Annotated in this window: 54 protein-coding genes and 1 pseudogene (1 of these 55 only partly in view); 28 read left to right on the plus strand and 27 right to left on the minus strand. The window is 74.9% G+C overall.

Annotated features, from left to right (window positions below; genetic code table 11):
• Nucleotides 1-48 precede the first annotated feature (48 nt).
• Nucleotides 49-489: an HPP family protein gene (locus ACFVXG_RS36430; RefSeq protein ID WP_387933991.1), complete on the minus strand. Its 441-nt coding sequence runs from the start codon at nt 487-489 to the stop codon at nt 49-51.
• Nucleotides 490-718: 229 nt separating this feature from the next.
• Nucleotides 719-1360, minus strand: a complete 642-nt coding sequence (locus tag ACFVXG_RS36435; RefSeq protein ID WP_387933992.1) for a TetR/AcrR family transcriptional regulator — start codon at nt 1358-1360, stop codon at nt 719-721.
• Between the two features lie 119 nt (nt 1361-1479).
• On the opposite strand from ACFVXG_RS36435, the gene ACFVXG_RS36440 reads away from it, so the two are divergent.
• Both ACFVXG_RS36440 and ACFVXG_RS36445 read left to right on the plus strand, forming a co-directional pair.
• Nucleotides 1480-2517: a medium chain dehydrogenase/reductase family protein gene (locus ACFVXG_RS36440; RefSeq protein ID WP_387933994.1), complete on the plus strand. Its 1038-nt coding sequence runs from the start codon at nt 1480-1482 to the stop codon at nt 2515-2517.
• A gap of 153 nt (nt 2518-2670) precedes the next feature.
• On the plus strand, nt 2671-3342 hold the full coding sequence (locus tag ACFVXG_RS36445; protein WP_387933996.1) for a DUF2306 domain-containing protein: 672 nt from the start codon (nt 2671-2673) through the stop codon (nt 3340-3342).
• Here the strand turns inward: ACFVXG_RS36445 and ACFVXG_RS36450 are convergent.
• Together ACFVXG_RS36450 and ACFVXG_RS36455 are read right to left on the minus strand one after the other, a co-directional pair.
• Nucleotides 3264-3713 (minus strand): hypothetical protein, encoded by a 450-nt coding sequence (locus ACFVXG_RS36450; protein ID WP_387933998.1) that lies wholly within the window; start codon nt 3711-3713, stop codon nt 3264-3266. The genes ACFVXG_RS36445 and ACFVXG_RS36450 overlap by 79 nt on opposite strands.
• A 134-nt stretch (nt 3714-3847) precedes the next feature.
• Complete coding sequence (locus ACFVXG_RS36455) at nt 3848-4330, minus strand: MarR family winged helix-turn-helix transcriptional regulator (RefSeq protein ID WP_387934000.1); 483 nt, start codon at nt 4328-4330, stop codon at nt 3848-3850.
• A 42-nt stretch (nt 4331-4372) separates the two neighbouring features.
• Between ACFVXG_RS36455 and ACFVXG_RS36460 the strand changes: the two genes are divergently transcribed.
• Complete coding sequence (locus ACFVXG_RS36460) at nt 4373-5413, plus strand: alpha/beta hydrolase (RefSeq protein ID WP_387934002.1); 1041 nt, start codon at nt 4373-4375, stop codon at nt 5411-5413.
• A gap of 17 nt (nt 5414-5430) precedes the next feature.
• Here ACFVXG_RS36460 and ACFVXG_RS36465 read toward each other — a convergent pair whose 3' ends face one another.
• Entirely contained in the window at nt 5431-6561 is a 1131-nt protein-coding gene (locus ACFVXG_RS36465) for an MFS transporter (protein WP_387934138.1), read from the minus strand.
• 265 nt (nt 6562-6826) lie between these two features.
• Between ACFVXG_RS36465 and ACFVXG_RS36470 the strand changes: the two genes are divergently transcribed.
• Together ACFVXG_RS36470 and ACFVXG_RS36475 are read left to right on the plus strand one after the other, a co-directional pair.
• Nucleotides 6827-7288: a hypothetical protein gene (locus ACFVXG_RS36470; protein ID WP_387934004.1), complete on the plus strand. Its 462-nt coding sequence runs from the start codon at nt 6827-6829 to the stop codon at nt 7286-7288.
• Nucleotides 7288-7491, plus strand: coding sequence for a hypothetical protein (locus ACFVXG_RS36475; protein WP_387934005.1), 204 nt, complete (start codon nt 7288-7290; stop codon nt 7489-7491). Before ACFVXG_RS36470 ends, ACFVXG_RS36475 begins: the two co-directional genes overlap by 1 nt.
• A gap of 46 nt (nt 7492-7537) precedes the next feature.
• Here ACFVXG_RS36475 and ACFVXG_RS36480 read toward each other — a convergent pair whose 3' ends face one another.
• The 5 genes from ACFVXG_RS36480 to ACFVXG_RS36500 form a co-directional block, all read right to left on the minus strand.
• Nucleotides 7538-8173 (minus strand): hypothetical protein, encoded by a 636-nt coding sequence (locus ACFVXG_RS36480; protein WP_387934007.1) that lies wholly within the window; start codon nt 8171-8173, stop codon nt 7538-7540.
• A gap of 132 nt (nt 8174-8305) precedes the next feature.
• Complete coding sequence (locus ACFVXG_RS36485) at nt 8306-8857, minus strand: DUF4328 domain-containing protein (protein WP_387934009.1); 552 nt, start codon at nt 8855-8857, stop codon at nt 8306-8308.
• A gap of 132 nt (nt 8858-8989) precedes the next feature.
• Complete coding sequence (locus ACFVXG_RS36490; RefSeq protein ID WP_387934011.1) at nt 8990-10366, minus strand: erythromycin esterase family protein; 1377 nt, start codon at nt 10364-10366, stop codon at nt 8990-8992.
• 247 nt (nt 10367-10613) lie between these two features.
• On the minus strand, nt 10614-12272 hold the full coding sequence (locus ACFVXG_RS36495) for an amidohydrolase (protein WP_387934013.1): 1659 nt from the start codon (nt 12270-12272) through the stop codon (nt 10614-10616).
• 49 nt (nt 12273-12321) lie between these two features.
• Nucleotides 12322-13029, minus strand: coding sequence for a TetR/AcrR family transcriptional regulator (locus tag ACFVXG_RS36500; RefSeq protein WP_387934015.1), 708 nt, complete (start codon nt 13027-13029; stop codon nt 12322-12324).
• Between the two features lie 71 nt (nt 13030-13100).
• On the opposite strand from ACFVXG_RS36500, the gene ACFVXG_RS36505 reads away from it, so the two are divergent.
• Together ACFVXG_RS36505 and ACFVXG_RS36510 are read left to right on the plus strand one after the other, a co-directional pair.
• Nucleotides 13101-14618 carry a cytosine permease gene (locus ACFVXG_RS36505; RefSeq protein ID WP_387934017.1) on the plus strand — a complete coding sequence of 506 codons (1518 nt, stop codon included), beginning with the start codon at nt 13101-13103 and terminating at the stop codon, nt 14616-14618.
• A gap of 336 nt (nt 14619-14954) precedes the next feature.
• Nucleotides 14955-15632 carry a DUF6461 domain-containing protein gene (locus ACFVXG_RS36510; protein WP_387934019.1) on the plus strand — a complete coding sequence of 226 codons (678 nt, stop codon included), beginning with the start codon at nt 14955-14957 and terminating at the stop codon, nt 15630-15632.
• 323 nt (nt 15633-15955) lie between these two features.
• Here the strand turns inward: ACFVXG_RS36510 and ACFVXG_RS36515 are convergent, their stop codons facing one another.
• The 3 genes from ACFVXG_RS36515 to ACFVXG_RS36525 all read right to left on the minus strand — a co-directional run bounded on the left by ACFVXG_RS36515 (nt 15956) and on the right by ACFVXG_RS36525 (nt 17804).
• Nucleotides 15956-16555, minus strand: a complete 600-nt coding sequence (locus tag ACFVXG_RS36515) for an HAAS signaling domain-containing protein (RefSeq protein ID WP_387934021.1) — start codon at nt 16553-16555, stop codon at nt 15956-15958.
• Complete coding sequence (locus ACFVXG_RS36520) at nt 16552-16938, minus strand: PadR family transcriptional regulator (RefSeq protein ID WP_387934022.1); 387 nt, start codon at nt 16936-16938, stop codon at nt 16552-16554. The genes ACFVXG_RS36515 and ACFVXG_RS36520 overlap by 4 nt, the downstream gene beginning before the upstream one ends.
• A gap of 131 nt (nt 16939-17069) precedes the next feature.
• Nucleotides 17070-17804, minus strand: a complete 735-nt coding sequence (locus ACFVXG_RS36525; RefSeq protein WP_387934024.1) for an NUDIX domain-containing protein — start codon at nt 17802-17804, stop codon at nt 17070-17072.
• Nucleotides 17805-18253: 449 nt separating this feature from the next.
• On the opposite strand from ACFVXG_RS36525, the gene ACFVXG_RS36530 reads away from it, so the two are divergent.
• Nucleotides 18254-19825: an alpha/beta hydrolase gene (locus ACFVXG_RS36530; protein ID WP_387934026.1), complete on the plus strand. Its 1572-nt coding sequence runs from the start codon at nt 18254-18256 to the stop codon at nt 19823-19825.
• Nucleotides 19826-19952: 127 nt separating this feature from the next.
• On the plus strand, nt 19953-20597 hold the full coding sequence (locus ACFVXG_RS36535; RefSeq protein ID WP_387934028.1) for a DsbA family protein: 645 nt from the start codon (nt 19953-19955) through the stop codon (nt 20595-20597).
• A 129-nt stretch (nt 20598-20726) separates the two neighbouring features.
• Here the strand turns inward: ACFVXG_RS36535 and ACFVXG_RS36540 are convergent, their stop codons facing one another.
• Nucleotides 20727-21035 (minus strand): PadR family transcriptional regulator, encoded by a 309-nt coding sequence (locus tag ACFVXG_RS36540; RefSeq protein ID WP_387934030.1) that lies wholly within the window; start codon nt 21033-21035, stop codon nt 20727-20729.
• Between the two features lie 110 nt (nt 21036-21145).
• Here ACFVXG_RS36540 and ACFVXG_RS36545 point away from each other — a divergent pair, with 110 nt between their 5' ends.
• The 4 genes from ACFVXG_RS36545 to nadE all read left to right on the plus strand — a co-directional run bounded on the left by ACFVXG_RS36545 (nt 21146) and on the right by nadE (nt 25421).
• On the plus strand, nt 21146-21424 hold the full coding sequence (locus ACFVXG_RS36545) for a hypothetical protein (RefSeq protein WP_387934032.1): 279 nt from the start codon (nt 21146-21148) through the stop codon (nt 21422-21424).
• A complete protein-coding gene (locus ACFVXG_RS36550; protein ID WP_387934033.1) occupies nt 21421-22281 on the plus strand; it encodes a hypothetical protein in 861 nt (286 codons plus the stop codon). Before ACFVXG_RS36545 ends, ACFVXG_RS36550 begins: the two co-directional genes overlap by 4 nt.
• 199 nt (nt 22282-22480) lie before the next feature.
• Nucleotides 22481-24478 (plus strand): ATP-dependent zinc metalloprotease FtsH, encoded by a 1998-nt coding sequence (gene ftsH, locus ACFVXG_RS36555; RefSeq protein WP_387934035.1) that lies wholly within the window; start codon nt 22481-22483, stop codon nt 24476-24478.
• Nucleotides 24479-24581: 103 nt separating this feature from the next.
• Nucleotides 24582-25421: an ammonia-dependent NAD(+) synthetase gene (nadE, locus tag ACFVXG_RS36560; protein ID WP_387934037.1), complete on the plus strand. Its 840-nt coding sequence runs from the start codon at nt 24582-24584 to the stop codon at nt 25419-25421.
• Nucleotides 25422-25595: 174 nt separating this feature from the next.
• On the opposite strand, the pseudogene ACFVXG_RS36565 reads toward nadE, so the two are convergent.
• A pseudogene (locus ACFVXG_RS36565) lies at nt 25596-25754 on the minus strand (IS481 family transposase); the annotation flags it as partial.
• Between the two features lie 65 nt (nt 25755-25819).
• A complete protein-coding gene (locus ACFVXG_RS36570) occupies nt 25820-26167 on the minus strand; it encodes a hypothetical protein (RefSeq protein WP_387934039.1) in 348 nt (115 codons plus the stop codon).
• Between the two features lie 91 nt (nt 26168-26258).
• Here ACFVXG_RS36570 and ACFVXG_RS36575 point away from each other — a divergent pair, with 91 nt between their 5' ends.
• The 3 genes from ACFVXG_RS36575 to ACFVXG_RS36585 all read left to right on the plus strand — a co-directional run bounded on the left by ACFVXG_RS36575 (nt 26259) and on the right by ACFVXG_RS36585 (nt 28914).
• Nucleotides 26259-26726 carry an SAM-dependent methyltransferase gene (locus tag ACFVXG_RS36575; protein WP_387934139.1) on the plus strand — a complete coding sequence of 156 codons (468 nt, stop codon included), beginning with the start codon at nt 26259-26261 and terminating at the stop codon, nt 26724-26726.
• Between the two features lie 3 nt (nt 26727-26729).
• Nucleotides 26730-27503, plus strand: a complete 774-nt coding sequence (locus ACFVXG_RS36580; RefSeq protein ID WP_387934041.1) for an SDR family NAD(P)-dependent oxidoreductase — start codon at nt 26730-26732, stop codon at nt 27501-27503.
• 202 nt (nt 27504-27705) lie between these two features.
• Nucleotides 27706-28914, plus strand: a complete 1209-nt coding sequence (locus ACFVXG_RS36585; RefSeq protein ID WP_387934043.1) for a glycosyltransferase — start codon at nt 27706-27708, stop codon at nt 28912-28914.
• Nucleotides 28915-29040: 126 nt separating this feature from the next.
• Here the strand turns inward: ACFVXG_RS36585 and ACFVXG_RS36590 are convergent, their stop codons facing one another.
• From ACFVXG_RS36590 to ACFVXG_RS36600, 3 genes are all read right to left on the minus strand, one after another.
• Nucleotides 29041-29802 (minus strand): hypothetical protein, encoded by a 762-nt coding sequence (locus tag ACFVXG_RS36590; protein ID WP_387934045.1) that lies wholly within the window; start codon nt 29800-29802, stop codon nt 29041-29043.
• A 228-nt stretch (nt 29803-30030) separates the two neighbouring features.
• Nucleotides 30031-31743 carry a DUF885 domain-containing protein gene (locus ACFVXG_RS36595; RefSeq protein ID WP_387934047.1) on the minus strand — a complete coding sequence of 571 codons (1713 nt, stop codon included), beginning with the start codon at nt 31741-31743 and terminating at the stop codon, nt 30031-30033.
• Between the two features lie 334 nt (nt 31744-32077).
• Nucleotides 32078-32497 (minus strand): DUF5997 family protein, encoded by a 420-nt coding sequence (locus tag ACFVXG_RS36600; protein ID WP_387934049.1) that lies wholly within the window; start codon nt 32495-32497, stop codon nt 32078-32080.
• 57 nt (nt 32498-32554) lie between these two features.
• Here ACFVXG_RS36600 and ACFVXG_RS36605 point away from each other — a divergent pair, with 57 nt between their 5' ends.
• Nucleotides 32555-33364, plus strand: a complete 810-nt coding sequence (locus tag ACFVXG_RS36605; RefSeq protein WP_387934051.1) for a LysR family substrate-binding domain-containing protein — start codon at nt 32555-32557, stop codon at nt 33362-33364.
• A gap of 73 nt (nt 33365-33437) precedes the next feature.
• Nucleotides 33438-34019 (plus strand): DUF421 domain-containing protein, encoded by a 582-nt coding sequence (locus ACFVXG_RS36610; protein WP_387934053.1) that lies wholly within the window; start codon nt 33438-33440, stop codon nt 34017-34019.
• 25 nt (nt 34020-34044) lie between these two features.
• On the opposite strand, the gene ACFVXG_RS36615 is transcribed toward ACFVXG_RS36610, so the two are convergent.
• Complete coding sequence (locus tag ACFVXG_RS36615) at nt 34045-34764, minus strand: rhomboid-like protein (RefSeq protein WP_387934055.1); 720 nt, start codon at nt 34762-34764, stop codon at nt 34045-34047.
• 104 nt (nt 34765-34868) lie between these two features.
• Nucleotides 34869-36218 carry a cytochrome P450 gene (locus ACFVXG_RS36620; RefSeq protein WP_387934057.1) on the minus strand — a complete coding sequence of 450 codons (1350 nt, stop codon included), beginning with the start codon at nt 36216-36218 and terminating at the stop codon, nt 34869-34871.
• Between the two features lie 255 nt (nt 36219-36473).
• On the opposite strand from ACFVXG_RS36620, the gene ACFVXG_RS36625 reads away from it, so the two are divergent.
• Nucleotides 36474-37877: an amidase gene (locus tag ACFVXG_RS36625; protein WP_387934059.1), complete on the plus strand. Its 1404-nt coding sequence runs from the start codon at nt 36474-36476 to the stop codon at nt 37875-37877.
• Between the two features lie 34 nt (nt 37878-37911).
• On the opposite strand, the gene ACFVXG_RS36630 is transcribed toward ACFVXG_RS36625, so the two are convergent.
• A complete protein-coding gene (locus tag ACFVXG_RS36630) occupies nt 37912-39852 on the minus strand; it encodes an FUSC family protein (RefSeq protein ID WP_387934141.1) in 1941 nt (646 codons plus the stop codon).
• Between the two features lie 520 nt (nt 39853-40372).
• Here ACFVXG_RS36630 and ACFVXG_RS36635 point away from each other — a divergent pair.
• The 5 genes from ACFVXG_RS36635 to ACFVXG_RS36655 all read left to right on the plus strand — a co-directional run bounded on the left by ACFVXG_RS36635 (nt 40373) and on the right by ACFVXG_RS36655 (nt 45928).
• A complete protein-coding gene (locus ACFVXG_RS36635) occupies nt 40373-41464 on the plus strand; it encodes a phytanoyl-CoA dioxygenase family protein (RefSeq protein ID WP_387934061.1) in 1092 nt (363 codons plus the stop codon).
• Nucleotides 41446-42759 (plus strand): DUF6271 family protein, encoded by a 1314-nt coding sequence (locus ACFVXG_RS36640; RefSeq protein ID WP_387934063.1) that lies wholly within the window; start codon nt 41446-41448, stop codon nt 42757-42759. The genes ACFVXG_RS36635 and ACFVXG_RS36640 overlap by 19 nt, the downstream gene beginning before the upstream one ends.
• 189 nt (nt 42760-42948) lie before the next feature.
• Complete coding sequence (locus ACFVXG_RS36645; protein ID WP_387934142.1) at nt 42949-44166, plus strand: type III PLP-dependent enzyme; 1218 nt, start codon at nt 42949-42951, stop codon at nt 44164-44166.
• Complete coding sequence (locus ACFVXG_RS36650; protein WP_387934065.1) at nt 44163-44723, plus strand: GNAT family N-acetyltransferase; 561 nt, start codon at nt 44163-44165, stop codon at nt 44721-44723. Before ACFVXG_RS36645 ends, ACFVXG_RS36650 begins: the two co-directional genes overlap by 4 nt.
• Nucleotides 44723-45928 (plus strand): MFS transporter, encoded by a 1206-nt coding sequence (locus tag ACFVXG_RS36655; RefSeq protein WP_387934067.1) that lies wholly within the window; start codon nt 44723-44725, stop codon nt 45926-45928. The genes ACFVXG_RS36650 and ACFVXG_RS36655 overlap by 1 nt, the downstream gene beginning before the upstream one ends.
• A 7-nt stretch (nt 45929-45935) precedes the next feature.
• On the opposite strand, the gene ACFVXG_RS36660 is transcribed toward ACFVXG_RS36655, so the two are convergent.
• The gene (locus tag ACFVXG_RS36660) at nt 45936-46328 is read right to left on the minus strand and encodes a MerR family transcriptional regulator (RefSeq protein ID WP_387934069.1); all 393 of its coding nucleotides are present in this window, start codon (nt 46326-46328) and stop codon (nt 45936-45938) included.
• Nucleotides 46329-46344: 16 nt separating this feature from the next.
• Nucleotides 46345-47364, minus strand: coding sequence for a zinc-binding dehydrogenase (locus ACFVXG_RS36665; protein WP_387934071.1), 1020 nt, complete (start codon nt 47362-47364; stop codon nt 46345-46347).
• A gap of 256 nt (nt 47365-47620) precedes the next feature.
• On the opposite strand from ACFVXG_RS36665, the gene ACFVXG_RS36670 reads away from it, so the two are divergent.
• Complete coding sequence (locus ACFVXG_RS36670) at nt 47621-48361, plus strand: PIG-L deacetylase family protein (protein WP_387934073.1); 741 nt, start codon at nt 47621-47623, stop codon at nt 48359-48361.
• On the opposite strand, the gene ACFVXG_RS36675 is transcribed toward ACFVXG_RS36670, so the two are convergent.
• The 3 genes from ACFVXG_RS36675 to ACFVXG_RS36685 form a co-directional block, all read right to left on the minus strand.
• The gene (locus ACFVXG_RS36675) at nt 48358-49068 is read right to left on the minus strand and encodes a DedA family protein (protein WP_387934075.1); all 711 of its coding nucleotides are present in this window, start codon (nt 49066-49068) and stop codon (nt 48358-48360) included. The two genes, ACFVXG_RS36670 and ACFVXG_RS36675, sit on opposite strands and share 4 nt — an antisense overlap.
• A gap of 50 nt (nt 49069-49118) precedes the next feature.
• Nucleotides 49119-49313 carry a DUF1918 domain-containing protein gene (locus ACFVXG_RS36680; RefSeq protein ID WP_387934077.1) on the minus strand — a complete coding sequence of 65 codons (195 nt, stop codon included), beginning with the start codon at nt 49311-49313 and terminating at the stop codon, nt 49119-49121.
• Between the two features lie 123 nt (nt 49314-49436).
• Nucleotides 49437-50108, minus strand: coding sequence for a TetR/AcrR family transcriptional regulator (locus ACFVXG_RS36685; RefSeq protein ID WP_387934078.1), 672 nt, complete (start codon nt 50106-50108; stop codon nt 49437-49439).
• A gap of 442 nt (nt 50109-50550) precedes the next feature.
• On the opposite strand from ACFVXG_RS36685, the gene ACFVXG_RS36690 reads away from it, so the two are divergent.
• The 3 genes in view from ACFVXG_RS36690 to ACFVXG_RS36700 are tightly spaced (at most 20 nt apart) and all read left to right on the plus strand, a layout consistent with a single transcriptional unit that may run on beyond the window.
• A complete protein-coding gene (locus ACFVXG_RS36690; protein ID WP_387934080.1) occupies nt 50551-51348 on the plus strand; it encodes a phytanoyl-CoA dioxygenase family protein in 798 nt (265 codons plus the stop codon).
• A 20-nt stretch (nt 51349-51368) separates the two neighbouring features.
• The gene (locus tag ACFVXG_RS36695; protein ID WP_387934082.1) at nt 51369-51986 is read left to right on the plus strand and encodes a DUF6309 family protein; all 618 of its coding nucleotides are present in this window, start codon (nt 51369-51371) and stop codon (nt 51984-51986) included.
• Nucleotides 51983-55395: the 5' portion of an AMP-binding protein gene (locus tag ACFVXG_RS36700; protein WP_387934084.1), read on the plus strand. Its footprint extends 781 nt past the window's final position; only the first 3413 of its 4194 coding nucleotides appear in the window; its start codon is at nt 51983-51985; its stop codon lies beyond the right edge, outside the window. The genes ACFVXG_RS36695 and ACFVXG_RS36700 overlap by 4 nt, the downstream gene beginning before the upstream one ends.

Consider the following 55395-nt stretch of genomic DNA (forward strand, 5'->3'; position numbering starts at 1 on the left):
CGGCCGGGTCGACCGATCGGTCGACCCGGCCGTCCGCCGCTCCGCCGTTCACCACGAGAGCGGGTAGCGGACCGGGTGTCCGCCGATCCGCCCGGGCAGCAGGCCGATGACGACCAGCAGTGCGGTGGACAGGGCGAGCAGGGGGAGGAAGGGCACGGGGTGCGGGGCCTGGAGGACCACGATGACGGTGGTGGCCACGGCGGGGGAGTGCGAGAGGTGGGTGAGCATCATCGCGCCGAGCGCCAGTCCGGCGGCGATCGCCGCGCCCCAGGCGGTGCTGCCGGTGACGGCCAGGGTGGCGAAGCCGATCGCGGCGGACAGCAGCTGGCCGCCGACCAGGTTGCGCGGCTGGGAGATCGGCAGTCCGGGCGCGCCGTGCACCAGTGCCGCGCTGGCCGCCAACGGCGGGATCAGCAGCGGCTGGTGGAGCAGCACGCCGACCCCGACCAGCAGGAGCAGGGCGCCGATGGCGAACACGGTGGCCCGCAACGCGTGCAGCGGGTGCGCACGTGGGGCGGGGCCGCCGGGGGCAACGCGTTCTCGGGCGGGGCGGTGCGGACGGACGGAGGGGACGGCGGGGCGGGCATGTGCGGGCGGCTCCGGGCGGAGGACGGGGGACCCGCAGATGATAAACAGAATGTTGAAGGAGGGGTAGGACGATCTGCCTGCTGGGCGCCTCGTCGAGACGGGTCCCCGCGCCGAGCGCTCCGCTGTTCGGCTATTCGGTCTTGAGGTGCGCCAGCGTGACGATGAGCCGCTCGGCGATGCCGTCGGGCCACGGGAAGGCCACCGTCGACGCCTGCTGGTGGGCCAGCCCGTGCAGGCCCAGCCAGAGGGCGACGGTGTCGGTGTAGGCGTCCGTGCTGGTGGAGGCGCCCGCGGTGACGCACGCGTCCAGGGCCTCGGTGAGCAGCTGGAGCGCCGCCTGGCCGAGGGCGAGCATGTCGTCCGCCGTCACGCTGCTGTCCTGCAGCGCGGGCATCCAGACGCCGCCGAACATGGTGCGGTAGCGCTCGGGGTGCTCCCGGGAGTACTCCAGGTAGGCGTGGCAGACGGCGAGCAGCCGCTGCCGGGGGTCGTCGCCCGCCGCGTCCAGGGCGGCCCGCAGCTGGGCCGTCAGTTCGTCGAAGGCCTGCCGCACCACGGCCAGCATGATGGCCGGCTGGTCAGGGAAGTGGCGGTAGATCGAGGGGGCGGCGATCCCGACCTTGCGGGCGACGGACCGCAGGGTGACGGCGGTCTCGGTGCCGGTCTCCTCGAGCAGTTCGACCGCGGCGGCCAGGATGTCGTCGCGCAGGCGGGCGCCTTCCCCGCGGCGGTTGCGGGGGCGGGCGGAGGGTGCGCTCGAATCGTTTCCCATGGCGTGAGCTTACAGGTGAAAACTTACGGGAGCCAGCTCTTGCCTGCCGTGAGCTTACGTGTGTAACTTTACGGCCGTAGCCACCATCGCCACCACCGCCGCGCCGAACGGAGCACGCCATGAACGACGCCGTCGTCACCCACGCCACCGAGGTCGTCCTGCCGGGCGAGGTCGAGCCGAGCGGCCTGCGACTGCGCACCCGCGACCTCCCGCCGCCCACCGCCGGCCACGTCCTGCTGCGGATGGACGCCACCGGCGTCTCCTTCGCCGAGCAGCAGATGCGCCGCGGCAAGTACTACGACCAGCCGCCCTTCCCCTTCGTGCCCGGCTACGACGTGGTCGGCATGGTGGTCGCGACCGGCCCCGGCGTCGACCCCGCGATGGTCGGACGCCGGGTCGCCGCCGTCACCAAGACCGGCGCCTGGGCCAGCCACCTGCTGCTCGACGCCGCCGACGCCGTCCCCGTGCCGGACGGGGTGACGGCCGCCGACGCGGAGACCGTGGTGGTCAACGGCGTGACGGCCTGGCAGATGCTGCACCGGACCACGAAGGTGGCCCGGGGTGCCACGATCGTCGTGCTCGGCGCCAACGGCGGCGTCGGCTCGACCCTGGTCCAACTGGCCCGGCACGCCGGGATCACGGTGATCGGCACGGCCTCCGCGCGGCACCACGACACCGTCCGCGCCCTGGGCGCGACCCCGGTCGACTACCGCGACCCCGACCTGTACCGGCGGATCCGGGAACTCGCCCCGGACGGCGTCGACGCGGTGTTCGACCACGTCGGCGGGGACGGCCTGGAGGAGTCCTGGCGGCTGCTGCGCCGCGGCGGGGTCCTGGTGTCCTACGGCACCGCCGCCACCAAGGACGAGACCGGCAACTCGCAGCTCCCGGTGCTGAAGCTGTTCGCCCGGCTGGCGCTGTGGAACCACCTGCCCAACGGCAGGTCCGCGCACTTCTACAACTTCTGGGCCGGCCGGCGCCGCCCGGAGGCCTTCCGGGCCCGCCTGCGCGAGGACCTCACCCAGGTGCTGGCCCTGCTGGCCGACGGCACCCTCACCGCCCAGGTCGCCGCGGAGTTCCCGCTCGACGAGGCCGCGGCCGCGCTCGCCCTGGCCGAGTCGCGCACCGTCGCGGGCAAGGTCGTCATCGTCCGGTAGGGCCTGTCTTGTGAGGCCCGGTCCGGCCGGGCCGGACCGACCGACTCCCCAACCCCCTTCTCCCGTAACGGAATCGGAGCTCTGCCCATGACCGGAACAGTCGCGTCGCGGACCGCTCGCCGAGGCCGGTGGTGGTGGTCCCGGTGGGGCCTGATGGCCGTGTCGGCGGTCGGCATCGCCGCCGTCTTCGTGCCGCCGTACCTCACCGGCTCCTCGTTCGCGCCCATCGACCGGAGCATCGTCGGCTACTACGCGAGCCTGGTCGCCCATGCAGGGCCGGCCGGACTGACGCTGGTCCTCGGACCGCTGCAGTTCGTGCCGCGGCTGCGGACCCGGTACCCCCGGTTGCACCGGATCGTCGGCCGGGTGTACCTGGTCTCCGTGGTGGCCGCCTCGGCCGCGGCCCTCTACGCCGCCACGGTGTCACCGAGCGGCTTCCCGCTGCAGGTCGCCTTCTCCCTGCTGGCCGCGGCGTGGCTGTACACCGCGGCCCAGGCCTACCGGACGATCCGGCGCGGCGAGGTGCGGCTGCACCGGATCTGGATGATCCGCAACTACGCCCTGACCTTCGGCGCCGTGACCCTGCGGCTCTACCTCCTCGCCGGCCTGGCGCTGGCGAAACTCGTCCCGTCCCTGACCTTCCGGGACGTCTACACCACGGCCGGCTGGGCGGCGGTCCTCGGCAACGTGCTCATCGCCGAGTACTTCATCGTCCACCGCATCCTGGCCCCGTCGGCGCGGCGGGTTCAGGACTCGTCGGACAGGGGCGGTTCGGAGGAGGCCGCCGCGATGCGGGCCTCGATCTCCTCCAGGATCGGCCGGTAGGCCTCCTGGTAGGTGCGCATCCGGGTCAGGCACGCGTCGAACAGCCGCCGGGAGCGGGCCTTGCGGTGGGGCATCAGGCCGTAGCGGCGCAGGCGCACCGAGCGCATGTCGACCATGAAGCCGGGCCGGCAGCGCACTCCGTGGGCGTGGCGCACGGTCTCCTCCGCCTCGCGCAGCAGGCTCAGGTAGGCGTCGTGGCCGACCTTCCAGCGCTCGGCCTCCTCCGGGGTGCCGGGCACCTCGAGGCCGCGCACCACCGGGTCGACGACGTCGTAGAGGGTGAACTCCAGCCCCTCGGGCGCCTGGGCCCAGGACATCACGCGCCACGGCCACGGGATCAAGGTGTAGGTGCGCTGCTGTACGCGGATCACGCGGTTCCCCCCGGTGTCGTTGCGCCTCGGTGTCGGTGTGCCCCGGGCCGGTGTCCGGTGCCCGGCGCTCCGGGGCCCGGCGCCAGCGTAGGGGACGCCGTCGGGGCGAGGGGTGGAGTCGGCGCGGGTGGCGGTCAGCCGGTGGGGGTGCCGACCTGGTCGCGTTCGAGGGCGGAGCGCAGGGTGGCCAGGGCCCGGGCGGTCGAGGACAGCGCGGTGGTATCGAGGGTGCCTGCGAGCAGTACGGCCAGGCCCTCGGTGAAGGTCTGCTCGGCTTCCTCGACGAGCCGGGTGCCCTCGTCGGTCAGGACCAGGAGGGAGGACCGGCGGTCCGCGGGGTTCGGTCGGCGGGCGGCCCACCCCTGCTTCTCCAGGCGGTCGATGCCCTTGCTGGTCGCCCCGACGCCGATCGCGAACTCGGCGGCGAGGTCGGCCACCCGGCACCCGGGGTGGCGGTGCAGGTAGCCGAGGAACTCGTACTGCGAGGTGACGATCCCGTGCCGCTCGCGGAGCCGGTCGTTCAGGGCGTTGTACAGGCGCGTCTCGCACCGGACCAGGTCGGCGAAGAACCCGGCGAGGTTGGTTGCGGCGCGATCGTCGTCCAAAGTATCTTCCACGGCATATAGTGTACGGGAAGCTACATGGACGGGAGTGTACCCATGAGCAGGGAACAGCTCAGCAGGATCGACGCGATGCTGCGGCAGCCGGCGCCGACCGGGCCGACGGAGCCCCGGTCGGTCGAGGAGATCCGGGCCGGCTTCCGGGCGTTGATGGCCGGGATGATCGTGCCCCACGACGCCATCCGCACCGCGCCGACGACCCTCGGCGACCGGCCCGCCCTGCGGGTCGACCCCGAGGACGGCGGCGCGGCGGCCGGCCAGGACGGGCCGGGGTCGGGGGCGGGGATGGGGCCGGGGTCCGGGTCTGGGTCGGGGACGATCCTGTACTTCCACGGCGGTGGCTGGGTCTTCGGCTCGCCCGAGACCGCCCTCTCGCTGACCGGGAACCTGGTGGCCAGGACCGGCCTCGGGGCGTACTCGCTGGACTACCGGCTCGCCCCCGAACACCCCTTCCCGGCCGCGATCGAGGACTGCCTGAGTGCCTACCGCGCCCTCCTCGACCGCGGCGAGGACCCCTCGGCCATCGCCTTCGCGGGCGACTCCGCGGGTGGCGGACTCGCCGTCACCACCTGCCTCGCCGCCCGCGACGCGGGCCTCCCGCAGCCCGCCGCCCTGCTGGCCTTCTCCCCGGGGCTGGACGCCACCCGCAGCGGCGCGAGCATGCGGACCAAGGAGGGCGTCGACCCGATCTTCACCGGCGCCGCCCTCGACCGCACCGGAGCCATGTACCTCGGCGGAGCCGACCCGCGGCAGCCGCTGCTCAGCCCGGCCGTCCTCGCCGACCTGACCGGCCTGCCCCCGATGCTGATCCAGGTCGGCGCCAACGAACTGCTGCTGGACGACTCCACCCGCCTGGCGGCGCGGGCGAGCGAGGCGGGCGTGGACGTCATCCTGGACATCACCGCCGACGCGCCGCACGTGTTCCAGGCCTTCGCGGGCGTCCTCGACGAGGCGGACGAGGCACTCGACCGTGCCGCCCTCTTCCTGCGCCAGCGGCTCCGGGTCGGGCGGGCCGCGCGCACCGCAGGCACCGCGCGCACCGTACGTCCTGCGCGTCCTGTGCGGGCGACGGCCGAGTAGGCGTCGCCGGGGTCGGGTCAGGCCTCGGCGCCGGACCTCGACAGGCGCAGCAGGTAGGCGCCGGAGGCGGCGGCCAGCAGGCCCATGCACGCGGTGAACACCAGGCCCGCGTGGGCCAGGCCGAGCGGTTCGGCGAGCAGGCCGACACCGATCACCGGGATCGAGATGCCGAAGTAGCCGACCACGAAGAGGGCCGAGAGTACCCCGCCCCGGTGCTCCGCCGGGCTCGCGGCGGCGACCTCGCCCACCGCACCGCGCAGCCCCATGCCCTGGCCGGCGCCGCCCACCAGCGCGGCCGACACCAGCAGCGCCAGGACGGCCAGGGCCAGCGAACCCGCCAGCAGCGCCAGCCCGGCGATCAGCACCAGGCAGCCCAGCGGGACGGCCCGCGCGGTGCCCAGCCGGGGCACGAGCAGCTGGCCCAGGGTCGAGGCCAGGAAAGCCGACGAGACCACCACGCCCACGGCCGCGCGGTTGTGGACGTCCAACCCCTCGGCGAGGAAGGCCGGGGCGACCGAGGTGAACAGCCCCAGGAGCGAGAACCCGGCGAAGGCCGCGATCCCGGCCGGCACGAACACCCGCCGCACCTCCGGCGGCAGACTCGGCCGGACCGGCCGGGCGGTGCGCAGCGGGCGGGCGCCCGGCACCGTCTCCGGCAGTTGCAGCAGCACCCCGCAGGCCAGGGCGAGCAGCACGAGGTGCGCCACGAACGGCAGCACCAGGGGGCGCGGCGCGTACTGGGAGAGCACCCCCGACAGCAGCGGTCCGCAGCCGAGGCCGCCCATGTTGGCGGCCGTCGCGACGAAGCCCGCGCGCCCCCGGTGCCCGGGCGGCGCCAGCTCCAGTACGTACGCCGTGGCGGTGCCGGTGAACGCCCCCGCCGACAGCCCCGACAGCAGCCGGCCCACGCACAGCAGCAGCACGCTGTCCGCCGCCAGGAACACGACGGCGCTGCACGCCGCGCCGACCAGCCCGCACAGCAGCACGGGCCGGCGCCCGACCGCGTCGGACACGTTCCCGACCAGCAGCAGCACCCCGATCACACCGAAGGCGTACACGGCGAACACCACCGTCACGGTCAGCTCGGAGAAGCCGATCCGCTCCTGGTACAGCCCGTACAGCGGGGTGGGCAGGGTGGTCCCGGTCATGCAGACCGCGAAGGTGAAGGCGGCGAGGAGATAGCCCGCCCGGGTGACGGCGGGTCCGACCGTCCGATGATCAGTCACCAACCCACGATAGGCGCGCGCCCCGGGCGGGCCCACGGCGCGCGGGTGCCCGCTGGGCCGACCGGCGGTACGGGCCCGGCCGGGGCGGTACGGCTCCGGCTGGAGGTGCGGCTTCGACCAGGGCGGGACCGACCGGGGCGGTACGGGCTCTTGAAGGGGCTCGGCGGGCGCTGCTTGACTGGTGGTCGTGGCCGACACCGCATCCGCACCCGACCCGCTCGGAGACCTGGTCAGCCGTCACCGGGTCGACAACCGCGCCCGCTGGGTCAACGCCGCCTGGGCCCTGACGATCGGCGTGCTCACCGGCTGGCTGGGGGTGTGGTCCCTGCTCCTGGACGGCGGCACCTCCGGTGGCCGCAAGGCGGTCGGCAGCGCCCTCGGCTTCGGGCTGTGCGGACTGGTGATCGGTCTCACCCAGGCGCTGCGCGCCCTGCGCGGTGGGTCGGGGGAGTACTTCGAGGTGCGCGGCAACGGCCTGGTCCACGGCAACGCCGCAGGCCGCCGGGCGAGTTGGACCTGGGACCGGGTCACCACCATCACCGTCCCGCGCCGCCGCGACTCGGTCGGCGCGAGGGCGACGAGTGGACCCGCCGGGCCGGGGGCCTGCTGCTCCTGGGGGCGGCGGGCTGCGTCGCAGCCGTCCTGCTGATGGTCCGCTACATCTCGGACCACCCGGGCGGCGACCGGGTCACCGTCGACGCCGACGGCCACACCTCGTACGACTACGTTCCGGGCGCCGACGGCACCACCGTGGCGCTGCTCGCGATCGCAGTGGCGCTCTGCGGGCTGGGCGCCGTCGTCCTCTCCGGCCTCTTCGTCTACGGCCGCCTCCGCCACCGGCTCCGGCGCTGAGCCCGGTCCGGCCGCGTCAGGTCACGTCAGGCCGCGTCAGGCCGGGTCAGGGCGTCGTGGCCCAGCCGACGACTCCGACCAGCAGGCAGGCGCCCGCCGCCAGCAGGCAGCCGATGCCGGCCCACAGGAGGCAGCGCACCGCCTTGTTGTTCGCCGGCATCAGCCCCGCCCGGAGCCGGCCGCCGGCCGGTGTGGTGCCGACGGCCAGGCAGAGCAGCCACAGGCCGAGCACGCCGACCGGAATCACGGCGAACAGTCCAGCCAGGTCGCCGACGGCGTAGGTGAGGCCCGTGTTGTGGAAGCCGCCGTCGCCGTAATCGACGGGCAGGACGGCGCCGATGTGGTGGGCGCCGCTGATCGGCGAGTCGGCGGTCACCGTCCGGCCGTCGTCGGAGTGGAAGGAACCGGCGCAGGAGGTGATCAGGCCCGGTTTGGAAGGGTTGTCGCCCCAGCAGCGCTCCACGGTCAGCTCGCCCGGCCGACCGCTCATCCGGGCCGCGTAGGAGAAGGCGGAGACGGCCGCCCGGCCGCCCAGGACACCGAGCGCGATGGTCGCCGCGCCGAGTACGAGCAGGGCCAGGAAGCCCATGCCCCAGTCCTGCGGCTGACGTCGCGCGGCCGCCGCCGTTCGTGCCCGGGCCTGCTGCCCGGAGGCCCGGGCCGACTTGTTCATCCCGCTCATGACCGGTTCCGCTGATCCTTGCCGTGGTGCTGCCCCGGCCGGATGGGGCCGCCGGGGAGGATGGGGGGACGATCATGTCAGACCGCTCCCGCGGCCCTCGCCGGGGTGCCCGTCCCCGAAGGGTGCTACGGGTCAGCCCACCGGCACCGGGGTGGTGGGTGCCGGGGCCGGGGCCCCGGCCTGGTGGGCGGTGATGCGGCGGACGACCACGGCGAACAGGACCGGGTGCACCGCGCCGAGGGTGGCCGCCGCGAGGACGGCGGGAGTGTGCAGGGCCTGGACGCGGGTCAGGAGGACGGCGGCCGTGGCGGCGAGCGAGGTGGCGCACCAGAGGTGGACGAGCGCCGGGGCGCTCCGTATCCCGGTGGCCCGCCAGAGCCCCAGGGTGATCGGCCAGCGCAGGACCAGGCTCAGCCAGGGGACCAGCCAGCCCGCGGCGGCGAAGCCGGGGCCGAAGGGCTGGACGCCGGGGGTGAGCAGTTCGCCGTTCGCCCTGGCGTGACGGAACCAGCGCAGACCGATGGCGAAGCTCGCAAGCGTGAACAGGACGAAGAGCACGGCCATGAGCCCCGCCAGGGCCTTGCCGCCGGGGGCGAGGCCGAGCGCCTCGCCCGTGGCGAAGCAGAGGCCGGACAGGACCGCGGTCCACTGGAGTCCGAGGGCCGGCTTGCGGAGGTCGTTCACGAGTCCGTTTCCTGTGGATGGGCCTGGGCGACGGCGGGTCGGCGGTTGTCGAGGCGGGCCCTGCGGAGGAACTGGTCCCGGGGCGAGCCGCTGACGGGGAGGCAGGCTACCAGCGGGGCGGACGGTCGGTGCTCAGAGCTTGTCGGCCGCGCGGACCCGGTGGAGGTGGATCAGCACGTCGTAGCTGCCGCCGAGGGCGAGGGTGGGCAGCGGGGTGCTGGTGAACGTCGTACCGGCGTCGTAGGTGGGGCGGGCCGTGGCCAGCCAGGTGCGGGCCGCGGGCGGGGCCTGGCGCAGGTCGAGGTAGTAGTCGCGGGGGCGGACCCGGTCGAGGAGGTACTCGTTCATGCCGAGCGTGGCCGGCGGCACGGTGGTGCTGCGCCAGTCGTCGGCGAAGGGGTCGGCCTCGGTCAGGAAGGAGCCGCTGCCGAAGGTGCAACCGATGCTGACGTAGCCGGCGCCGAGCGCCTCGCGCAGATGGGCGCCCTGCGGGGTCGGGTACAGGACCGGGTCGCTGGACCGGTAGCCGGCGTGGCCGTTGTGCGCCGAGAGCAGCACCTTTCCGCCGTGGCGGCGCTGCCACCACAGGGTGTTGTCGGCCATCGCCCGGTCGCGGAGCACCTGGGCGGCGACGACGGAGGAGCTGTCGTCGACCCGCATGGTGGAGAAGGCGAAGGTCCGGGCGATGTTGCGGGCGTGCTGCACGGCCCACTCGTACGCCTCGTCGCCGTCCTTCCCGGCGGCGACCACCAGCTCCAGCGCCTGCTGTGCCAGGTCCGCGTTGCGCTGCCGCTCGGGCAGCGGGGTGCGGCTGATGTAGCCGATGGCGTCGGTGAACGGCCGCAGGCCGGCGTAGGACTGCTCGACGCTCGCCAGCGAGGCGGGGGCGGCCTTCCGCAGGTAGGCGGTGACCTCGGCGAAGGGCTGCTCGCCGATCCCCGGGAAGCCGAGGTCGGTGCCCACGAAGTGGACGGGGTGCTGCGGGCCGCTCCGGTTGTAGGCGCGCATCCACTCGATCAGGTCGGCGAACTCCCGCCGCTGCCACGGCGATCCGGCCATCACCCGGCGGACGAGCCGGCGGGCGTCGCCGTCGCCCCGGCCCTGCACGAACGCGTCGATCAGCAGGCCCCCCGACCAACTGGCCTCCAGGGCGAAGGTGGTGAAGCCCTTCTCCTCGACCAGGTAGCGGAACACCCGGTGCTTCATGGTGAAGAACTCGTGCGAGCCGTGGGTGGCCTCGCCGAAGCCGACCACCCGGGCGTCGCCGATCATCGCGCCCAGGGCCCGCAGGCCGGCGGCCGGGGCGTCGGGCTCGGTGGAGCGCAAGGAGTGGGCGATCCGGTCCAGTTCGGCGGAGACGTCCGAGGTCGGCGGGACCGGGCCCGTCGTGGCTGCGGCCGCGGCCGCAGCCGTCCCCGGGATGAGCAGGGCGGCGGTGGCGGCGACCGCGGTGCCCGTGGTGGCGGTCAGCAGGGTCCGTCGGTTGATCGGGTTCCGGGTCACGGTCATGATGGCTACTCCTCGGCTCTTCGCTTCTCTGCTTCTTTGCTTCAACTCGTCCGGCTGTCCGGGCCGGTGAGAAGATCCTCCGCCGAGGAGGGGGTGGGGCGCGCTGGGGAGGGCCGCCGGGTTTCCCGGGGGACAACCCCACCCGCCCCGGGCCCCTGGGGGCACCGGGATGGTTCCCCTGGGGCCACCTGGACGAGTGGACGAACGGCTGGTAGCGGGCTCGCTGGCTCGCGGGGCCGACCCCTCGTCAGGAGAGCTGCTCGGCGCGGTGGGTGGGCCGGCCGTCCAGGACGGTGAGCAGGACCGGGACCGCCGCGAGTTCGATGGCGGGGGTGGTGAGCGGGTCGGCGGCGAGGACGGTGAGGTCGGCCCGGTGGCCGACCGCGATCCGGCCCGCCAGCTGCTCCTCGCCCGCCGCGAAGGCCGCGTTGACGGTCATCGCGCGCAGCGCCTCCAGGGCGGAGAGGGCCTGGCCGGGGTTGTGCGGGGGCTGGCCGAGGTCGCGGGTGGGGCGCCGGTGGCGGGCCCCGGCCATGACGCCCAGCGGCGGGTAGGGGGCGATCGGCCAGTCGGAGCCGAGGACGACGGTGGCGCCCGCGTCCCACAGGTCGCGGCAGCGCCAGGCCCGGTCGGCGCGCTCCTCGCCCAGGCGGCGGGACCAGTTGTCGGTGTGGTCGGCGCGGGTGAAGTCGCAGCAGTGGGTGGGCTGCATGGAGGCGATCACGCCCAGCTCGGCGAAGCGGCGCACCACCTCGTCCGGGACGGTCTCGATGTGCTCGATCCGGTGCCGGACGGGGGTGGTCCGGGCGGGTGTTCCCGGGGCCGGGACGGTCGGGTCGGCCGCGGTGGCCTTCGCGACGGAGTCGAGGGCGTGGCGGACGGCGGCGTCGCCGATGGCGTGGGTGGCGGTCGGCACACCGGCCCGGTGCAGCTGCCCGATCACGTGGGTGTAGTGCGCCGGGTCGGGCCAGAAGGCGTGGGTGGACTCGCCGTGGCAGTCCGGGCGTTCCAGCCAGGCGGTGCCGTTGTCGATCGTGCCGTCCATGAACAGCTTGACGCCGTCCACCCGCCACAACCTCCCGCCCCGGCCCTGCAGTTCGATCAGCGCGCGCAGCCCGTCCTGGTCCACGCCGGGCTGGCACCAGGGGGCCACCCGCAGCCGCAGCGGCAGTTCGCCCGCCTCGTCGAGCTCGGCGTAGAGGGCGAGGCTGTCCCCGCCCGCGTCCATCGCGTGGCCGCCGGTGAGGCCGCTCGCGGCCATCGTGCGCAGGGCGGCGGCCAGGCGCTCGCGGCGCTCGGCGCGGGTGGGCTGCGGGGCGGCGCGCTCGACCAGTTCGCAGGCCGCGTCCTCCAGCAGCAGTCCGGTGGGACGGCCGTCGGCGTCGCAGACGATCTCGGCGGCCTGGGCGAAGGTGCGGGGGCCGTCGACGCCGGCCAGCTCCAGGGCGCGCGGGCTGGCGAGCATGGAGTGGGCGTCGAAGAGCTGGAGCAGTGCGGGGACGCCGTCCAGCACGGGGGAGAGGGCGGCGGACTCCACCGGGCGGTCGCCGAAGACGTTGGGGTCCAGGCCCCAGGCGTGCAGCCAGGTGCCCGGGGCGAGGCCCTCGACCTCGGCGGCGAGGGCGGCGCGGACGGACGGCAGGTCGGTGCAGCCGGAGAGGTCCAGGCCGTGGGTGAGCTCGGCTCCGGTGACCGGGTGGAGGTGGCCGTCGACCAGGCCGGGGGTGACCACGGCGCCCTTGAGGTCGATCACCGTCGTTGCGGCGTCGGCGAGTTCGCGGATCGTCCGGTCGTCGCCCAGGGCGGCGATCCGGCTGTCGACCACGGCGAGCGCGGTCTGCGGGAGGAACCCGCCGGACGCGGGGTCGAGCAGGCGGGCGGAGAGGAGGACCAGGGAGGTGCGCACTTCGGCTCCAGCGGTGGTGCGGGGCGGGGGCGGCGTGGGGGAGTCGGGGTCAGGACTGCTCTTCGTCGGGGGAGTCGGGTTCGGCGGCGGGTTCGGCGGCGGGTTCGGCGGTGGGATCACCGGCGACGGGGGAGGCGGCGAGGGTGCCGTCCGCCAGGCCGAGTTCGCGCTCGGCGGTGGCGGCGGCCAGGCGGATGACGGCCGAGGGGTGGTTGCCCAGGCCGGTGTTGGCGTGGGAGGCGAGGCCGTCGATCACCACCAGGATCCGGATGGCGGTGAGGTCGGCGTCCTCGGTGCGGAACGCGCCCTGCTCGACGCCCGCCCGGACCACACCGGTGAGGCGGCCCCGCCACAGCGACTCCTGGCCGAGCACGCGCTCGCGCAGGACGGGGCGGTAGCGGCTCAGGTGACGGGCGTTGAGCCAGAGCCGGCTCATGTCGTCGTACGCCGGCCCGGTGGTGCGGGCGAAGAAGCGGGCGAGGTGGTTGAGCGGGGAGCCGTCCGGCGGGTCGGCGGGCAGCAGCGACTCCAGTTCGGCAGTGGCGGCGCTGCCGAAGGCCTCGGCGACCAAGTCCTCCACGGCCGGGAAGTAGTGGCTGATCAGGCCGGGTCTGACGTCCAGCTGTTCGGCGATCCGGCGCAGGGTGATGCACTCCAGGCCCTCGGTGAGGGCGACGGTGGCTGCGGCCTCGACGATCTCCGCCCGGCGGTCGTCGGGGGACTTCCGGATCCGTTTGCGCTGAACGCTTGACGTCATGTGCCGGATGCTATTGAGTGTGCGACCAATAAGCAAGCAGGTGGGCACGACACCCCCACGGAGGGCCCCCAATGGCGTCCACGCTCCCGGACCACCCCCAGTCCGACTCCCCCGCCGGACCACCGCTCCCGCAGTCCCCACGGCCCGCGCAGCCCCCGCACTCCGGGCAGTCCCCGCAGCCCCGACAGCCCGGGCAGTCCCCAGAGCCCGCGCAGGAGCGGGGTGGGCGGGTCGAGGTCCACGGCATCGACCACATCCCCGAGACCGAACGGCGGGGCCGCGCCCGTGAGCTGTTCCCGGTCTGGGCGGCGGCCAGCGTCAACTACCTCAACCTGGTGGTCGGCGGCGCCCTCGTGCTGAGCGGGCTCAGCCTCTGGCAGGCCTTCGCGGTGGTCGTGGTCGGCAACCTGTTCTGGCTGGGTACCGGGCTGCTGGCCGTCTCCGGACCGGCCGCCGGCGCACCCAGTGAAGTGATCACGCGGGCGTTGTACGGCGTCCGGGGCAACCGGGTGAACAACGCCGTCACCGGGTGGATGATCTCGGTCTGCTACTTCGCGCTGAACCTCGCGGCGGCGGCCGTCGCGGCGTTCTCCCTCGTCGAGCAGGTCGGGATCACCCCGGACACCCCGATCAAGATCGCCATCGTGATCGCGATCGTGGTGCTCACGCTGACCATCAGCGTGTACGGGCACGCCGTGATCCTGCGGCTCTACCTGCCGATCACCCTGGTGCTCGCCGCCGCCTTCGCCGTCGTCGGGTACGCGATCCTCCGGCACGCCGACTTCGGCCGGAGCCAGCCGGAACCGCTCACCAGCGGCGGGCAGTGGGCGGCCGTCCTGGCCGGCGTCACCCTCATCGCCTCGGGCCCGCTCTCCTACACCACCAGCGCCGACTTCTCCCGCTACCTGCCCGCCCACACCTCCCCCCGCGCCGTCCTCGGCTGGACCGCCCTCGGCGGCTTCCTGCCCAGCGTCGTCGTCGGCGGCCTCGGCGTGCTCGGGGCCACCGCCGTCGACATGACCGACCCCCAGGCCGCGCTCCAGAAGATCCTGCCCGGCTGGTTCAACCCCGTCTTCCTGCTCTCCCTGGTCATCGGCACCATCGCCGTCAACGCCCTCACCGCCTACAGCGCCGGCCTCGCCCTGCAGGCCGTCGGCATCCGGATCCGCCGCACGCTCAGCGTGCTCGTGGACGGCACGGTCGCCGTCGCGCTGACGCTCTACGCCCTGCTGGTCTCCAACTTCCTCGACACGGTCAGCAATGTGCTCCAGCTGACCGTCGTCCTCCTCGGCCCCAGCACCGCCGTCTACGCCGTCGACATCCTGCTGCGCCGCAACCGCTACGACGGGCGGGCGCTGACCGACGAGTCGCCCGGCAGCCCGTTCTGGTACCGCGCCGGCGTCAACCCGGCCGGTGCGCTCGCCCTGCTCGCGGGCGTGACGGCCTCGGCCCTCTGCGTCGACACCCTCTACACCGGCCCGGTCGCGGCGCTGACGGGCTTCGACCTGGCCCTCCCGGCGGGGATCGTGGTCGCCGCCGTGGTCTACGCCCTGCTGATGCGGCGGGTGGTGTCGCGCCCGAGGGCCTGACGCCGAGGCGATCGACCCCTGGGCTCGTGGGCGGTGCGCCCCGCGCGGGAAGTCGGCCGGGCCGACTTTCCGCGTCGGGCTTCCCGGGTGCGTGTGCGGGTCCCTTCGGAGGGCGGGGGCGAGCGGTTCTCCTCTACTTCTGCGGTCCGGTCTCCCGTGGTCCGGGCAGGACGTGGCCGTCAGGTCAGGGGGCAGAGGCGGCACGCCCCAGGTGGGTTCCTCGTCGTGGCCGTCCTCCGTCGTCCGGCCGTTCGCCGTTGGATGTCGGCGATCTCCGTTAGGGTGCGGACCGGCTGCGCCTGGCCATCGCAGGCCCGGCGCGAGGGGAGGGGCGTCATGATCGGCGTCATCGGCGAGGGTTCGCGCGGGGCTGAGGAACGGGGCGGTGACGGCATCCAGTGGCTGGCGGACACCGATGGCGAAGTGGCGGGAGTGGTGTTCGCCCGCGGGATCCCGCCCGAGGAACTCGCCCGCCGGATGGGGGCCGACCCGGCTGCCGCCACCGGGCCGATCAGTGGGCGGGAGATCTGGGACCTGGACATCGAGACGTACCGACCCGGTGACGACGGCGACGGCGTGATCCGGGTCGGCGAGCAGGACGGCTGGTCCTTCGCGATCGAGTACGGGGACTCCACCGGCGGCGAACTGCTCACCGAGATAGCGCGCGAGGGCGCGGAGGTGGTGCACTTCCGGCCGATGCCGGAGCAGCCGCCCGCCCTGCTCGACTACGCCCGGGACGGCGCCGTGCTGTGCGGCTTCGGCCTGGGGCAGGAGCGGTGGCGGTGGGGCCAGGAACCCGACCTGCTGGTACCGGAGTTGATCGCCGCGAACGTCCTGGAGGCCGACGGCGTCACCCCCTGCACCCCCGGGCTCGGGCCCGCCACCGGAGTCCGGCGGCGGACCCTCGGCGCGGTCGGGCGGCACTTCGGGCTGCGCCTGCCGCGGGGCGTCCTGGGCGAGCTGCGGCTGCCGGCGTACGTGGTGCGCGGCAGGCCGGAGCTGGAACCGCGCTGAGCCCGGCAGGGGCGGGAACGGCAACCTGGTCGGCGGCGCGGACGACAGCAGCGACGACGACGGCAGCGCGGACGACGGCGGCGCGATGGTGATGACGGGCGTGGCGGTCATGACGGTCATGGCGGGACTCCTCCCCGGGGCCCCACCAGCGGGGCCCCGATGACCGTCATCCTCGCCCGCCGTCCGCCGCCCGCACATGTGCCGATCGGGAGGTTCCAGCGAGCGGAACTCCCGGCCAGGGGTGCTGATCGGCCCAGGTGCAAAGCGGCCCGCCCGCCGGGGGAGAGGCGTTCCGCTGCTGAGCGGTGACGTGCCCCCGGGACTCAGGCGGGGAGGCCCGCCGTGCGCACCCGGGCGGCGGCGCGGGACAGTCGGAGCGCGGCGATCGGGCTCGGGCAGAAGCCCAGGGCGCAGGCGGCGAGCAGGGCGCCGGGGGTCAGGCCGCCGGAGAGGAGCGAGACCGCCACCGCCATCGCGGGGGTGAGCAGCAGCGGGGAGACCAGGAGCAGGGTGGCCTGCCGCTTCTCCCGCCGCGTCCACTGGCGGGACCTGGTCACCCGGACGGCGGCGACGACGGCCACGACGAATCCGAGCACGGGCCCGGCGACCGGGACCAGGGAGACCGGCAGGGCCAGGACGGCGAGGCCCAGGGTGAGGTTCGTCCAGCCGGCCGTCTCGGGGGCGGGCGGCGTCTGCCCCTCCTCGGCGAGGGCGGCGTCGGCGATCTGCCGGGGGGTGCCGAGCTGCGCCAGGACGGCGCGGACGGCGTCCTCGTCGAGCGGGGTGTCGGTGAGCGAGACCTCGATGTGCTCGCGCAGGTCGGCCAGCAGCTCGCGGCGGCGCTCGGGCGGGAGGGTGGCGGTGCCGCGGGCGACCGCGTCGAGGTGGGCGCGGACCAGGGGGTGCTCGAGGGGGTTGTTCACGGGTGCTCTCCCGGGGTGAGGACGTGGTCGACGGTGGCGCGGAAGGCGGGCCAGAGCGCGGTGAACTCCGCGAGCGCGTCCCGCCCCGCTTCGGTGAGGGTGTAGTACCGGCGGGACGGGCCGCTGGCCGAGTCGCGCAGGAAGGTGTCGGCGAGCCCGGCGCGGCGCAGCCGGGACAGCAGCGGGTAGATGGTGCCCTGGCTGGTCGCCAGCATCGGGTACCGGCCGAGCTCCTGGAGCAGCTCGACCCCGTAGCGCGGGCCGTCGCGCAGCAGCGCGAGGACGCAGTACTCCAGGACGCCCTTGCGCAGCTGGGTCGCGACCGGGCCGTCGGGTGTGCCGGGCTCGTCGTCGCCGTCCGGGCTTGTGATGCCAGGTACCATGCAATGCAAGATAGCAGGCGAAGCAAGGTAGTGGCGAGGCGACACGAGGGGCGGGTCCGGACCCCGGAACCGAGGCTGCGGTGCGAGCCCGGGAGCGCGCCCAGGGGCGGGAGCGGCGACCCGCGGGCCCGCTAGCCCTCCCGCCGCACCGGCCGCCAGCCGGCCAGGTGCTCGGCGAGGACGGCGCCCGGGTCCGCCGTGGTCTCGCGCAGCGCCACCATCGCGGCCGTGATCACGTCGCACAGCTCGCCCTGCAGCTCGGCCACGGTGTGGCTGACGCCCTTGCGCGGGTTGGCGCCGAGCACGCCGAGCAGGGCCTCGGCCACCTCCCCGGCCTCCTCCTGGATCTTCACCACCTGCAGCGGCAGCAACGGCAGGCCGATGCTCGCCCGGTGCTCGGAGATGTGGCGGTGGATGTCGTCGACCACCGCCCACTCCGGGGTGCGCCCGACCGCCAGCCGTGCCTCCAACTGGCGCAGGTACCCCTTGAGCGCGGGCGGCAGCTTCATCCGCTGCGCCTCGGCGAACGGGACCAGCCGCAGCTCCTGGCCCTCGCCGAGGACCAGCTCCGCCGGGTCGACGTCGACCAGGGCGTGGAAGGCGCGCCGCCGGTGGCCCTGCGGGTCGGTCGCCGCCAGTACGGGGTGGAAGGGGCGCAGCCCGGGCACGTCCAGTCCGGTCTCCTCGCGCAGTTCGCGCACCGCCGTCCGGTACGGCGTCTCGCCGGGTTCGCGGTGGCCGCCGGGGACCACCCAGTGGGCGGGCCACGGGATGTCCGGCTTGTCGTCGCGCAGTTGGAGCAGGACCTCCTGTCGGCTGGTGGTGATGAAGACGTCCACGCTGACGAAATCGGTGTCGGTGCTCAATGCGCTCTCCGTATCCACGATGCCTGCGACATCCACGCGATGCCCGCGATCCGCCGTCGAACCGCCCGCCGTCGAACCGTCCGCCGTCCGTCCGCCGTCGAACCGTCCGCCGTCGAACCGCCCGCCGTCCACCCGCCGTCCGCCCGCGGTCCGTCCACGACCGACCCCGGCCCGGGCCGTGCGGTGCGCCGGCGGCCGGCGGTAAGGCTGCCACCCCGTGGCCCGGTTGAACCCTCACCCGGTCGGCGGGTGGCAGTTCGTCCGGCGCACGCCCCCCGTCCGGGGACTCCGGCAGGCGTCGCCGGGCCCCGGCCCCTAGGGTCTGTGGTGCGCCGACGGTGCCGAGCGCCGGGGCGTACGCCTCCCCGACGCACCAGGCGTACGCCGTCCTGCCACGCGCCGGTGCACTCGGCACCACCGCCCGGCCGACCCGAGAGGTGGACCGCCCCATGCCCTCCGTCGTCCGCGGCGCCGGCGCGCTCGGCCTGGCCGCGCTGCTGCTCGCCCCCGCCTCCGGTTGCCAGGGCGGCAGCCCGTCCGCGGCCGAACCCGCGCCCACCTCCCCGGTCACCGGCGCGAGCGCCACCGGCCTGGCCGCCCAGCGACTGGACTGGCGGGCCTGCCCGGCCCCGAGCACGGCGCAGGGCGGCGGCACCGCGCCCGCGAGCGACTGGCAGTGCGCCACCCTCAAGGCCCCGCTGGACCACGCCAAGCCGGACGGGGGGACCATCGACCTCGCGCTGATCCGCACCAAGGCCAAGGACGAACAGCACCGGATCGGCTCGCTGTTGTTCAACTTCGGTGGCCCAGGCGCCTCCGGTGTGGCCACCCTGCCCGCCCTGGCGCCCGCCTACGCCTCCCTCAACACCCGCTACGACCTGGTGAGTTTCGACCCGCGCGGGGTCGGCGACAGCGCCGGGGTGAAGTGCCTGGACGACCGGGGGATGGACGCCAACGCCGCCGTCGACAGCACCCCGGACACCCCCGCCGAGGTCAAGGCCCTGGACGACAGCAACGCGCAGTTCGCCGCCGCCTGCGAGCACAACTCCGGCCCGGTGCTGCCCTACGTGGACACCGAGAGCGCCGCCCGGGACCTCGACCTGATGCGGCAGGTGCTCGGCGACCAGAAGCTCTCCTACTTCGGCATCAGCTACGGCACCCAGCTCGGCGGCGTCTACGCGCACCTGTTCCCGAAGGAGGTCGGCCGGGTCGTCCTGGACTCGGTCGTCGACCCGACGAAGGACCCGGAGCAGAGCGCGCTCGGTCAGGCCCAGGGCTTCCAACTCGCCCTCGACGACTTCATGAAGGCCTGCGCCACCCAGGAGGCGGCCGCCTGTCCGACCGGCACCGGCGGCGCCGAGGGCACCGCCCGGATCACCGACCTGCTGCAGAAGCTCGCGCAGGCGCCGCTGCCCACCAGCAGCGGACGGAAGTTGACCGAGAGCCTGGCCGTCACCGGGATCGCCGGTGCCCTGTACAGCCAGCAGACCTGGCCCGCGCTGGCCGCCGGGCTCACCGAGGCGATGCAGGCGGGCACCGGCGACACCCTCCTCCAGCTCGCCGACTCGCTGCTCGGGCGCGACCCGCAGGGCCACTACAACAACCTCAACGCGGCCAACCGGGCGATCAGTTGCGTGGACGCGCGGCAGCGCTACTCCGACCAGGACGTGGCACAGCAGCTGCCGCAGTTCCGCACCGCCTCCCCGGTCTTCGGCGCCTTCACCGCCTGGGGCCTCACCGGCTGCACCGGCTGGCCCGTCCCGGGCAAGGCCGACTACCCGGAGGTCGCGGCCCCCGGTGCCGCCCCGATCCTGGTGGTGGGCACCACCGGGGACCCGGCCACCCCGGTCGAGGGCGCCCGTACGATGGCGCAGCAGCTGGGCGCGGGGGTCGGCATCACCGTCACCCTCAACGGCGAGGGGCACGGCGGGTACAACACCGGCAACCCGTGCCTGATGAAGGCCGTGGACGCCTACTTGCTGGACGGTACGGTGCCGGCCGACGGGACCACGTGCAGCTGAGGACCGACCGGCCCCGGGGTTGAGGACGGGACCGGGCGGAGCAGCCGCCGGGACGGACAAGTGGCCCATTGCGGAAGTATTCGATTGGCCCTGCGCAATGGTCCAATCGACCCCTAAGATCATCCGTGTGAACAAGCACGCGAACGCGAACGAGAACCCGAACGAGCACACCCCCAAGGTCGACTTCTACTTCGACCCCGTCTGCCCCTTCGCCTGGATCACCTCCCGGTGGATCCTGGAGGTCGCCCGCCAGCGCGAACTCGACCTCACCTTCCGGGTGATGAGCCTGTCCGTCCTCAACGAGGGCCGCACCGACCTGCCGGAGCGCTACCAGCGCCTGATGACCACCGGCTGGGGCCCCGTCCGGGTCTGCATCGCCGCCGCCGAACAGCACGGCGAGCACGTGCTGCGCGACCTGTACACCGAGCTCGGCACCCGGTTCCACGACCAGGACCGGGAGGCCGACGACACCGTCATCCGCGAGGCCCTGGTCGCCGCCGGGCTGCCCGAGGAGCTCGCCGAGGCGGCCAACAGCACCGCGTACGACATCGCGCTGCGCAAGAGCCACCACGAGGGCATGGACCCGGTCGGCGAGGAGGTCGGCACGCCGACCATCCACGTGGACGGCACGGCCTTCTTCGGCCCGGTGCTGAGCGCCATCCCGCGCGGCGAGGACGCGCTGCGGGTCTTCGAGGGCGTCCGGCTGCTGGCCGGCTACCCGAAGTTCTTCGAGCTCAAGCGGACCCGGACGGGGTCGCTCGACTTCTCCTGATCCTGCCCGCCCCGCCGTTCCGCCGGCGCTGCTCGTTCCTGATCCGCCCCGTCCGGGGACGGCCGACCACGGCCGCTCCGGGCGGGGCGGTCGGCTTTCCGGCCCTGGTCCCGGTCCCTGCCCCGCCCGCTACGCCGGGCTCGCCCCGAGGCTGGCCAGCCCGGCGGCGGCCACCTTCGCCATCGACCGCAGCTCTCGTTCCAGCACCTGCCGACCCTGCGGCGTCAGCCGTACGGGCCGCTGGCGCGGCGGGGTGTCGGCGGCCTCGGCGGGCTCGACCAGCTGCTTGGCCTCGAGGCGGGTGAGCGCCCCGTAGAGGCTGCCGGGACCGAGCTTCTGCCCGACCAGCCGCTCGATCGCCGCATTGACGGCGTAGCCGTGCAGCGGGCCGTCCGCCAGTGCGCAGAGCACCAGCGTCTGGGCGTCGTACGCCTGCATGGAAGGTCACTCCCTCGGGTGCTGCGGTGTCGCCCCCACGATACTCAGTGACACGTACTACGCGGCAAGTACTACGTGGCAAGTACTACGTGGCGTGTACTATCTCGGGCATGGTCGAGCAGAACACACCTGCGGCCGAACGCGGCGCGGGGGCGGGGCAGTTGACGGGCGTACGGGCGTGGCTCCCGATCGCCGCGTGGCTGGTGCTGGTCGGGCTGGTGGCCGTACGGCTGCCGGCCGGGGTGCTGGGCACGCTCGGGCGGGTCCTGCCGGCCGAGCGCCGGCTGGCGGAGCAGGTGGCGCCCGGCGTTCCTTTGCTGCCGGATCTGCCGGATCTGCTCCTGCGGAATCCGCCGCTGCGGAACGGGAAGAGCGGTGGGTGGCGATGAGCACGACGCAGGTCCGGGCACTGTGGAGCGCCCTCGCGCTTGCGGTGGCGTTCACCGGCTTCGCCTACGCGACCACCCAGGCGAGGGCGCTGCGGGCGGCCAGCCCCTGGCAGGCGGATCCGTACGACGCGGTGGTGTCCTTCACGCTGTTCCTGGTCCCCGCGCTCGCCGGGCTGACCGCCGTACGGGCCCGGCTCTGCCGGGGCGGCGGGCCGCAGCCGGGGTACCGGGTGGACCAGCTGCTGCGGGCGGCCCGGCTGGGCGCGGCCCTGGTCGCGGTGACCGTGGCCACCGATGCGACGGCCGCGGCGCTGCGCGCGGAGCACGAGCGGTGGGACGGCCGCACTGCCTGGCTGATCGCGGCCCTGCTGCCGCTGGCCGCAGGCGCCGCCCGGTGCCTGGCCGGGCTGCGGCGCGCCGCCCGGGAGCTGCCGCCGGGGGAGCGGCGGCGGCCGGGCGGGGACTGGCTGAACGACCTCGCCCTGCTCGCCGCGCCGCTGGTGGACCTCGGGGCCGCCACCCGCTTCCTGCGCCGCCACATCGTGGCCGCGGCGGCGGCGCTGAGCGGGTCGGCCGCGGCGCTGGTGGTGGCCGGGCAGGCGGTCGGCGAGGGCTGGCCCGGCGGCTGGCTGGTCCTGGTCGAAGTCACCGTGTTCGCCGCCGGGTTCTTCGCGTTCTGCCTGCTCAGCGACGCCCTGCTGCGGATCGCCGCCCCGGCCCGACCGCCGGGCGCCGCCCGGGCCGCCGCCTTCGCGGCCGCGCTGGCGGTACCGGTGAGCGGGGCCTGCGGGCGGCGGTGTGGTCGTTGGCCGGGCTGCCGGGCCGGGTGGACACGCCGGTCAGGCTGCTGGTGCTGATGGCGGCGTGCGCGCTGCTCGCGGGTGCCGTGACGCTGGGCGTCCTACGGGCGCGGGGGTTCCGGTGAGCGAGCAGGCCAGAGCGGGACCGGGTGCTCTCGGGCTCCCGTCCCGGGCCGCCGGGGTCGACTATGGAGGGGTGGCCCCGAGCAGGGTTCCGGGTGAGGCCCCGGCGGCGCCCGAGAGGCGGTGAGCGCGGATGATCGTCCGAACGCGGCTGCGTGCCGCCCGCCACCCCGCGACCCCGCCCGGAGGGGGCAAGGGCCCGGGCCCCGGCGGGTGGGGCGGCCCCGGTCGCGGGCCGGGCCAGGGCCCCGGCGGCACCCCGCCCAAGCCGCCCCCTCCCGCGCTGCGCCGCTGGCTGCTGCCCGTCGCCGTGCTGGCGACCCTGCTGCTCCTGGTCCTGCTCGCCAAGCCCAGCCCGACCGGCACCCGCTACGGCTACAGCGACCTGCTCACCCGGGTGGACGCCGGCCAGGTGCAGACCGTGGACGTCAACGACAACGGCGGCGTGTCCGGCACCCTCAAGGACGGCACCCACTTCACCAGCCAGATCCCCACCGCCCTGGACACCTCCCAGCTCAGCAAGGCGCTCTCGGACCAGCACGTGAACATCACCGGCAGCCGCTCCGGCGGGGGCAGCTCGATCTGGTCGACCCTGCTGCTGTTCCTGCCGCTGCTGATCTTCGGCGGGCTGTTCCTCTGGTCCGGCCGGCTGGCCGCGCGCTCGCTCGGCGGCGGGCTGAGCGCCATCGGCCGCTCCCGGGCGAAGATCATCGAGGCCGAGCGGCCCGACACCGGCTTCGCCGACGTCGCGGGATACGAGGGGGTGAAGCAGGAGGTCAGCGAGGTGGTCGACTTCCTGCGCAGCCCGGAGCGGTACGCCGCCGCGGGCGCCAAGGGGCCGCGCGGGGTGATCATGGTCGGCCCGCCGGGCACCGGCAAGACGCTGCTCGCCCGGGCGGTCGCCGGCGAGGCCTCGGTGCCGTTCCTGTCCGTGACCGGCTCCGGCTTCGTCGAGATGTTCGTCGGCGTCGGCGCCTCCCGGGTCCGCGACCTCTTCGAGGAGGCCCGCAAACGGGCGCCGTCCATCATCTTCATCGACGAGATCGACGCCGTCGGCGGCCGCCGCGCGGGCGGCACCCGGATCGGCGGCAACGACGAGCGCGAGCAGACCCTCAACCAGCTGCTCTCCGAGATGGACGGCTTCGACACCAGCACCGGCATCGTCGTCATCGCCGCCACCAACCGGCCGGACGCCCTCGACCCGGCCCTGCTGCGCCCCGGCCGCTTCGACCGGCAGGTCGTCGTGCCGCTGCCCAACCAGGCCGAGCGGGCCGCCATCCTCGCCGTGCACACCCGCGGCAAGACCCTCGCCCCGGACGCCGACCTGGACCGGATCGCCCGCGGCACCCCCGGCTTCTCCGGCGCCGACCTCGCCAACCTGGTCAACGAGGCCGCCATCAACGCCGTGCGCGCCGACCGGGCCACCCTCACCGCCGCCGACCTCGACGACGCCCGCGACCGGGTGCTGCTCGGCCGCCGGGAGTCCTCCAACGCGCTGCTGCCCGAGGAACGGCACTCCGTCGCCGTGCACGAGTCCGGGCACGCGCTGATGGCCGCGCTGTGCGAGCACGCCGACCCGGTCGCCAAGGTGACCATCCTCCCGGCCGGGGTCGCCCTCGGCGCCACCGAGCAACTCCCCGAGGCGGAACGGCACCTGTACAGCGAGAGCTACCTGCTCGACCTGCTGACCGTGCAGCTCGGCGGGCGCGCCGCCGAACTGGTGGTCTTCGGCGAGGGCTCGACCGGCGCCGCCAACGACCTCGCCAACGCCACCTCGGTGGCCACCCGGATGGTCCGCGAGTTCGGCCTCTCCCCGGACCTCGGCCCGGTCGGCTACTCCAGCGGCTCCTCGCAGTACCTCGGCGACCACCCCGACGACCTGCTGCGCCGCCCGTACTCCGAGCAGACCCAGCGCGCGGTGGACGAGGCGGTGGCCGCGCTGCTGCGCGGCGCCGAGCGCCGGGCCGTCGGGCTGCTGCGCGAACACCGGCACCACCTGGACGAGTTGGCGACTTTGCTGGTCGCCCGGGAGACGGTGGACGGCGGCGTGGTGCTCGAGATCCTGGGGCACCCGGCGCCGGAGGCCGACCGGCCGCCGGGCCCGGGGGAGCCGCCGGGCGCGGCGTCCTGAAGGGCGATGACGGGCGAGCCGTGACCGGACGCCCGGGGCCGCCGCAGGCCCGGCCGCGGCCCGGGTGGATGATGTCGTGGTACCGACCCGAAGGAGCCCGACCATGACCGAACCCCTGCCCGCGGACGTCCAGCGCGAGATCGCCCTGGCCCTCGGGGTGCTGCCCGTCACCGACCCCGCGAAGGAGGCCGAGCGCCGGATCGCCTTCCTCGCCGACCAGCTGCGGGCCTCGGGTGCGCGCAGCCTGGTGCTGGGCATCAGCGGCGGCGTGGACTCCACCACCACCGGGCGGCTCTGCCAGCTCGCCGTCGAGCGGCTGCGCACCGAGGGCCACCAGGTGTCCTTCACGGCGATGCGGCTGCCCTACGGCGTCCAGGCCGACGAGGCGGACGCCCAGCGCGCCCTCGACTTCATCCGGGCCGACGAGGTGCTGACCGTCGACGTCAAGCCCGCCACCGACGCCGCCTTCGACGCCCTGCTGACGGCCGGGCTCACCTTCCGCGACCACGCCCACGAGGACTTCGTGCGCGGCAACGTCAAGGCCCGCCAGCGGATGGTCGTCCAGTACGCGGCCGCGGGCGCCGCCGGCGGCCTGGTGGTCGGCACCGACCACGCGGCCGAGGCGGCCGTCGGCTTCTTCACCAAGTTCGGCGACGGCGCGGCCGACGTGATGCCGCTCTCCGGCCTGACGAAGCGTCAGGTCCGTGCGGTGGCCGCCCACTTGGGGGCGCCGGACGAGCTGGTCGGCAAGGTCCCCACCGCGGACCTGGAGAACCTCGCCCCCGGCAAGCCCGACGAGGACGCCCTCGGTGTCGAGTACGACGCCCTGGACGACTTCCTGGAGGGCCGCCCGGTCAGCGAGCAGGTCTTCGAGACCGTCCTCGGCCACTACCGCCGCACCGAGCACAAGCGCGCCCTGCCGGCCACCCCGGCCCAGGCGTGACCGACCCGGACACCCGGACGGGGCGCGCGGCCGGGTCGGTTCTCGGGGCAGCGGCGGGCGACGCCCTCGGCGCGCCGTCGCGGCGTTCCTGCTCGGTGCGGTAGGGCCTGGCGTAGGCGAAGAATTCGTTCGCCCGGTGCCAGGACGCGGCGGCGGTCTCCTTGCGCTCGTCGGTTTGATGTCGACGTGGACCAGTTCGCCCGGTGCGGCGCGTTCGTAGCGCCGCACCGGGCGGGCGGTGGCGCGGTCGAGGTGTGCGAGGCGGTAGCGGACCAGGACCCGGTGGACGGTGGCCGGGTTGAGGCGGAGCAGGTGGACGATGCGGGCCGGGCTCCGGTGGCCGGGTGCTGTGGGCGGCCGAACTGGTGGCGATGGCGGCGGAGTTGGCGGCCTGAGCGTCAGAAGGTCGGGCGGGTCGGGTGGGTGGCCAGTGCGGCGAACAGGGCCAGTGGGATCAGGACGTGCGAGGCCAGCGCGCTGAGCATCGCGTAGCGCCAGCGCCGGTGTGGTGTGGAGCCCTGGCCCGCGATCGCGACGCCGAGCAGCGCGGCGAAGAGCACGGCCCCGGCCAGGGCGGCGGTCTGGACCACCGCCGCCCGGTGCTCCACTGCCGTCTGCTCGCCGGCCCAGCGCCAGATCCGGGTCAGCAGGAAGGCGTCCAGCCCCGCCGTGAGGACGCCGAACACCGCTGCGCCGACCGCGTCGCCGCTCTCCCCGCCCACGCCCTTGATCCCCGCGTCCGTCATTGCCCCGGCCCCCCTTGATCGTTCCCGTGTACGGCTCGCTACCGTACCGACTGAACGGTTCGACGCCGAAGGGGGAGGCAGCATGGCTGACATGACGGTGCGTCCGGTAGCCCACGTGGTCGGTGGGCGGGAGGACGTGCGGGACGACGGGTGGGGGAGCGTCGGGGCGGTGATCCGGCTGGACGGCGGGCGGTTCACCGAGGAGGCGCTGTACGGGCTGGCGGACTTCTCGCACCTGGAGGTGGTCTACCACTTCGACCGGGTCCCCGAGGCGAAGGTCGAGACCGGCGCGCGGCACCCGCGCGGCAACACCGACTGGCCGCTGGTGGGCATCTTCGCCCAGCGCGGCAAGAACCGTCCCAACCGGATCGGGGTCTCGCGCTGCGAGCTGGTCCGGGTGGACGGCCTGGACGTGCACGTCACCGGGCTGGACGCGGTGGCCGGGACGCCGGTGCTGGACATCAAGCCCTACCTGGCCGAGTTCGGCCCGCGCGGTGGGGTCCGGCAGCCCGCGTGGTCGACGGAGCTGATGCGCGCCTACTACGACGCGGAGGCCTGAGCGGTGACGGAGCGCCGGGAGCGGCTCGCGGTGGTGTCCGGCGGCGGGACCGGGATCGGCCGGGCGATCGCCGCCCGGCTGGCCGGGGACGGGTACCGGGTGGTGGTCCTCGGGCGCCGGGCGGCGGTGCTGGAGGAGGCCCGGGCGCAGATCGAGCGCAGCGCCGGGCCGGGGGCGGTGGTGCCGCTGGCGGGTGATCTGGCGGATCCGGCGGCGGTCGAACGGGTGGCCGCCCGGATCGCCGGACTCGGGCCGGTGGACGTGCTGGTGAACAACGCGGGCGCGATCATCACCCCGCCCGAGGACGACGGCCTGGCCGCCCTGGCCGCGTCCTGGCGGCGGGACCTGGACACCAATCTGCTGACCGCCGTGCTGCTGACCACCGCGCTCCAGGGCGTGCTGCGCCGACCGGGCGGCCGGCTGGTGGTGATCAGCTCGGCGGCCGCCCAGCGCGGTGGCGCGGGCCCGCACTCGGCGGGTTCGTACGCGGCGGCGAAGGCGGCGCTGCACGGCTGGGCGTTCGGTCTGGCGCGGCAGTTGGGGCCGGACGGGATCACGGTGAACGTGCTGGCGCCGGGCTACGTGGTGGACACCGAGATCTTCGGCGCCGACTGGAACGAGGAGTTCCACGCCCGGAAGGTCGCGGACACCCTGGTCGGCCGGGCCGGCACCCCCGGGGACGTGGCCGAGGCGGTGGCCTACATCGCCTCCCCGGCGGCCGGCTACCTCACCGGTCAGGTGATCGGGTTGAACGGCGGCGCCGTGCTGGGCAGATGAGCGGATGAGCAGATGAACCGTCTGAACCGTTCATCGGACGTCTACCGCCCCCGCCTACGGTGAGTCCCGTACGAACCAGGCCCGACCGGCCCGACCACAGGAGTCTCCGCTGTCCAGGATCATCACCACCGCCCTGCCCGCGCACGGGCACGTCAGCCCGCTGCTGGCCATATCCGCCGACCTCGCCGCGCGCGGCCACGAGGTGGTCTTCCTCGGCGGCTCGCGCTTCGCGGAGGCGGCCGGGCGGGCCGGGGTGCGCTTCGCCGCGCTGCCCGCCGAGGCCGACTGGGACGACCGCGACCTCGACGCGTCCTTCCCCGGCCGGGCGGAGCTGCCGCCCGGTCCGGAGCGGATCGCCTTCGACGTGAAGCACGTCTTCCTCGACCCGGTGCCGCACCAGTACCGGGCGCTGCTCGGGCTGCTGGCCGAGTTCCCGGCCGACGCGGTGGTCGCCGACGCCTTCGTCCAGGGCGCCCTGCCGCTGGCGCTCGCCCGCCCGCGGGCGGAGCGCCCGGCGCTGCTCGGGGTCGGGATCACCCCGGCGATGCTGCCGAGCGCGGACACCGCGCCGTTCGGGCTGGCGCTGCCGCCGCTGCCGGGCGAGGAGGGCCGGATCCGCAACCGCACGCTGCAGGAGGAGATGGACCGGCGCGGCGAGCCGCTGCAGCGCTACGCGGAGAAGGCGTTCGCGGAGGCGGGCGTCCGGCTGCCGGCGGGCCCGCGCGGGCTGGCCCAGGTGACGGTGCCGGACGTGTACCTGCAGCTGACCGTGCCGGGCTTCGAGTACCCGCGCTCCGACGCGCCCGCCTCGTACCGGCTGATCGGCGCGCTGCCGGGGAACGTCGGCGAGGAGCAGCCGCTGCCCGAGTGGTGGGCGGAGGCGACCGGTGGTGAGCGGCCGGTCGTGGTGGTGACCCAGGGGACGCTGGCCAACGACGACCTGGGCGAGCTGGTCGCGCCGACGGTCCGGGCGCTGGCGGAGCGGGACGTGCTGGTGGTGGCCGCGACTGCCCGACCGGACGGGCCGCAGGCGCTGGCCGAACTGCTGGGCGGCCGGCTGCCGGGCAACGTCCGGGCCGTCGGGTACGTGCCGTTCGACCGGCTGCTGCCGCACACCGACGTCCTGGTGAGCAACGGCGGTTACGGCGGGGTGCAGACGGCGCTGCGCTACGGGGTGCCGCTGGTGGTGGCCGGGGCGAGCGAGGACAAGCCGGAGGTCGCGGCCCGGGTGCAGTGGGCGGGCGTGGGGCTGGACCTGCGCACCGGCCGCCCGGCGCCGGAGGCGGTCGGCCGGGCGGTGGAGCAGGTGCTCGCCGAGGGCGGGTTCCGCGAGCGGGCCCGCGCGCTGGGCGCGGAGTTGGCGCAGTACCGGCCGTTCGACACCATCGCCGAGCTGGTCGAGTCGCTCTGAGGCCGAGAGCGGGCCGAGAGCAGGCCGACAGCAGGCCGGGAGCAGGTCGACAGCAGTCCGACAACAGGCCGGGAGCAGGCCGAGGAATCGGAAAGGGCTGAAACGATTCCTCGGCCTGGGGGCCGGTCAGTCCCCGTCGGCGTCCGCCTCCGCGGTGGGCGCGGCCGCCGCCCCGCCCTTGCTGATGCCGAGCTTGGCCTCGGCCGTCGTCCAGTCGGTGGCGATCGCCTGCTGGGCGGCGGTCAGGGTGACCTGGCCCTTGCAGATCGCGGTGTGCAGGTGGGTCTCCACCGAGTCCTTGGGGTTGTTCGGGCCCTTGCCCGGGACGTGGCCGGGGGAGGGCGGCTGGATCCACAGGTTGCGCGCGTCGTTGGGGTCGCCGCCGAGCTGGAGGCTGATCAGGTGGTCGTACTCGGCGTCGCCCATCGGGCCGGTGTAGCCGTAGGACTTGGCGTTGTCGGTCTTCTCCTTGCCGGTGATGTTCACCGGCGGGCGGATGGTGGAGGTGTAGCCGCCCGGCTTGCAGATGGTGTCGTTGATGTTGCCCTGGTTGACCGCCGGGCTGATCGCGCCGGGGGTGCAGTTCGGGTCGGGGAGCGGCTGCTTGTCCGCGGTGTAGCGGTAGTGGCAGCTGCCCGCCGCGGGCTGCGGCTGGGCGTCGTAGGAGCTCTTCGGGCCGGCGCCGGTGACGATCGCGGCCGGGGCGGGCTGGGCGGCGTCACCGGCGACCGCCGGGGCGGAGCTGTGGGCACTGCCGTTGCCGTGGGAGGAGTCCTTGCCCTGGGAGCTGTCCTTGGCGGTGTGGCCGCTGCCGGACGAGCAGCCTGCGGCGGCGGCGAGCAGGACGGCCGCGGCTATGGCGAGGGCGCCTCGGGCGGGTGCCGGCACGGAATTCCTCCAGGTCGTTGCGGTAGCACGGGCGGCCGGCCGGCGAAGGTGCCGGAGGCCGCGCCTGCGGACACTACCGTGTCGAGGGGGCCGAAGGGGTGACGCCACGTCCGGCGCGGGAGGACGGTCGCGGGCGCGCGGAATCGTTTTCGCACGCGTGCCGTGCTCATGACGTGCTCCGGGTGCCGCTCCCGCCGACGGGAGCGGCACCCGGAACCGGCCGGACCGTCAGACCGCGCGCAGCGCCGCGATCCAGTCGCTGATCAGGTCCTCCAGCACGCCCAGCGGCAGGCTGCCGTGCCCGATCACCTCGTGGTGGAACTCCCGCACGTCGAAGAGCCCGCCGAGCGCGGCCTGCGCCCGCTCGCGGTGCCGGACGATCTCCCGACGCCCGATCAGGTAGGCGGTGGCCTGGCCCGGCCAGGCGATGTAACGGTCGATCTCGTTGCGGACGTTCGCCTCCGGCGTGGCCGTGTTCTCCCGCATGTAGGCCATCGCCCGCTCCCGGGACCAGCCGTAGTGGTGCAGGCCGGTGTCGACCACCAGGCGCACCGCGCGCAGCGCGTCCAGCGACAGCATGCCGAAGCGGGACACCTCCGAGCTGTACAGGCCCATCTCGTCGGCCAGCCGCTCGGTGTACAGGCCCCAGCCCTCGACGTGCGCGGTCAGCTGGCCGCTCGGCCGCTGCCGGAACTCCGGCAGGTGGTGCAGGGTGCGGGCGAGCGCGAGCTGCAGGTGGTGGCCGGGCACGCTCTCGTGGAAGGCGATCGCCTCGTACTCGTAGCTGAACCGGCTCTCCGGGTTCAGCGTGTTGATCCAGTGGGTGCCGGGCAGCCCGCCCGGGCCCGGCGGCTGGTAGTAGGCCAGCGGCGCGGTCTCCGCCTCCAGCGGGTCGATCTCCCGGGTCACGCAGTCGGCGATCGGGTACGGGCGGAACCAGTCGGCCGAGGCGCGCCGGGCGCGGTCCAGGGCGCCGTCGACCAGGGCGATGATCTCGGCCGCGCTGCCGAAGCGCAGCGAGCGGTCCTCGCGCAGCGCGGTCAGCACGGCGTCGGTGCCGTGCACGCCGAGCACCTTGGCGCCCAGCTCGGCGAACTCCTCGCGCAGCGCCGCGACCGTCTCCAGGCCGATCCGGTGCACCTCCTCCGGGTCCAGCCCCGGCCGGGTGTAGCGGCCGACGGCGTCGGCGTAGCCCTCGGCGCCGCCCGGCACGTGGCAGACCCCGGCCTCGGAGTCCGGGCGGGCGGCCGGTGCCAGCCGCTGGGCCAGCCCGGCCCGGTAGCGGGCCACGGACGGGCGCACGCCCTCGCGCACGATCGCCCGGGCCCGCTCGAACTCCGGGCGGCCCTGGAGCGGGCGCAGCAGCTGGTCGGCGGTCGGGTCGGCGGCCAGGTAGCCGTCCAACTGGGTGATCGCGGCGTCCACGCCGCTGCGCAGCGGGTGGCGGCCCTCGGCGGCGGCGTCCAGGGTGCGGCGCAGGACGGCGTCGAAGTAGCCGGGCAGGCCGGCCAGCCGCTCCAGGTAGGCGTCGGCGCCCTCCTGGTCGACGGCGGTCATGGCGAGCGAGCTGAAGACCGTGTTGTGCGGGGCGACGATGGTCGCGGAGACGCTGAAATCGGCCAGCCCGTGGGTGATCCGGCCGCAGTTGTTGTCGATCAGCCGGGCCAGCACCCGGTGGGTGGTGCGGTCCTCGCCGGTCAGCCCGTCCAGCGGGATCGCCGCCAGCCGCGCGCCGAGTCCCTGGAGCGCCTCGCGGTGGCGCAGCGCGGCCTCGCGGGACGGGTCGGGCACCTCGTGGGCGTAGCCCTCGGTGCCGGAGAGGGTGGCCTCGAAGGGGTCGTGCTCGTTCTCGGCGGCGAAGAACTCGTCGGCGAGGGCGACTAGTTCGGTTCGAGGAGAGGGGTCTGCTCGGTGGGCGGGGGCGGCAGGCTGCTCGGTCATGGGTCTTCCCGGGTCCGGTGGGGTCAGTGCGACACGGGTTCCCTGGGGTGGCCCGATCGGGCCGATTATTCGGAGTCGGCTGTGGCGCGGTCAATACGCGGCGGCGGGAACGGAGTTCCGTCCGCTCGTGGTGAACGCGCCGTCGTCCCGGCGGATTTCAGCGGCCTCCGACGCCTGCGGGCGGCCGCTCATGACGGTGCCGACGCCTGCGGGCGGCTGCTCGTGACGGTGCCGACGCCCGCACACCCCCGCTCATGACGGTGCCGGCGCCCGTCCTCCCTGGACGAACGCCGGCACCGTTCCAGCGTGGGGGCCGTCGACCGGCCCCGGGGGCTCAGCGGCCCTGGTTCTCCTTGGCGGCCTTCTCGGCGGCCTCCTTCTCGTGCTTCGCCTTGATCCGGGCGGTCTCCTTGCGGACGTCCACCTGGTTGGCGCGCTCGTGCTGGAGCCACAGCGGGTTCTCGGCCTTGAGGGCGTCGACCTCGTCGGTGGTGAGCGCCTCGGTCACGCCGCCGCGGGCCAGGCCCGCGATGGAGATGCCGAGCTTGGCGGCGATCACCGGGCGCGGGTGCGGGCCGTTCTTGCGCAGGTCCTGGAGCCACTGCGGCGGCTCGGACTGCAGCGCGTTGAGCTCCTCGCGGGAGACCACGCCCTCCTGGAAGTCGGTCGGCGTCGCGGCGAGGTAGATCCCCAGCTTCTTGGCCGCCGTGGCCGGCTTCATGGTCTGGCTGGTCTTCTGCTTGAGCGATGTCATGGGACAAGGGTAAGGGAGTGCGCGAGCGCTTCCGGTCACGGTCGGTAGCCTTGCCCTGTGACAGACATGCAGGTGAACCCGCCCTTCCGGCTCGCGTACGTCCCGGGTGTGACCCCCGGCAAATGGGCCCGGGTGTGGATCGAACGGCTCCCGGACATCCGGCTCGACCTGGTCGCGGTGCCCTCCACCGACGGCGAGCGGACCCTGCGCGAGGGCGCGGCGGACGCCGGCCTGGTCCGGCTGCCGGTCGACAAGGACGTGCTGAGCGCGATCCCGCTCTACACCGAGACCACCGTGGTGGTGATCCCCAAGGACCACTGGCTCGCCGCCGCCGAGGAGGTCAGCCTCGAGGAGCTGGCCGAGGAGGTGGTCTTCCACCCGCTGGACGACACCCTCGGCTTCACCGCCGACACCCTGCCCGGCCGCCCGGCGATCGCCCGCCCGGACACCACCGCCGACGCGGTGGAGCTGGTGGCGGCCAACGTCGGCGTGCTGCTGGTGCCCCAGTCGCTGGCCCGGCTGCACCACCGGCGGGACCTCACCTTCCGCACGGTGCCGGAGGCCCCGCAGTCCCAGGTCGCGCTGTCCTGGCCGCAGGAGCGGACCACGGAGCTGGTGGAGGAGTTCATCGGGATCGTCCGGGGGCGCACCGTCAACAGCTCGCGCGGCCGCGGGGCCGGACAGGCGGCCGAGGCCCAGCCGAAGAGCCAGCCGAAGAAGGCCGCAGCGCCGCGCAAGCCCCAGCAGCAGAAGCCCGGCGGCCAGAAGACGGGAGCGCAGAAGGCGGGCGGGCAGAAGACCGGCGCCCAGAAGGGCCGGGGCGGCCCGGCCGCGGCCCGACGGGGCAAGCCGAAGCGGCGCTCCTGACGGCACCCGGGGAGTAGCGTCGGCCCCGTTCCGGACGGCCGTTCCGGACCGTCGTGCTGGGAGGAGCGGGGCCGTGTGGCATGACCTGGTGGTCGTCCAGATTCCGATCGTGGAGAAGATCCTCCGCACGATCGCCGTCTACGTGCTGATCCTGGTGCTGTTCCGGCTCGCCGGGAAGCGCGGCCTGGCGGGGCTGAACACCTTCGACATGGTGGTCGTGTTCCTGCTCTCCAACGTGGTGCAGAACGCGATCATCGGCAACGACAACAGCCTGCTGGGCGGCGCGATCGGCGCCGTCACGCTGATCACGGTGAACTCCGGGGTCACCCGCTGGCTGGCCCGCGACCCCCGGGCCGCGCGCCTTCTGGAGGGCACGCCCACCACCGTGGTCCGGGACGGCAGGCTGGTGCCCGGCGCGCTGCGCGGGCTGGCGCTGCGCCCGTCCGAGCTGGAGCACGCGATCCGGGTGCAGAACGGCGACAACGTCAGCGACGTCGCGCGGGCCCGGCTGGAGCCGGACGGGCAGTTGCTGGTCACCCTCCGGGAGGCCGAGCAGAGCGCCACCAAGGGCGACGTCGAGGAGCTGCGGGAGCGGCTGGCGACGATCGAGCGGCTGCTGACCGGGCTCGCCGCCGACCGCCGCCCCCCGCGCTGAGGGCCGGGGGCGGCTCCGGGGGCGCTCACCCCCCGGTGCGGGCGGTGGCCAGGGTGGTGCCGCGGCGCCGGCTGCGGGCGGTCGCGGCGGCCAGGGCGAAGCCGAGGGCGGCGGCGAGGAGGTGGCCGACGGTGGTGAACTCGGGGAGCGGCCCGGGCCATGCGTGGTCGCCCGCGAGCGGCCAGGCGAGGACGAAGGCGGCCCAGGGCAGTCGGGCCCAGCGGGGCAGGGCGAGGGTGGCGAAGGCGAGGGCGGCCTGGGCGCCGTAGCTGATGCCGTAGTCGGAGGCGTCGCGGACGCTCTCGGGGTACCAGCCCTGGTGCAGGGCGAGCAGGATCACCAGGGCGGTGATCAGGGTCGCGCCGACGTGTCCGGCGAGGAAGACGGCGGCGGCGCGGGGTGTGCCGAAGCGGCGCTCGGCCCAGGCCAGGCCGACGACGATGCCGAGGCCGAGGGTGATCAGGGTGCCGCCGAAGCCGGTGGAGGCGATGTCGGTGAGCGTGCCGTCGTACACCAGGGCGCTGCCGACCAGGGCGCGGACCGGGTGGTCGTGGAGGTTGTCCAGGTTGGTGCTGATGTAGTTCCGCAGGCCGTCGGCGCGCTCGTCGGTCAGCCCGTACTCGACCCAGGCGTGCCCGAGCAGCAGCAGTCCGACGTAGACGAGCGTCAGCGGCGAGCGCCGCGGGTACGTGCGGACGGCGCGCAGCAGCCCGGTGAGGAGCCCCAACGGGGTTCGAGCGTTCATGTTCTGATGGTGTCCCGGTCGAGCGGCTGGTCCCGGCCGGCCCGGATGCGGTCGGCCACCTCGGGACAGTACCGAACACCGCTGCCCGATGCCCGCCGAGGCCCTCAGCGGATGCGGCGGGCGAGCGTCGCGGTGAAGGGGCGGGGGGAGAGCGAGGCGCTGCGGTGGGGGCGGACGGGCCGCCCGCGGGTGGGGGTGACGGTCCAGTGGGCGGCGATGCCGGCCAGCGCGAGGGCGGCCTCGGTGGTGCCGAAGGCGTCGCCGATGCAGCGGCGGGCGCCGAGGCCGAAGGGGGTGTAGACGCCGGGGGCGGGGCGGGCGGTGGTGAGCCAGCGGTCGGGGTCGAAGCGGTCGGGGCAGGGGAACAGGTCGGCCCGGCGGTGCAGCAGGTAGGGGCTGTAGAGGATGGTGGCGCCGGCCGGCAGGGGGTGGCCGCCGAGTTCGGTGTCGGTGGCGGCGGTGCGGCTGAGGATCCAGGCGGGCGGGTAGAGCCGCAGGGTCTCGCTGATGATCCTGGCGGTGAGCGGCAGCGCGGGCAGGTCCTGGTGGCAGGCGGGGCGGCCGTCGAGGACGGTGTCGAGTTCGGTGTGCAGGCGGGCGCGGACGGCGGGGTTGGCGGCGAGCAGGGTCCAGGCCCAGGAGAGGGTGGCGGCGGTGGTCTCCATGCCGGCCAGCAGGAAGGTGACCACCTGGTCGTGGATCTCCTCGTCGGACAGGCCGCGGCCGTCCTCGTCGCGGGCGCCGAGCAGCACGGAGAGCAGGTCGTGGTGGTCGGTGCCGGCGGCGCGGTAGTCGGCGGTCAGCCGGCGGGTGATCTCCCGGAGGTCCCGCCGGGCGCGGGCGAAGCGGCGGTTGCCGGGGGTGGGGATCCGGTCGGCGCCGGGCAGCGGCAGCATCATCCGCCGGGCGACGCCGTGGGCGACCTCGTCCATGGCGGCGTGCACGGGCAGCGAGCCGGCCCGTTCGTGCGCGGCGAACAGGCAGCGGGCGGTGACGGCGGTGGAGAGCCGGTACATCGCGGCGGGCACGTCGACCACGTCGCCGTCGCGCCAGCGGGCGGTGGTGCCGGCGATCTCCTCGGCCATCATGGCGGCGTAGCCGGGCAGCCGGTCGCGGTGGAACGCGGGCTGGAGCATCCGGCGCTGGCGCCGGTGGGCGGCGGCGGGGCAGGTGGCGAGGCCGTTGCCGAAGGCCTCGCGGGCCTTCTCGACGATGACGCCGCCCTTGTCGAAGGTGCGGTCCTCGGTGAGCAGCCGGCGCACCAGGTCGGGGTGGCAGGCGACGTACGCGTCGAGCGGGCCGAGCCGCAGGCGGACGAGGTCGCCGTGGGCGGCCAGGCCGGCCACGAAGTCGGGCGGGTTGCGCAGGAGGGCGGGGGCGTGGCCGAGCAGGGGGAGCGCGCCGGGGGCGGTGACCGAGGTGTAGTGGGCGGTGGGGCGGTACTGGGTGGGCACGGGCGTCACCTCGGGGTGGGTGGGTTGGTCGGGCGACGGTGATCTTTCCCGGCGACCGCCGGTGAAACGGTCCGTGACCGGCGGGTGGGGTGAACGCGGGGGCGCAGGCCGAACGCCCGTGCGCCGGGCCGGGCTTGACGGATCGCCCGGGCTTTCCGGCGGCGGTGGCCTGTGCATAGACTGCTGGCTTCGCACTATTACCGGCTGGTACTACCAATCAGTACGGCCAATGGGTACGACCGATGGGGAGTTGGGATGGCCGACGAGCGGGCCCACGCGTTCACCGACGACGCCCTCGGCGCGCACGACGCGGTGGCACTGGCCGCCCTGGTCAAGTCCGGCCAGGTCGGCCCCCGGGAGCTGGTCGCCGCCGCCGTCGCCCGCGCCGGGCGGATCGACGCCGCCCTGCTGCCCGTCGCCCACGCCGGCTACGACCGGCCCCGGATCAGCCGCGCGGGCATCGGCGGCCCGCTCTGGGGCGTGCCGACCTACCTCAAGGACAACGTCGACCTGCGCGGCCTGCCGACCGGCATGGGCAGCGAGGCCTACCGCGCCCGCCCGGCCCGCCGCAACGCGCCCTTCGCCGACCAGCTGCTCTCCACCGGCCTGGCCGTGCTCGGCAAGACCCGGCTGCCCGAGTTCGGGCTGAACGCCTCCACCGAGTTCGCCACCGCCCAGCCGGTGCGCAACCCCTGGAAGACCTCCCACTCGCCCGGTGCCTCCTCCGGCGGCGCGGCCGCCCTGGTCGCCGCCGGGGTGGTGCCGATCGCCCACGCCAACGACGGCGGCGGCTCGATCCGCATCCCGGCGGCCTGCTGCGGCCTGGTCGGACTCAAGCCCACCCGGGGCCGGCTGGTCACCAACGCCCAGGGCGGCAAACTGCCGATCGACCTGGTCACCGACGGGGTGGTGACCCGTACGGTGCGCGACACCGCCGCCTTCTTCGCCGCCGCCGAGCGCCACCACCGCAACCCGGGCCTGCCCCCGCTCGGCCTGGTCGAGGGCCCCGGCGGGCGCCGGCTGCGGATCGGGCTGGTGGTCGACTCGCCCACCGCGAAGACCGACGAGGCGACCCGCCGGGTGGTCGAGGAGACCGCCGCCCGGCTGGAGGCGATGGGCCACCGGGTGGTGCCCACCACCCTGCCCTTCGGCGAGGAGTTCTCCCGCGACTTCCTCTCGTACTGGGGCTACATCGCCTGGGTGATCGCGCTCACCGGCCGGGTGCTGCTCGACCCGGGCTTCCGGGCCGGGAAGCTGGACGGCCTGACCACCGGGCTGCGGCGGCGCTTCCAGGCGGAGTTCCCGCGCACCCCGGGCGTGCTGCGCCGGCTGCGCCGGGCCGAGGCGGTGTACGCGGGGATCTTCCGCGAGCACGACGCGATCCTCTCCCCGGTGCTCGCCCACACCGCCCCGCCGATCGGGCACCTCAGCCCCAACGTGGCCTTCGACGAGCTGATCGAGCGGCTGCTGCGCTACGTCGCCTTCACCCCGGTCAACAACGTGACCGGCGGCCCGGGCATCGCGCTGCCCGCCGGGGCGGCGCCGGGCGGGCTGCCGATCGGGGTGCACCTGTCGGCCGCGCACGGGCAGGAGCGGCTGCTGCTGGAGCTGGCCTACGAGCTGGAGGCGGACCGGCCCTGGCGGCGGATCCAGGACTGACGGCGGCCCGGCCCGCTGATCCAGGGCGGGCCGGTCAGGAGGCCGCGACCGACCGGGCCGCGTGCACCTCGTGGTGCAGCCGGGCCAGCGCGCAGTCCGGCGCCAGCGCGTCCGGGTCGCCCGGCGGCAGCGGCGCGCCGCTGCGCAGCGCCTCCGCCAGGTCGGTCAGCTCCCGGGCCACGGCGCCCACCTCGGCCGGGGTCGGTACCGGCGCGCCGTGCTCGACCCGCACCCGGGTCGCGGTGGTGGTGTCCACGATCCGCTCCACCGCGATCACCAGCGGCCACCAGGCCTCCGCGCGGGCGCCGACCGGCGGCGGCTCGGTGAGCGCCCGCTGGAACTCGCTGCGCACCGCGGAGAGGTCCCGGTAGAGGCGGCGCCGGTAGCGGGCCCGGGCCGGCTCGTCCCGGCCCGGCGCGGTGGTGAAGGCCAGCGACACGTACGAGGCGGTGTCCTGGACGGCGTCCGCCAACCGGTCGCCGATCCGGGTGTGCCAGGACTCCGGCCACAGCAGGTAGCCGGCCAGCAGCGCGATCCCGCAGCCGATCAGCGAGTCGTAGAGCCGGGGCAGCACCAGGTGGAAGCCCTGGTGGTTGAGCAGGTCGGAGAGCATCAGGATGACCGGGGTGATCGCGGCGGTCTGGAACGCGTACCCCTTCGCGGACAGCACCGGGATGAGCGTGGCGAGCGCCGCCATCACCGGCACGTCCCACCAGCCGTGCGGCACCTCGGCCAGCACCGGGACGGCGATCAGCAGCCCGGCGGCCGTACCGAGCGCGCGCAGCACCGCGCGGGAGAACACCGAGCCGAAGTCCGGCTTCAGCACGAAGGTCACCGTCAGCGAGACCCAGTACGAGCGCGGCACGGCGATCACCGACACCAGCACCTGGGCCAGCCCGATGCACAGCGCAAGCCGCAGCCCGTACCGCCAGGACGCGCCGGACAGCAGCAGCGCGCGCGCCCCCCGGCGGGCCCGCACCCGCAGGCCGGCGGGCCGGCCGAGCCGGTCGTCGGCGGCGTACGGGTCCGGCTCGGCCTCGTGCACCACGGTGGCGGCGTGCCCGATCGCCTGGGCCAGCGCGCGGGTGGACGGGCCGCGCGGCTCGGGCAGTTCGGGCGGTCCGGGCGAGCCGGGCGGCGGGGAGGGGCCGCCGGGGCCCCGCTCGACGGCGGCGGCCAGCTCGCGCACCGCCGCCGGGTAGGCGGGCGGCAGCGGACCGTACCCGGGCGGGCGCAGCTGGGCTGCGGACGCCCCCTCGACCACCGGGATCAGCGCGTTGAGCTGGGCGAGCAGCCGCACCAGGGTGGCCGAGCGGCCGTGCCGGCGGGCGCGGCGGGCCAGCAGCAGGTCGTAGGACTGGTTGAGCGACTGGGTGAGCTCCCGGCGCCGGTCCTCGTAGCCGGGCGAGCCGGTGGCCTCCAGCAGGGCGGCGACGGCCCGGTAGCTGTCGGCCACCGTCGCCCGCTCGGGCGTGCCGCCGCGCAGCGGCCAGGCGAGCAGGGTCAGTGCGAGCACCAGCAGGCCGCCCAGCAGCAGCAGGCCGGGCGGCAGCCACCACGGGGAGGGCATCGGCAGGCCGGCCCCGACCACCGCGTTCAGCAGCAGGAGCAGGCCGGAGACGGAGGCCACCGCGCCGACCGAGGAGATCATGCCGGACACCAGGGCGACCACCGTCAGCACCACCACGGCCGTCCAGCCGGAGCCGAACACCTGGGTGCCGAGCAGCACTCCGAGGGCGCCGAACAGCTGCGGCACGGCGATGTTGAACACCCGCATCCGGTAGGCGTCGGCGGTGTCCCCGATCACCCCGGACAGCGCGCCCATCGACACCAGCGCGCCGTAGCCGGTCCGGCCGGTCGCGGTGCCGACGGCGAGCGGGGCGGCGAGCGCCACCGAGGCGCGGGCCGCCGCGGCCCAGGGGATCGGCGCGTCCCGGGGCCGCAGGCCCTCGGTCAGCCAGCCGGGCGGCGCCAGGCGGGTACGGGCCGGGCGGGTGCGTGCCGGGCGGGTGTGTGCCAGGCGCGTGCGGGCCGGCCGGGTGCGTGCCACAGACCCAACGTACGTGCGCAACGGCTGTGGGGCGCGTGGGGTTCACTTCCCCGCGATTATGTCAATTCTCGAAACATACCCGGCCTTATGTCAGTCTCCGAAACATAAAGCGAACCCGCAGAGGCGCCGTGAGCTGCGCTGATTTCCCAATCGGTTACCTGCGGGAAAGGGTTGACACCATTAGTTGGTCTAGTCCAACGTATGGGGAAGCGCGGTCCGGCGCAGGGTGATGCGGGGTGAGTGTCCTTGCCGGACTGGTGAGTTGGCCCCCTGACGTGGCGTCGTCCGCCGCTCGGGGGCCGAGGCGAGAAGGAGCGCATGCGGACGGGAATCCGGTCCGCGCACCGAATTCCCCTTCCGGCCGACGACCGGCCATCGGCTCGCCGCGCCCGCACGGGCGCCCGAGGAAGCGCTGCATCGACCACGAACCACGGAGTGACCGCCCATGCCGAGTCCTGACGAACACCCCGAGGAATATCTGTACCGGGCCGCCTCCGCGCGCCCCTACTTCAGCGCCGACACCGAGAGCTACCTCGCCGGCACCGCCCTGCGCGAACTGCGCAAGAAGCACCCGCTGCGGGTGCTCTCCGAGGCGGACTTCGCGCACTGGCAGACCTACGGCTACGTCGTGGTCCGGGAGGCGATCCCGGCCGCGGCCGCGCGCCGACTGCTCGACTTCGCCTGGGAGTTCCAGGGCCTGTCGCCCGACCGCCCCGAGGACTGGTACCGCGAGCGCGACCACCGCGACGAACTCGACCGGCACCTGCACATCTACGGCTTCGTCGAGGCCTACCACCACCAACTCATCTGGGACAGCCGCCAGTCACAGCGCGTCTACGACGCCTTCGTGGACGTCTGGGACTGCGAGGAGCTCTGGGTCACCCTCGACCGGCTCAACCTCAACCCGCCGAACGTCCGCAACCGCGACCGCGCCCTCATCGAACCCACCGAGCAGGGCTTCGACATCGAACTGCACTGGGACGTCGACACCACCCGCGCCATGCTGCCGCAGCGCGTCCAGGGCATCATCGCGCTCAACGACACCGCCCCCGACCACGGCGGCTTCCAGTGCGACCCGGAGCTGTTCCGCCGCCACAACGAGTGGCAGGCCGCCCAGCCCGCCGACCGCGACCCGATCCGACCGGACATCGACCGCACCGAATTCCCGGTCATCCGACCAGAGTTGAAGGCCGGTGACCTGCTGATCTGGAACGGTCTGCTGGCCCACGGCGTCGCCCCCAACACCTCCGCGGACGGCGTGCGCTCGGTCCAGTACCTGTCCATGATGCCCGCCCTCGAGGAGGCCGAGCCGCTGCGCCGCTCCCGGGTCGAGTCCTGGCGCACCCTCGCCACCCCGGACTGGAACCGCACCCTGGTCGGCGACGCCGACCGGCCCGAGGCACTGCGCTACGGACCGGCCGAACTCACCGAACTGGGCGAGAAGTTGCTCGGCCTGCGGTCCTGGACCGGCCGGAACTTCGAGCCGTCCGGCACCCAGCAGCCCACGGGGGAGCGGGAATGCGCGCCGTCTGCCTGACCCTGCCCACCAACCGCGAGTGCGCGGACACCATCACCGCCGTCGGCGCCGAAGCCGCCCACGCCGCCCGGGCGTTCGGAGTCCGGGTGCACCTCCTGGTGCTCGACTCCGCCGACCCGGCGTCCCGCGCGCGGCACGCCGCCGCCCTCGCCGCCCTGCCGCCCACCGAAGGCGTGACCGCCCACCACCTCGACGAGGACGCCCAACGCGCCTTCCTGCGCCGGGTGATCGAGCGCGCCGACCTCCCCGGACCGGACCGGCTGCTCGACCTGATGCTGCCCGACACCGTCTCCTACGGCGCCTGCACCAACCGGGCCTTCCTGCTGGCCGCCGCGCTCGGCTGCACCTCCGTGCACCGCCGCGACTCCGACAGCCGCTACCAGTGGCACGGCGGCGCACCCGTCTTCCCGATCGACCACGAACTCGCCACCATCGGCCTCAAGGCCGCCGACGCGGCCGCCGCCGTCACCGAGCACACCCTCGACCCGGCGCACGCCGACAAGCCCGTCGCCCTGGTCGGCGCCTCCTTCATCGGCGAACTCTCCGTCGACCTCGGCGAGATCCGCGCCCTCGACCCGGACGCCTACCACGACCTGGTCGCGCTCTGGGCGCCCACCGGGGCCACCGAGGAGGAGCGGCGCGAACTCGTCGCCGAATCCTTCACCGGCGGCGGCACCGAGCCCTTCACCGCCGACCGCGCCGTGCTCGACCGGCCCGACATCTGGCGGATCGACATGTGCAACATCGCCCTCGACCACGAGGTCTACGAACGCGTCCCGCTGCCGCCCGCCACCGACACCATCGGCAGCGACTACTTCCTGCACCACCTGGTGCACGACGCCACCCTGCCCGGGGTGACCCACAACCGGCACATCGTCAACTACTACACCCCGGAACGACGCACCGGCGCCGGCTTCACCGCCTACCACGAGCGCTACGCCAAGTTCCTGCTCTCCATGCTCTACCTCCACCCCGTCTACTCCGAGATGGAGCGGGCCGGCCACACCCTGCTGGACGAGCACCACCACGTCCGCCCCGGGGCGATCGCCGACTCCGCCCGCCGCAGCGCCGCGACGGACCGCGCCGAGAACCACCGGCGGCTCGCCGAACTGGACCGCTGCTACCGGCGACTCGGCGGCAAGTACGCCGAGTTCGCCGACCACCTGGCGCCCCGACGGGCGCGTCTGCTCGACGAGGCGCAGGCGGACATCGAGGACTTCGCCCTGCTGATCGACGCGTGGGGCCCGCTGGTGCGGGCGAGCAAGACCACCCCCGCCGACCGGCCGCTGTCCTAGCCGCACCGGGAGTACACCGTGATACCCCAGACCACCGAACCGCGCTGCCCCGCCGGCCAGCGTCACTCCGCAGAGCAGCGCCACTCCGCAGAGCCGCGCCGGGTCGGCGAGCAGCGCCGCCCCGGCGAACCGCGCGAGCGGGCTGACCAGGGGAGGGCCGGCCACCGCGCCCCGACCGCGTCCGCCACCGTGCACGCCGACCGCGCGCCCCGACCCGACCAGCACGACCACACCGCCCTGCGCGCCGCGCTCGCCGCCGCCACCGAGGACACCGTCGTCTACGACCTCGACGGCATCGGCCGCCAGTACGCCGCCCTGTGCGCCGAACTGCCCGGCGTCGCCGTCCGGTTCGCCATGAAGGCCTGCCCGGTCGACGAGGTGCTCGACCACCTGGCCCGGCTCGGGTCCGGCTTCGACGCCGCCAGCCCGCAGGAGATCGCCCAGGCGCTGCGCACCGGGGTGGCCCCCGAGCTGGTCCACTACGGCAACACCATCAAGTCCGACCGCAACATCGCCGAGGCCTACCGGCTGGGCGTGCGCGAATTCGCCACCGACAGCCTGGAGGACGTCGCCGCGATCGCCGAACACGCCCCCGGATCAAGGGTGTTCTGCCGGATCGCGACCACCGGCGAGGGCGCCCTGTGGGGCCTCAGCCACAAGTTCGGCTGCTCGCCCGAGGACGCCCTGCGGGTGCTCGGCGCCGCCCGCACCGCCGGGCTGGTGCCCTCCGGCCTGTCCGTGCACGTCGGCTCCCAGCAGATGACCGCCGAGGCCTGGGCCGCGGCGATCGAATCGCTGGCCGCCGTCCTGGAGGCGCTCAACTGGCGCGGCATCACCCCGGACCGGATCAACCTCGGCGGCGGACTGCCCGCCCTCGGGGTCCTCGACCGGCGCGGGCGACCGCTCGAACCGCCGCTGGACAAGATGTTCACGGTCCTGCGCGAAGGCATGGAACGGCTCCGCGCCGTCAACGCCGCCCCGCTCGACTTCGTCCTGGAACCCGGCCGCCACCTGGTCGCCGACCACGGCGCGATCCGCGCCCACGTCGCCCGGCTCTCCTCCCGCCACCGGCTCGACGGCACCCGCGAGGACTGGCTCTACCTGAGCTGCGGAAAGTTCAACGGGCTCTACGAGATGGACCAGTTGCAGTACCGCCTGGAGTTCCCCACCCACCCCGGCGGGCAGTTCGTCAACGCCGTGGTGGCCGGCCCCACCTGCGACAGCGACGACGCGTACGCCCAGGAGGACGGCGCGGTGCGCGTCCCGCACGCCCTCGCCTCCGGCGACCCGGTCTGGATCCACTCCTGCGGCGCCTACGCCACCGCCTACGCCACCCGCGGCTTCAACGGCTTCGCCCCGCTGCCGTACACCTGCGTCGGCGGCGACCCCGAGGAGGGCCGGGCATGACCGACACCCGGATCCGGCTGCTCCGCGAGGAAGACTGGCCGGACGTGATCGCCGCCGAGGAACGCGCCTACGCCGCCAGCGGCCTCTCCGAGGGCGGTGCGGCGCTGCGCTCCCGGCACCGCGCCTCGCCGTCCACCTGCTTCGTGCTGGAGGACGCCGACGGCTTCGCCGGCTACCTGCTCGCCCTGCCGTACCCGCTGTTCCGCTGCCCGGACCTCAGCCTGGCCTCCGGCGGCGCCGTGGTGCGGCCCACGGAGGGCAACCTGCACGCCCACGACCTGGTGATCGCCGAGCGGGCGCGCGGCCGCGGCCTGGCCCCCCGGCTGCTGCGACACCTGGAGGAGACCGGCCGGGCGGCCGGTCACCGCACCCTCTCGCTGGTCGCCGTACGCGGCTCCGAGGTGCTGTGGACCCCCCTGGGCTACCGGGCCCGGCCCGAGATCGGGCTGCCCGCGAGCTACGGCGCCGCGGCCGTCTACATGGCGAAGCCGCTGGACCGCGCCCCGAACCCCGCGGACTCGACCCCCGGATCCGCGCCCAGAGCCGAAGTGGGCTGATGCAGATGACCTCCCCCGCACGCGACGAGTTCCGCCGTTCCCAACTGGCCATCGGCGCACTGTTCTTCGCCCTCGGATTCCAGTACGCGACCTGGGTCTCCCGGGTGCCCGCGCTCAAGGCCCGGCTGGACCTGGGCGAGGCCCAGATCGGCCTGCTGCTGATGACCTGCGGGATCGGTGCGGCGGTGTCCTTCCCGCTGGTCGCGGCGCTGATGCGGCGGTTCGGCTCCCGGCTGCTCTCGGTGCTGTCGGCGCTCGCCCTGGGGGTGGTCCTGCTCGCCCTGTCGGTGGTGCCGAACTACCCCGTCACCCTGCTGGTGCTGTTCTGCGACGGTGTCGCCGTCGGCTGCCTGAACGTCGCGATGAACGCCCAGGGCGCCGCCCTGGAGGCCCGCTTCGAGCGCACCACGATGTCCAGGCTGCACGCCACCTTCAGTGCCGGCTCGCTGCTGGCCGCCCTGCTGGCCTCCGGCGTGAACGCCTTCACCGGCTCCCTCGCCGTCCACTTCGGGCTGGCCGCCGTGCTGCTGGCGGTCCTGGTGCTGGTCGCCCGGCCGGGCCTGCTGACCGACGGGCCGCAGGAACAGCCGGAGGAGGTCGAGAAGAAGCGGCGCCGCTTCGCCCTGCCCGTCGCGGCCACCCTTTGGATGGGCCTCGCGATGGTCTTCGGCACCGTCACCGAGGGCGCGATGAACGACTGGTCGGCGCTCTACCTCAAGGACGTGGTGGACGCCGGCGCCGGACTCGCCCCCCTGGGCATCGCCGTCGTCTCGGTGATGATGGTCTGCGCCCGGATCTTCGCCGACGGCTGGCGCACCCGCTTCGGCGACGGCCGGATCGTCCGCACCGGCAGCCTACTGGCCGGCCTCGGCCTCGCCCTCGCCCTGCTGACCGGCGGCGTCGTGCCCGCCCTGCTCGGCTTCGCCTGCGTCGGCCTCGGCGTCGCCGCCGTCACCCCGTGCGTCTACGTCGCCGCCGCCCGCCAGGGCTCCGACGCGCTCTCCCTGGTCGCCGCCATGGGCACCACCGGCCTGCTGGCCGGCCCCGCCGTGATCGGCTTCATCGCCGGCGGCACCAGCCTGGTCTGGGGCATGGCCGCCGTGGCCGCCTCGGCCGCCGTCGTCTCGCTCTGCGCCACCCGGATCAGCTGGCCGCAGCCCGCCGCTCCCGCGCTGGAACCCCGGCTCACCGCCGAGACCGGCTGACCAGCCCTCAGCCCTCGCCCGGCACGTCGGCGCCCCCCGTCGCCGCGTGCCGGGCGAGCCGCTCCCGCCGCTCGGTGAGCCGGGCGATCTCCGCGTCCAGGGCGGCCAGCCGGGCGGCGACCACCGGGGCGAAGGTCTCCGGCCCGGGGGCGGCCGTGCAGCGCTGCGGCGGGTCCTCGGTGAGCAGGTCCAGCCGGTGGGGCCGACTGGCCAGGTCGTCCACCGTCAGTCCGACGGCCAGCAGTTGACGGATCACCCGGACCCGGGAGACCTCCGCCGGCCCGTACTCGCGCTGGCCGGAACCGGACCGGGTGGGCGGCGGCAGCAGCCCGCGCTGTTCGTAGAAGCGCAGGGCCCTGGGGGTGGTGCCCGCCGCGGCCGCCGCGTCGCCGATCCGCATCCCGCCTCCTCGGTGCTCAGAGCTCCACGAGGGTCGCTCCGAAGGTGTCGCCGGTGAACACCCGGGTCAACGCGTGCGGGGCCCGTTCGATGCCCGCGACCGGCGTCCGGGGGAAGACGAGCTTTCCGCTGGACAGCCAGCTGCCGAGCCGTTCGCGCCACTCGGCCTCCAGGTCGGGGTGGTCGAGCAGGGTGAAGCCCCGCAGGCTCAGGCCGTGGGTGGTGACCCGGAGGCTGTCGATCACCGCGGGGGAGTCGCCGCCCCGGCGCGCCGGGTCGAGTTGCCCGGACACCGCCCCGACCAGCGCGAACCGGGCACCGCGTCGGGCGGCGTCCACAGCGGCGGTCAGCTGTTCGCCGCCGACCAGGTCCAGCACCACGTCCAGGCCCTCCGGTGCGGCCTCGGCCAGTTGCTCGGCGAACGGGCGCCCGCCGGGCACCAGGACGGTGTCGTAGCCGAGTTCGGCGGTGAGCCGCTCCGCCTTGGCGGGCGAGCGGGTGGTGCCGATCACCCGGGCGGCGCCGAGCAGCCGGGCGATCTGCCCGGCCAGGGTGCCGACCGCGCCCGCCGCGGCGGTCACCAGGACCACGTCGCCGGGGCGGACCGGGGCGCTGCGGGTCAGCCCGCCGTAGCCGGCGGAGGCGGCGGAGACCAGCGCCGTCGGGTCCGGGAAGCCGTCCGGGACCGGGGTGAACTGTGCGGCGTCCGCGACCAGTCGGTCCCGCCAGCCGTGCATGTGGGTGACCAGGTCGCCCGGGCGCAGCGGCCCGTCCGCCGGGGCGGCCAGCACCTCGCCGAGGGCCGGGCCGAACAGGGCGTCGCCGGGGGCGATGTGCGGGACCGGCAGGTTGGAGCCCTGGCCGCTGATCAGGATGCGCAGCCCGGGGAAGACCAGGAAGGCCTTGTTGCGGACCAGCACCTCGCCGGGCCCGGGGGCCGGCAGCGGCTCCTCGGCGAGGGTGAAGTGCTCGGGGCCGGGCAGGCCGTCGGGCCGGGCGGCCAGCCGGACGACTCGGGCGGTGGTGGGCAGGGGCATGGCGGCGCTCCTCGCGCGGGAAGGCGGGAAAGGGGGGAGGGGCGCGGCGGTGGGACCGCCGCGGGATGCCCGGACGCTAACCCTTGACGTATGCGTCAGGGGCAAGCCCGGGCGGGGGAGAAGTGTCTGACGGGGCGTGGGGAACGCGATCTTCTAGAGTCGCCTGCGGTACGACCGTATGACCGAGGGCCGTACGAGCCGCACGAGCGGCATGAGCCGCATGAGCTGTACGAGCCGCGAGCGAAGGAAGAGCAGCATGACCGAGCAGGCACCCGAGCCCTATCAGCCCGTCGACGAGGACTGGCAGACCGCGGTGGCGATCGTCGCCCACCCCGACGACATGGAGTACGGCGGCGCGGCGGCCGTCGCCCGCTGGACCGCCCAGGGCAAGACGGTGGTCTACGTGATGGTCACCAGCGGCGAGGCCGGGATCGACTCGCTGCGCCCCGAGGAGTGCGGGCCGCTGCGCGAGGCCGAGCAGATCGCCTCGGCGCGGGTGGTCGGGGTGGAGACCGTCGAGTTCCTCGGCTACCCGGACGGCGTGGTCGAGTACGGGGTGCCGCTGCGCCGCGACATCGCCCGGGTGGTCCGCCGGCACCGCCCGGACATCGTGATCACCAGCAACTTCCGGGACACCTACGGCGGCCGGTTCCTCAACCAGGCCGACCACATCGCGGTCGGCCGGGCCACCCTGGACGGCGTGCGCGACGCCGGGAACCGCTGGGTGTTCCGCGAGCTGCTGGACGAGGGCCACCAGCCGTGGAACGGGGTGCGGCAGATCTGGGCGGCGGCCTCGCCGGAGGCGGAGCACGCGGTGGACACCACCGACCACTTCGACCTCGGGGTCGCCTCGCTGGAGGAGCACAAGGCGTACCTGGCCGGGCTGGGCGGGGAGATGGCGGACGCCCGGGAGTTCCTGGAGGGCTTCGGCCGGGGCGCGGGCACCCGGCTGGGGACGCGCTTCGCGGTGCCGTTCGAGGTGTTCCCGCTGCGCTAGTCGCGCGCGGAACCGTCCTCGGGGCCGTCGTCCGGGCGGTCCTCGGGGCGGTCCGCGGAACCGGCGTCGGTGCCCTCCCGGCTGCGGCGCCGGTAGCGCAGCACCTGCCGCACCAGGAACGCCGCGACCAGCAGGCCGAGCCCGATCGCGAACCACAGCTGGTAGCGGATCGCCGTCCGGTACACCGACCCGATGTTCGCGCCGGCGACGTACCCGAAGGTGCCCCAGACGGCCGTCCACAGCACGGCGCCGAGCAGGTTGAAGACCGCGAAGCGGCGCCAGGGCATCTCGGTCGTCCCGGCGATGATGCCGTTGTACTGGCGCAGCCCGTCCACGAAGCGGGCGACCGTGACGACCTTGCCGCCCTGCCGGGCGAAGAAGCCGTCGGCGCGCTCCATCCGGGCCGGGGTGAGCAGCACGTAGCGGCCCCAGCGGTGGACGAAGGCGCGCCCGCCGGTGTGGCCGATCAGGTAGCCCAGCATGTTGCCGAGGGTGGCGGTGGCGCCCGCGATCAGCAGGACGGCGGCGAAGTCCAGGTGCCCGGTGCCCGCGTACACCGAGGCGAGCACCAGGACGGTCTGCCCGGGCACCGGGACGCCGCAGTTGTCGAGCAGCACGAGCAGCGCCACCGCGAGGTACCCGTAGTGGTCCAGCAGTGGCGCGAGCCCGGCGAGCGCCCCGGGCAGCGGGGTCGTGGGTGCGGACACCTCCCGTCACCACCTCGCCCGGGTGCGGTGCGGGGTGGTGGGGGAGTGGGTCAGCGTTCCGCCGGGCGCGGCTCGACCATGCAGTCCGGGCCGGGGTAGATCAGGCCCTGGTGGCCGTCCTCGAAGCGGACCACGTACGGCGGCGAGCCGTCCGTGCCGCGCACCTCGATGATCTCGCCCTTCTGGTCCGTCATGCCCACCGACCTGCTGTGGATGTGGAGCTGGTCACCTACCGCTGCGTGCATGATCGTGCTCCTCGGGTCATTGGCGGCCGTCTCCGAGGCCGTTCCGCTATCCACTGTGCTGCGGGTGCGGCGGGTGCGCAACGCCTCGGGCGGACGGGCCGCGCGGGAGCGGTGGGGCGGCGGTCAGCGGGCGGGCAGCTGTTGCGCGAGGTAACCGCGCACCAGCCGCTTGCATTCGGCGATCAGCGCCGGATCGCCCTGCGGGTCCCCCCGGAAGGCCAGCTTGAGCACCGCGTCGGCCGCCTCCAGGGCGACCCGCAGGGCGAGCGTGGTGGCCGCCGGGTCGCCCGCCTCGAACAGGTCGCCGCCGAGGGCCTGCAGCCGCAGGGCGACGGCGGTGTTGTTGTCCACGCCGGAGTCCAGCAGGTGCTTCTCGTTGCGCACCCCGGAGGGCACCGCCGTACCGGCGAGCCCGAAGTCGACCTGGCCGAACCCGGGCACCGCGCGCTTCATCGCGACGAACTCCTCCACCGCGAGGTCGGTGAACCCGGCCGGGCCGACTGCGGTGGAGCCGGCCAGCCGGTCGTCCAGGCGCTGGAGGTACTGGTCGAGGTTGCGGGTGGCGAGGGCGGCCAGCAGGTCCTCCTTGCCGGCGAAGAACTGGTAGAGCGTGCCGATCGGCACCTGGGCGCGCTGGGCGACCTCCTTGGTGGTGAGGGCGGTGGCGCCCACCTCGTCCAGCAGCCCGGCGCAGGCGTCCAGGATGCGGCCGTACCGCTCCTGGCTGCGCTGCTGGACCGGCCGCCGCCTGGCCGGACCTGGGCTGTGCTGGAGACTCCGGGCGTCGACGCTCATGCGGCAACTCTGCCGCATCCGCTGTTCCGACGGCGAATCATCGGGGCGGGGGAGCGCCGGAGTTTCCGCCGGGACGGGAATCGACTGGTGGCCGGAGCTGAACGGCACGGTGGCGGGAAGGTGTCCACGGGTTGGCTTTGCTCTTGTCGTGGACGCGATGGCCGGTTCATACTCCTGGGGCGGATCACCTTGCGTGACCGACACCTGGCTCTTCGTGGCGATCGCGGGTCCGGTCGTGGATCCGGTCCTGGACCCGATCGCGGTTCCGAACGCCATTCCGCACGCGCATTCAGCTGTCTGTGGCGACGACGGGCGACACCGCCGCCACCCGAAGTCAGGACGGACCCGTGTGCCTCCACCATCCGTACCGCCTCCCGTACCGCGTCCCGTCGTACGCCGCCCCGCTGTGCGTCCCGTCGAACGGAAGGAGGGGGTCGGCACGGTGACCCTGTTCTCCACCGGGCGTGAAGCCCTCGACGCCGAGCACCGCCGTCAGTTCCTGGAGTCCGGGTACCTGGTCCTGCCCGGACTGCTCCCGGAAGCCCTGCGCGAACGCCTCGCCGCCGAGGTGGACCGATGGGTGGACGAGGGCCTGCGGGCCCGGTCGATCGCCGCCTGCGCCGACCCCGAGCGGCACGGGCCGCCCCCGCTGCTGGAACTGGAGCTCCCCGCCCACGGCGAACTGCTCACCCACCCGCCGCTGCTGCGGGCGCTGACCGGGCTGATCGGCCGCTCCTTCGTCTTCCACCACCTGCACAGCGACCGCCAGGCCCCTGACATCCCCGGCAAGCCCTGGCACCACGACCGCGAGCCCAACGACGGCTCCGACCCGTCGCTGCTGATGGTCCACGCGCTGCACTACCTCTGCGGTCTGGACGAGACGGTCGGCAGCCTGGCCGTGCTGCCCGGCTCGCACCGGGGCGCCGCCGACAAGGGCGCCCACGCCCACCACGGCACCGGCGAGCTGCCCGGCGAGGTGGTCCTCGACCGGCTGCCGCCCGGCACCACCGTGCTGCTCAACTCGGCCCTGTTCCACACCCGCAGACCAGCACCCGACGGGCCCGGCCGGCCCCGCTACTTCATCGACGCCTCCTACTGCCAGGTCGGAGCGCGCTGGCGCCCGGTGAAGCCCCACTGGCGGCAGATGCTCGCCCGGGCCCGCGAACTGGACCTGGCCGACGGCCAGTGGCCCGACCTGTTCGCGGAGCACCACTTCACCGAGTACACCGGAACCGTCTGACCCGCCTGAGGAGCACTGCCGTGGAGATCGTCAGCGCCGTCGCCTACTCCGAGGTCCACCGGGCCTACCTGCGGGACCACCCGGTGGAGCGGGCCCACGAGGCCAACACCAACCTGTACGGCGAGGAGAACCTCGAACGCGCCGACGGAGGGATCCCCGGCGGCTGGTGGCGGATCCGGCTCACCCGGGCCGACATCCTCGGCGTCGTCCTGCCCTGGCACATCAGCGAGGGCGGCGAGCGCGAACTCGTCCCGCGCACCGGGCTGACCGTCGCCCGGGCGGCCGAACGCGTCCGCTCCGGCGGCGCCGGCTGGACGGCGGCCAACCCGGTCTGCTCGGCGAAGCTGCGGCTGCTGCGCGGGGCGCCGTTCACCGCGCTCTACCTGGCCACCGCGCCGGTCGACCACCCCGACTACGCGGGCCTGGTGGTCCGGCGCGGGCTGATCCACGTCGACGGCCTGCACCGCATGCTGGCCTGGGAACTGGCCGGCCGGCTGCACGAACTGACCTCGCTGGAGGGGTACTTGGCGGGTGACCCGGCGGTCCTCGGTGCCCCGGCCGAGCCGGTGCGGAGAGGCCGGGCAGCCCGGACGGTTCGGACGGATCAGACGGTCCGGACGGGGGACGAGTCGGCGTGACCTCCGCGACGCAGCACGTCCGGTCCACCGCGCCCGCCACCGGCTCGCTCAGCGCCCTCCTCTCCCACCTCGCCCGCACCCACCCCGACCGGCCCGCCGTCGGCGACGGCGTCCGCACCTTCGACCACCGCGCGCTGGACGCCGCCGCCGGGCGGATCGCCGCCCGCCTGGCCGCCGACGGCACCGGCCGGGGCGACCGGGTCGCCCTGCTCGGCCCCCGGGACGCCCGGATGCTGGTCCTGCTGCACGGGGTGCTGCGCTCCGGCGCGGCCGCCGTGCTGACCGACCCGGAGTGGTCGGCGGCGGACCTGGCCCGGCGGCTGACCGCCGTCGGGGTGCGGCGGGTGCTCGCCACCGAGAGCGGGCCCGGTGCCGACCTCGGTCTCGCCGAGGTGGTCGACGTCCTGGCGGACGGGCCCACCGGGCAGGGCGGCGGGCCGACCGGGGAGGACCTCGCGTACCTGTCCTTCACCTCCGGATCCGGCGGTGAACCCAAGGCCGTGGCCGTCACCCACGCCAACGCCGTCCACTACGCGCACGCCCTGGCCGCCCGGCTCGGGCTCACCGAGGCCGACGCCCCCCGGCTCGCCCACGTCACCACCCTCGCCGCCGACCTCGGGCACACCGCCTGGCTGCTGGCCCTCGCCACCGGCGGCTCCGTGCACGTGGTGCCCGACCGGGAGACGCGCGACCCCGGCGCGTTCTGGGCCACCCTGCGCCGTGCCGGGACCGACACCCTGAAGACCACCCCCTCGCACCTGACCGCCCTGCTGGAGGGCCGCCCGGCCGACACCCCGCCGCTGCGCACCCTGCTGCTCGGCGGCGAGGCCCTGCCGCGCCGGCTCGCCGCCGCCCTGCTCGACGACGGCGTCACCGAGCGCCTGGTCAACCACTACGGACCGACCGAGACCACCGTCGGCGCGACCTGCTTCCTGGCCATCGCCGCCCGTCAACTGCCCGCCGGGGAACCGGTCGTGCCGATCGGCAGCGGGATCGGCGAGGTGCTGCTCACCCTGGTGGACAGCGCCGGACGGCCGGTGGCCGACGGCGCGGTGGGGGAGCTGCTGATCGGCGGGCGGGGCGTCAGCGCCGGGTACTTCGGGCGGCCCGAGGAGACCGCCCGGGGCTTCGTCCGGCGTGACGGCCTGCGGACCTACCGGACGGGCGACCTGTGCCGTCGGCGGGCGGACGGCGACCTGGTCTTCCTCGGCCGGGTGGACCGCCAGGTGAAGGTCCGGGGGTACCGGGTCGACCTCGCCGAGGTCGAGCGGGCCATGGACGGGTACCCGGGCGTCGCCGGCTCGGCGGCGCTGCTGCGGGAGACCGAGGTCGGGAACCAACTGGTCGGTGCGGTACGGCTGTTGGACCCGGACGTCGGTGTCGCCGGGCTGGTCGACCACCTGCGCGACCGCCTGCCCGGCTACTCGGTGCCGCAGCCGGTCCTGGTGCTGCCGGAGTTCCCGGTCGGGCCGAACGGCAAGCTGGACCGGGGCCGGCTGGGGGAGCTGGTGGGCGAGCTGGTGTCCCTCCGGGCCGAACCGGCGGAGTCGGCCAGGCCCGATGCCGGTGGTGCTCTGGCGGAGGAGATCGCCCGGTTCTGGGCCGGGGCGCTCGGCCTGCCGGGCATCGGGGTCCGGGCGGACGTGATCGGCCTCGGCGGCGACTCCATCCTCGCCATGCGCACCGTCGCCCTGCTGCGGCGCTCCGGACTGCGGGTCGCCTACGAGGACTTCTACCGGCACCCCACGGCGGCCGCCCTGGCCGGGGCGGCGGTGCCGGCGGCCCCGGCCCTCCCGGTGCCCCGCCGCAGCGGCGACTTTGGTCAACTCGCCCCCGCCCAGCGCTGGTTGTACGGCCTGCGGACCGTCCAGGACGTACGGCACTGGAACCAGTCGGTGCTGCTGCGCTGCCGCACCGCCGTCGACCCCGCCGCCCTCGCGGCGGCCCTGGCGGCCGTCCTGGAACGCCACCCGGCGCTGCGCCGGCCCGTCGGCCCGGACGGCCCCGGCGAACCGCTCGCGGTCGCCGACCTCGACCCGCTCTCCCACTCCCGCATCCCGCGCGCCTCGGGCGCGATCGCCGACACCGTCGCCGGGGTCTGTACCGGGCTCCACCGCAGCCTCGACCCGTCGGCCGGACGGCTGCTGCGCGCCCACCTGTTCACCGGCCCGCCCGGCACCGACCAGCGGCTCGCGCTGATCGCCCACCACCTGGTGGTCGACGGGCTGTCCTGGCGGATCCTGCTGGACGACCTCGCCCACGCCTACCGCGCGTTGCTGGACCGGAAGCCGGCCGACCTGCCGCCGACCGCCGACTTCTACCGGTGGGCGGCGGCCGCCGCGCCGCCGCCGCCCGCAACCGGTGGCACGGTGACCGACGGATCCGGCCCGCCCGTCCAACCGGGCACGCTCAGCTGGGCCTTGGACGCCGACGCCACCGAGCGGCTGGTCGCCCGGCACGGCGGCGGGGCCGGGCTGGAGGCCGTCCTGCTCGACGCCTTCGCCCGAGCCGTCGCCCGGTGGCACGGGGAGCCCCGGCTCGCGGTGGAGGTCGAGACCCACGGCCGGGACACCACCGGCGAGCAGGGCGAGTACCTGGACACCGTCGGCTGGTTCACCGCCGTCAAGCACCTCGACCTGGACCCGTCCGCGGGCCCGGAGGAGACGGCGCGCCGGCTGCGCGAGGCGCCCGTCCGCCCGATGGACGCGCCCGGCGGAAGCGGCGCGGACCGGCTCCCCGCCGACGGGGACGGGGACGGGCCCCCCGCCGACGCGGACGGGGACGGGCGTCCGACGGTCGGATTCAACTTCCTCGGCACCTTCCGGCTGCCCGAGGAGCCCGCCCTGGACTGGACCGTCGCCGATGAGCAGGCCGGGGCGGCCCGCTGCACCGGGGGCGACCCGCTGTACCGACTGCGGCTCACTGCACGGGTGGTGCAGGACCGGCTGGTCGCCGACCTGGTGTACGGCTGGCCCGCGGTGGCGCACCATGCCGCCGAACGGATCGCCGCCCGCTTCGCCGCCGCGGTCGCCGCCGCGGCGGGGACGTACCCCGCGCCCCCGCGGCGCTCGCCGCTGTCCACCTCCGGGCAGCTGCTGCACGCCCGGGTGGCGCCCACCGCCCGGGCGGCCGTCCGCGAACCCGCCCGGGTGCTGCTCACCGGCGCCACCGGCTACCTCGGGCGGCACCTGCTGGACGCCTTCCGGCGGCGCGGCGCCGTGGTCACCTGCCTGGTGCGGGCCGACGACGACGCCGGTGCCGTGCGGCGGCTGGCCGGTGAGCGGGCCGCCCACGTCGTCGCCGGGGACCTCGAACGGGACGGCCTCGGCCTGTCCCCGGCCGGGCTGGAACGGGCCCGGGAGGCCCGGATCGTGGTGCACGCGGCGGCGGACGTCCGGCTGGTCGCCTC

The sequence above is a fragment of the Kitasatospora sp. NPDC058162 genome (assembly GCF_042884005.1).
GTDB lineage: Bacteria > Actinomycetota > Actinomycetes > Streptomycetales > Streptomycetaceae > Kitasatospora.

Excerpts from the sequence above, each read along its gene's own strand:
- ACFVXG_RS36435 (WP_387933992.1), bottom strand. The coding sequence starts at position 1,360 with ATGGGAAACGATTCGAGCGCACCCTCCGCCCGCCCCCGCAACCGCCGC.
- ACFVXG_RS36440 (WP_387933994.1), top strand. The coding sequence starts at position 1,480 with ATGAACGACGCCGTCGTCACCCACGCCACCGAGGTCGTCCTGCCGGGC.
- ACFVXG_RS36445 (WP_387933996.1), top strand. The coding sequence starts at position 2,671 with ATGGCCGTGTCGGCGGTCGGCATCGCCGCCGTCTTCGTGCCGCCGTAC.
- ACFVXG_RS36460 (WP_387934002.1), top strand. The coding sequence starts at position 4,373 with ATGAGCAGGGAACAGCTCAGCAGGATCGACGCGATGCTGCGGCAGCCG.
- ACFVXG_RS36465 (WP_387934138.1), bottom strand. The coding sequence starts at position 6,561 with ATGACCGGGACCACCCTGCCCACCCCGCTGTACGGGCTGTACCAGGAG.
- ACFVXG_RS36475 (WP_387934005.1), top strand. The coding sequence starts at position 7,288 with ATGGTCCGCTACATCTCGGACCACCCGGGCGGCGACCGGGTCACCGTC.
- ACFVXG_RS36480 (WP_387934007.1), bottom strand. The coding sequence starts at position 8,173 with ATGAGCGGGATGAACAAGTCGGCCCGGGCCTCCGGGCAGCAGGCCCGG.
- ACFVXG_RS36490 (WP_387934011.1), bottom strand. The coding sequence starts at position 10,366 with ATGACCGTGACCCGGAACCCGATCAACCGACGGACCCTGCTGACCGCC.
- ACFVXG_RS36500 (WP_387934015.1), bottom strand. The coding sequence starts at position 13,029 with ATGACGTCAAGCGTTCAGCGCAAACGGATCCGGAAGTCCCCCGACGAC.
- ACFVXG_RS36505 (WP_387934017.1), top strand. The coding sequence starts at position 13,101 with ATGGCGTCCACGCTCCCGGACCACCCCCAGTCCGACTCCCCCGCCGGA.
- ACFVXG_RS36510 (WP_387934019.1), top strand. The coding sequence starts at position 14,955 with ATGATCGGCGTCATCGGCGAGGGTTCGCGCGGGGCTGAGGAACGGGGC.
- ACFVXG_RS36520 (WP_387934022.1), bottom strand. The coding sequence starts at position 16,938 with ATGGTACCTGGCATCACAAGCCCGGACGGCGACGACGAGCCCGGCACA.
- ACFVXG_RS36530 (WP_387934026.1), top strand. The coding sequence starts at position 18,254 with ATGCCCTCCGTCGTCCGCGGCGCCGGCGCGCTCGGCCTGGCCGCGCTG.
- ACFVXG_RS36540 (WP_387934030.1), bottom strand. The coding sequence starts at position 21,035 with ATGCAGGCGTACGACGCCCAGACGCTGGTGCTCTGCGCACTGGCGGAC.
- ACFVXG_RS36545 (WP_387934032.1), top strand. The coding sequence starts at position 21,146 with ATGGTCGAGCAGAACACACCTGCGGCCGAACGCGGCGCGGGGGCGGGG.
- ACFVXG_RS36550 (WP_387934033.1), top strand. The coding sequence starts at position 21,421 with ATGAGCACGACGCAGGTCCGGGCACTGTGGAGCGCCCTCGCGCTTGCG.
- ftsH (WP_387934035.1), top strand. The coding sequence starts at position 22,481 with ATGATCGTCCGAACGCGGCTGCGTGCCGCCCGCCACCCCGCGACCCCG.
- nadE (WP_387934037.1), top strand. The coding sequence starts at position 24,582 with ATGACCGAACCCCTGCCCGCGGACGTCCAGCGCGAGATCGCCCTGGCC.
- ACFVXG_RS36570 (WP_387934039.1), bottom strand. The coding sequence starts at position 26,167 with ATGACGGACGCGGGGATCAAGGGCGTGGGCGGGGAGAGCGGCGACGCG.
- ACFVXG_RS36575 (WP_387934139.1), top strand. The coding sequence starts at position 26,259 with ATGACGGTGCGTCCGGTAGCCCACGTGGTCGGTGGGCGGGAGGACGTG.
- ACFVXG_RS36595 (WP_387934047.1), bottom strand. The coding sequence starts at position 31,743 with ATGACCGAGCAGCCTGCCGCCCCCGCCCACCGAGCAGACCCCTCTCCT.
- ACFVXG_RS36600 (WP_387934049.1), bottom strand. The coding sequence starts at position 32,497 with ATGACATCGCTCAAGCAGAAGACCAGCCAGACCATGAAGCCGGCCACG.
- ACFVXG_RS36615 (WP_387934055.1), bottom strand. The coding sequence starts at position 34,764 with ATGAACGCTCGAACCCCGTTGGGGCTCCTCACCGGGCTGCTGCGCGCC.
- ACFVXG_RS36625 (WP_387934059.1), top strand. The coding sequence starts at position 36,474 with ATGGCCGACGAGCGGGCCCACGCGTTCACCGACGACGCCCTCGGCGCG.
- ACFVXG_RS36635 (WP_387934061.1), top strand. The coding sequence starts at position 40,373 with ATGCCGAGTCCTGACGAACACCCCGAGGAATATCTGTACCGGGCCGCC.
- ACFVXG_RS36640 (WP_387934063.1), top strand. The coding sequence starts at position 41,446 with ATGCGCGCCGTCTGCCTGACCCTGCCCACCAACCGCGAGTGCGCGGAC.
- ACFVXG_RS36650 (WP_387934065.1), top strand. The coding sequence starts at position 44,163 with ATGACCGACACCCGGATCCGGCTGCTCCGCGAGGAAGACTGGCCGGAC.
- ACFVXG_RS36655 (WP_387934067.1), top strand. The coding sequence starts at position 44,723 with ATGCAGATGACCTCCCCCGCACGCGACGAGTTCCGCCGTTCCCAACTG.
- ACFVXG_RS36660 (WP_387934069.1), bottom strand. The coding sequence starts at position 46,328 with ATGCGGATCGGCGACGCGGCGGCCGCGGCGGGCACCACCCCCAGGGCC.
- ACFVXG_RS36665 (WP_387934071.1), bottom strand. The coding sequence starts at position 47,364 with ATGCCCCTGCCCACCACCGCCCGAGTCGTCCGGCTGGCCGCCCGGCCC.
- ACFVXG_RS36670 (WP_387934073.1), top strand. The coding sequence starts at position 47,621 with ATGACCGAGCAGGCACCCGAGCCCTATCAGCCCGTCGACGAGGACTGG.
- ACFVXG_RS36680 (WP_387934077.1), bottom strand. The coding sequence starts at position 49,313 with ATGCACGCAGCGGTAGGTGACCAGCTCCACATCCACAGCAGGTCGGTG.
- ACFVXG_RS36685 (WP_387934078.1), bottom strand. The coding sequence starts at position 50,108 with ATGAGCGTCGACGCCCGGAGTCTCCAGCACAGCCCAGGTCCGGCCAGG.